The 55,145-nt window shown below is 52.8% G+C and carries 59 protein-coding genes; 27 read left to right on the top strand and 32 right to left on the bottom strand.

Annotated elements, in window-relative coordinates; all coding sequences use genetic code 11:
• Positions 1-19: 19 nt before the first annotated feature.
• Positions 20-937: an ABC transporter ATP-binding protein gene (locus tag NIG5292_RS08955; RefSeq protein ID WP_048599194.1), complete on the top strand. Its 918-nt coding sequence runs from the start codon at positions 20-22 to the stop codon at positions 935-937.
• Here the strand turns inward: NIG5292_RS08955 and NIG5292_RS08950 are convergent.
• Entirely contained in the window at positions 934-1,314 is a 381-nt protein-coding gene (locus NIG5292_RS08950) for an HIT domain-containing protein (RefSeq protein ID WP_048599193.1), read from the bottom strand. The genes NIG5292_RS08955 and NIG5292_RS08950 overlap by 4 nt on opposite strands.
• A gap of 36 nt (positions 1,315-1,350) precedes the next feature.
• Complete coding sequence (locus NIG5292_RS08945) at positions 1,351-2,928, bottom strand: DUF5928 domain-containing protein (RefSeq protein ID WP_048599192.1); 1,578 nt, start codon at positions 2,926-2,928, stop codon at positions 1,351-1,353.
• A gap of 153 nt (positions 2,929-3,081) precedes the next feature.
• Here NIG5292_RS08945 and NIG5292_RS08940 point away from each other — a divergent pair, with 153 nt between their 5' ends.
• Positions 3,082-3,900, top strand: a complete 819-nt coding sequence (locus NIG5292_RS08940; RefSeq protein WP_048599191.1) for a sulfotransferase family protein — start codon at positions 3,082-3,084, stop codon at positions 3,898-3,900.
• A gap of 6 nt (positions 3,901-3,906) precedes the next feature.
• Here the strand turns inward: NIG5292_RS08940 and denD are convergent, their stop codons facing one another.
• From denD to nth, 3 genes are read right to left on the bottom strand one after another with little or no spacing between them, the layout of a single operon-like run.
• Positions 3,907-4,875 (bottom strand): D-erythronate dehydrogenase, encoded by a 969-nt coding sequence (gene denD / locus NIG5292_RS08935; protein ID WP_048599190.1) that lies wholly within the window; start codon positions 4,873-4,875, stop codon positions 3,907-3,909.
• Positions 4,876-4,878: 3 nt separating this feature from the next.
• Positions 4,879-5,868 carry an adenosine kinase gene (locus NIG5292_RS08930; protein ID WP_048599189.1) on the bottom strand — a complete coding sequence of 330 codons (990 nt, stop codon included), beginning with the start codon at positions 5,866-5,868 and terminating at the stop codon, positions 4,879-4,881.
• Positions 5,865-6,509, bottom strand: coding sequence for an endonuclease III (nth, locus tag NIG5292_RS08925; protein WP_048599188.1), 645 nt, complete (start codon positions 6,507-6,509; stop codon positions 5,865-5,867). The genes NIG5292_RS08930 and nth overlap by 4 nt, the downstream gene beginning before the upstream one ends.
• Here nth and NIG5292_RS08920 point away from each other — a divergent pair.
• The 4 genes from NIG5292_RS08920 to NIG5292_RS08905 all read left to right on the top strand — a co-directional run bounded on the left by NIG5292_RS08920 (position 6,508) and on the right by NIG5292_RS08905 (position 9,824).
• Positions 6,508-7,287, top strand: coding sequence for a Hint domain-containing protein (locus NIG5292_RS08920; RefSeq protein ID WP_048599187.1), 780 nt, complete (start codon positions 6,508-6,510; stop codon positions 7,285-7,287). The genes nth and NIG5292_RS08920 overlap by 2 nt on opposite strands.
• Positions 7,288-7,366: 79 nt before the next feature.
• Positions 7,367-8,215: a bifunctional helix-turn-helix domain-containing protein/methylated-DNA--[protein]-cysteine S-methyltransferase gene (locus tag NIG5292_RS08915; RefSeq protein ID WP_048599186.1), complete on the top strand. Its 849-nt coding sequence runs from the start codon at positions 7,367-7,369 to the stop codon at positions 8,213-8,215.
• 114 nt (positions 8,216-8,329) lie between these two features.
• The gene (locus NIG5292_RS08910; protein WP_048599185.1) at positions 8,330-9,001 is read left to right on the top strand and encodes a YiaD family glycine zipper/OmpA-like lipoprotein; all 672 of its coding nucleotides are present in this window, start codon (positions 8,330-8,332) and stop codon (positions 8,999-9,001) included.
• 55 nt (positions 9,002-9,056) lie between these two features.
• Positions 9,057-9,824 carry a FadR/GntR family transcriptional regulator gene (locus NIG5292_RS08905; RefSeq protein ID WP_048599184.1) on the top strand — a complete coding sequence of 256 codons (768 nt, stop codon included), beginning with the start codon at positions 9,057-9,059 and terminating at the stop codon, positions 9,822-9,824.
• 64 nt (positions 9,825-9,888) lie between these two features.
• Here NIG5292_RS08905 and NIG5292_RS08900 read toward each other — a convergent pair whose 3' ends face one another.
• The 5 genes from NIG5292_RS08900 to NIG5292_RS08880 form a co-directional block, all read right to left on the bottom strand.
• Positions 9,889-10,446 (bottom strand): F0F1 ATP synthase subunit B, encoded by a 558-nt coding sequence (locus tag NIG5292_RS08900; protein WP_048599183.1) that lies wholly within the window; start codon positions 10,444-10,446, stop codon positions 9,889-9,891.
• Positions 10,447-10,449: 3 nt separating this feature from the next.
• Entirely contained in the window at positions 10,450-10,980 is a 531-nt protein-coding gene (locus NIG5292_RS08895; RefSeq protein ID WP_048599182.1) for a F0F1 ATP synthase subunit B', read from the bottom strand.
• A gap of 81 nt (positions 10,981-11,061) precedes the next feature.
• Positions 11,062-11,298, bottom strand: coding sequence for a F0F1 ATP synthase subunit C (locus NIG5292_RS08890; protein WP_048599181.1), 237 nt, complete (start codon positions 11,296-11,298; stop codon positions 11,062-11,064).
• Between the two features lie 57 nt (positions 11,299-11,355).
• Positions 11,356-12,207, bottom strand: a complete 852-nt coding sequence (locus NIG5292_RS08885; protein ID WP_082136678.1) for a F0F1 ATP synthase subunit A — start codon at positions 12,205-12,207, stop codon at positions 11,356-11,358.
• 2 nt (positions 12,208-12,209) lie between these two features.
• The gene (locus NIG5292_RS08880) at positions 12,210-12,542 is read right to left on the bottom strand and encodes an AtpZ/AtpI family protein (protein WP_048599180.1); all 333 of its coding nucleotides are present in this window, start codon (positions 12,540-12,542) and stop codon (positions 12,210-12,212) included.
• A 196-nt stretch (positions 12,543-12,738) separates the two neighbouring features.
• Between NIG5292_RS08880 and NIG5292_RS08875 the strand changes: the two genes are divergently transcribed.
• Positions 12,739-13,062, top strand: a complete 324-nt coding sequence (locus NIG5292_RS08875) for an ArsR/SmtB family transcription factor (RefSeq protein ID WP_048599274.1) — start codon at positions 12,739-12,741, stop codon at positions 13,060-13,062.
• A 16-nt stretch (positions 13,063-13,078) separates the two neighbouring features.
• On the opposite strand, the gene NIG5292_RS08870 is transcribed toward NIG5292_RS08875, so the two are convergent.
• Complete coding sequence (locus NIG5292_RS08870) at positions 13,079-13,963, bottom strand: LysR family transcriptional regulator (RefSeq protein WP_048599179.1); 885 nt, start codon at positions 13,961-13,963, stop codon at positions 13,079-13,081.
• A 142-nt stretch (positions 13,964-14,105) separates the two neighbouring features.
• On the opposite strand from NIG5292_RS08870, the gene NIG5292_RS08865 reads away from it, so the two are divergent.
• The 7 genes from NIG5292_RS08865 to trmD all read left to right on the top strand — a co-directional run bounded on the left by NIG5292_RS08865 (position 14,106) and on the right by trmD (position 19,658).
• Complete coding sequence (locus tag NIG5292_RS08865; protein WP_048599178.1) at positions 14,106-14,684, top strand: FMN-dependent NADH-azoreductase; 579 nt, start codon at positions 14,106-14,108, stop codon at positions 14,682-14,684.
• A gap of 289 nt (positions 14,685-14,973) precedes the next feature.
• The gene (ffh, locus tag NIG5292_RS08860) at positions 14,974-16,488 is read left to right on the top strand and encodes a signal recognition particle protein (protein WP_048599177.1); all 1,515 of its coding nucleotides are present in this window, start codon (positions 14,974-14,976) and stop codon (positions 16,486-16,488) included.
• 100 nt (positions 16,489-16,588) lie between these two features.
• Positions 16,589-17,194 carry a GNAT family N-acetyltransferase gene (locus tag NIG5292_RS08855; RefSeq protein ID WP_048599176.1) on the top strand — a complete coding sequence of 202 codons (606 nt, stop codon included), beginning with the start codon at positions 16,589-16,591 and terminating at the stop codon, positions 17,192-17,194.
• Entirely contained in the window at positions 17,187-17,483 is a 297-nt protein-coding gene (locus NIG5292_RS08850; protein ID WP_048599175.1) for a chorismate mutase, read from the top strand. The genes NIG5292_RS08855 and NIG5292_RS08850 overlap by 8 nt, the downstream gene beginning before the upstream one ends.
• 21 nt (positions 17,484-17,504) lie before the next feature.
• The gene (rpsP, locus tag NIG5292_RS08845; RefSeq protein WP_048599174.1) at positions 17,505-17,921 is read left to right on the top strand and encodes a 30S ribosomal protein S16; all 417 of its coding nucleotides are present in this window, start codon (positions 17,505-17,507) and stop codon (positions 17,919-17,921) included.
• 323 nt (positions 17,922-18,244) lie between these two features.
• Complete coding sequence (gene rimM / locus NIG5292_RS08840) at positions 18,245-18,757, top strand: ribosome maturation factor RimM (protein WP_048599173.1); 513 nt, start codon at positions 18,245-18,247, stop codon at positions 18,755-18,757.
• Between the two features lie 70 nt (positions 18,758-18,827).
• Positions 18,828-19,658 (top strand): tRNA (guanosine(37)-N1)-methyltransferase TrmD, encoded by an 831-nt coding sequence (gene trmD / locus NIG5292_RS08835; protein ID WP_048599172.1) that lies wholly within the window; start codon positions 18,828-18,830, stop codon positions 19,656-19,658.
• A 3-nt stretch (positions 19,659-19,661) separates the two neighbouring features.
• Here trmD and rsgA read toward each other — a convergent pair whose 3' ends face one another.
• Positions 19,662-20,756 carry a ribosome small subunit-dependent GTPase A gene (gene rsgA / locus NIG5292_RS08830; protein ID WP_048599171.1) on the bottom strand — a complete coding sequence of 365 codons (1,095 nt, stop codon included), beginning with the start codon at positions 20,754-20,756 and terminating at the stop codon, positions 19,662-19,664.
• Between the two features lie 393 nt (positions 20,757-21,149).
• Here rsgA and rplS point away from each other — a divergent pair, with 393 nt between their 5' ends.
• From rplS to NIG5292_RS08815, 3 genes are all read left to right on the top strand, one after another.
• Entirely contained in the window at positions 21,150-21,524 is a 375-nt protein-coding gene (rplS, locus tag NIG5292_RS08825; RefSeq protein ID WP_048599170.1) for a 50S ribosomal protein L19, read from the top strand.
• Positions 21,525-21,536: 12 nt separating this feature from the next.
• On the top strand, positions 21,537-21,758 hold the full coding sequence (rpmE, locus tag NIG5292_RS08820) for a 50S ribosomal protein L31 (protein WP_048599169.1): 222 nt from the start codon (positions 21,537-21,539) through the stop codon (positions 21,756-21,758).
• A gap of 182 nt (positions 21,759-21,940) precedes the next feature.
• Positions 21,941-22,750 (top strand): division plane positioning ATPase MipZ, encoded by an 810-nt coding sequence (locus NIG5292_RS08815; protein ID WP_048599168.1) that lies wholly within the window; start codon positions 21,941-21,943, stop codon positions 22,748-22,750.
• Here the strand turns inward: NIG5292_RS08815 and NIG5292_RS08810 are convergent, their stop codons facing one another.
• Genes NIG5292_RS08810 through NIG5292_RS08800 form a run of 3 tightly spaced genes read right to left on the bottom strand, consistent with a single transcriptional unit; the run spans position 22,751 to position 25,599 of the window.
• Positions 22,751-24,115, bottom strand: coding sequence for an MATE family efflux transporter (locus NIG5292_RS08810; protein ID WP_048599167.1), 1,365 nt, complete (start codon positions 24,113-24,115; stop codon positions 22,751-22,753).
• Between the two features lie 2 nt (positions 24,116-24,117).
• Positions 24,118-24,852 (bottom strand): amino acid ABC transporter permease, encoded by a 735-nt coding sequence (locus NIG5292_RS08805; protein WP_048599166.1) that lies wholly within the window; start codon positions 24,850-24,852, stop codon positions 24,118-24,120.
• 9 nt (positions 24,853-24,861) lie between these two features.
• Positions 24,862-25,599, bottom strand: a complete 738-nt coding sequence (locus tag NIG5292_RS08800) for an amino acid ABC transporter ATP-binding protein (protein ID WP_048599165.1) — start codon at positions 25,597-25,599, stop codon at positions 24,862-24,864.
• Positions 25,600-25,726: 127 nt separating this feature from the next.
• Here NIG5292_RS08800 and NIG5292_RS08795 point away from each other — a divergent pair, with 127 nt between their 5' ends.
• Both NIG5292_RS08795 and NIG5292_RS08790 read left to right on the top strand, forming a co-directional pair.
• Entirely contained in the window at positions 25,727-26,506 is a 780-nt protein-coding gene (locus NIG5292_RS08795) for a transporter substrate-binding domain-containing protein (RefSeq protein WP_048599164.1), read from the top strand.
• A gap of 77 nt (positions 26,507-26,583) precedes the next feature.
• Complete coding sequence (locus NIG5292_RS08790; protein ID WP_048599163.1) at positions 26,584-27,231, top strand: glutathione S-transferase family protein; 648 nt, start codon at positions 26,584-26,586, stop codon at positions 27,229-27,231.
• A gap of 54 nt (positions 27,232-27,285) precedes the next feature.
• On the opposite strand, the gene katG is transcribed toward NIG5292_RS08790, so the two are convergent.
• Complete coding sequence (katG, locus tag NIG5292_RS08785) at positions 27,286-29,490, bottom strand: catalase/peroxidase HPI (protein ID WP_048599162.1); 2,205 nt, start codon at positions 29,488-29,490, stop codon at positions 27,286-27,288.
• Between the two features lie 94 nt (positions 29,491-29,584).
• On the opposite strand from katG, the gene NIG5292_RS08780 reads away from it, so the two are divergent.
• The gene (locus NIG5292_RS08780; RefSeq protein ID WP_048599161.1) at positions 29,585-30,487 is read left to right on the top strand and encodes a hydrogen peroxide-inducible genes activator; all 903 of its coding nucleotides are present in this window, start codon (positions 29,585-29,587) and stop codon (positions 30,485-30,487) included.
• Between the two features lie 8 nt (positions 30,488-30,495).
• Here NIG5292_RS08780 and NIG5292_RS08775 read toward each other — a convergent pair whose 3' ends face one another.
• From NIG5292_RS08775 to NIG5292_RS08760, 4 genes are all read right to left on the bottom strand, one after another.
• On the bottom strand, positions 30,496-31,533 hold the full coding sequence (locus tag NIG5292_RS08775) for a TRAP transporter substrate-binding protein (protein WP_048599160.1): 1,038 nt from the start codon (positions 31,531-31,533) through the stop codon (positions 30,496-30,498).
• A 415-nt stretch (positions 31,534-31,948) separates the two neighbouring features.
• Complete coding sequence (locus NIG5292_RS08770; protein WP_048599159.1) at positions 31,949-32,395, bottom strand: YtoQ family protein; 447 nt, start codon at positions 32,393-32,395, stop codon at positions 31,949-31,951.
• Between the two features lie 103 nt (positions 32,396-32,498).
• Positions 32,499-33,353 (bottom strand): EamA family transporter, encoded by an 855-nt coding sequence (locus NIG5292_RS08765; RefSeq protein WP_048599158.1) that lies wholly within the window; start codon positions 33,351-33,353, stop codon positions 32,499-32,501.
• A gap of 95 nt (positions 33,354-33,448) precedes the next feature.
• Positions 33,449-34,066, bottom strand: coding sequence for a LysE family translocator (locus NIG5292_RS08760; RefSeq protein ID WP_048599157.1), 618 nt, complete (start codon positions 34,064-34,066; stop codon positions 33,449-33,451).
• A 536-nt stretch (positions 34,067-34,602) separates the two neighbouring features.
• Between NIG5292_RS08760 and NIG5292_RS08755 the strand changes: the two genes are divergently transcribed.
• On the top strand, positions 34,603-35,580 hold the full coding sequence (locus tag NIG5292_RS08755; protein ID WP_048599156.1) for a glycosyltransferase family 2 protein: 978 nt from the start codon (positions 34,603-34,605) through the stop codon (positions 35,578-35,580).
• A gap of 155 nt (positions 35,581-35,735) precedes the next feature.
• The gene (locus tag NIG5292_RS08750) at positions 35,736-36,368 is read left to right on the top strand and encodes a VOC family protein (protein WP_048599155.1); all 633 of its coding nucleotides are present in this window, start codon (positions 35,736-35,738) and stop codon (positions 36,366-36,368) included.
• On the opposite strand, the gene NIG5292_RS08745 is transcribed toward NIG5292_RS08750, so the two are convergent.
• Positions 36,361-36,600: a hypothetical protein gene (locus NIG5292_RS08745; RefSeq protein ID WP_048599154.1), complete on the bottom strand. Its 240-nt coding sequence runs from the start codon at positions 36,598-36,600 to the stop codon at positions 36,361-36,363. The two genes, NIG5292_RS08750 and NIG5292_RS08745, sit on opposite strands and share 8 nt — an antisense overlap.
• A gap of 313 nt (positions 36,601-36,913) precedes the next feature.
• On the opposite strand from NIG5292_RS08745, the gene NIG5292_RS08740 reads away from it, so the two are divergent.
• The gene (locus NIG5292_RS08740; protein WP_048599153.1) at positions 36,914-37,324 is read left to right on the top strand and encodes a hypothetical protein; all 411 of its coding nucleotides are present in this window, start codon (positions 36,914-36,916) and stop codon (positions 37,322-37,324) included.
• Between the two features lie 89 nt (positions 37,325-37,413).
• On the opposite strand, the gene uvrC is transcribed toward NIG5292_RS08740, so the two are convergent.
• The 7 genes from uvrC to NIG5292_RS08705 form a co-directional block, all read right to left on the bottom strand.
• The gene (uvrC, locus tag NIG5292_RS08735; protein WP_048599152.1) at positions 37,414-39,270 is read right to left on the bottom strand and encodes an excinuclease ABC subunit UvrC; all 1,857 of its coding nucleotides are present in this window, start codon (positions 39,268-39,270) and stop codon (positions 37,414-37,416) included.
• Positions 39,271-39,560: 290 nt separating this feature from the next.
• Positions 39,561-40,340, bottom strand: a complete 780-nt coding sequence (locus NIG5292_RS08730; protein ID WP_048599151.1) for an SDR family oxidoreductase — start codon at positions 40,338-40,340, stop codon at positions 39,561-39,563.
• 24 nt (positions 40,341-40,364) lie between these two features.
• Positions 40,365-41,315 carry a calcium/sodium antiporter gene (locus tag NIG5292_RS08725; protein WP_048599150.1) on the bottom strand — a complete coding sequence of 317 codons (951 nt, stop codon included), beginning with the start codon at positions 41,313-41,315 and terminating at the stop codon, positions 40,365-40,367.
• Positions 41,312-41,479 carry a hypothetical protein gene (locus NIG5292_RS15055; RefSeq protein ID WP_048599149.1) on the bottom strand — a complete coding sequence of 56 codons (168 nt, stop codon included), beginning with the start codon at positions 41,477-41,479 and terminating at the stop codon, positions 41,312-41,314. The genes NIG5292_RS08725 and NIG5292_RS15055 overlap by 4 nt, the downstream gene beginning before the upstream one ends.
• A gap of 10 nt (positions 41,480-41,489) precedes the next feature.
• Positions 41,490-42,281 (bottom strand): S49 family peptidase, encoded by a 792-nt coding sequence (locus NIG5292_RS08715; protein WP_048599148.1) that lies wholly within the window; start codon positions 42,279-42,281, stop codon positions 41,490-41,492.
• A gap of 64 nt (positions 42,282-42,345) precedes the next feature.
• Positions 42,346-43,107: an ABC transporter permease gene (locus NIG5292_RS08710; protein ID WP_048599147.1), complete on the bottom strand. Its 762-nt coding sequence runs from the start codon at positions 43,105-43,107 to the stop codon at positions 42,346-42,348.
• Positions 43,104-44,066, bottom strand: a complete 963-nt coding sequence (locus tag NIG5292_RS08705; protein ID WP_048599273.1) for an ABC transporter ATP-binding protein — start codon at positions 44,064-44,066, stop codon at positions 43,104-43,106. The genes NIG5292_RS08710 and NIG5292_RS08705 overlap by 4 nt, the downstream gene beginning before the upstream one ends.
• A gap of 129 nt (positions 44,067-44,195) precedes the next feature.
• Between NIG5292_RS08705 and NIG5292_RS08700 the strand changes: the two genes are divergently transcribed.
• Genes NIG5292_RS08700 through NIG5292_RS08690 form a run of 3 tightly spaced genes read left to right on the top strand, consistent with a single transcriptional unit; the run spans position 44,196 to position 47,401 of the window.
• A complete protein-coding gene (locus NIG5292_RS08700; protein ID WP_082136676.1) occupies positions 44,196-45,116 on the top strand; it encodes an XdhC family protein in 921 nt (306 codons plus the stop codon).
• 56 nt (positions 45,117-45,172) lie between these two features.
• On the top strand, positions 45,173-46,627 hold the full coding sequence (locus NIG5292_RS08695; RefSeq protein WP_048599145.1) for an aldehyde dehydrogenase family protein: 1,455 nt from the start codon (positions 45,173-45,175) through the stop codon (positions 46,625-46,627).
• Positions 46,628-46,654: 27 nt separating this feature from the next.
• A complete protein-coding gene (locus NIG5292_RS08690; protein WP_048599144.1) occupies positions 46,655-47,401 on the top strand; it encodes an SDR family oxidoreductase in 747 nt (248 codons plus the stop codon).
• 529 nt (positions 47,402-47,930) lie between these two features.
• Here NIG5292_RS08690 and NIG5292_RS08685 read toward each other — a convergent pair.
• From NIG5292_RS08685 to NIG5292_RS14620, 4 genes are all read right to left on the bottom strand, one after another.
• Positions 47,931-49,142 (bottom strand): polysaccharide biosynthesis/export family protein, encoded by a 1,212-nt coding sequence (locus tag NIG5292_RS08685; protein ID WP_143081948.1) that lies wholly within the window; start codon positions 49,140-49,142, stop codon positions 47,931-47,933.
• A complete protein-coding gene (locus NIG5292_RS08680) occupies positions 49,135-51,093 on the bottom strand; it encodes a GumC family protein (RefSeq protein WP_048599142.1) in 1,959 nt (652 codons plus the stop codon). Before NIG5292_RS08680 ends, NIG5292_RS08685 begins: the two co-directional genes overlap by 8 nt.
• A 287-nt stretch (positions 51,094-51,380) precedes the next feature.
• Complete coding sequence (locus NIG5292_RS08675; RefSeq protein ID WP_143081949.1) at positions 51,381-51,965, bottom strand: glycosyltransferase family 29 protein; 585 nt, start codon at positions 51,963-51,965, stop codon at positions 51,381-51,383.
• Positions 51,966-51,994: 29 nt separating this feature from the next.
• The gene (locus NIG5292_RS14620; protein ID WP_074842077.1) at positions 51,995-53,011 is read right to left on the bottom strand and encodes a glycosyltransferase family 4 protein; all 1,017 of its coding nucleotides are present in this window, start codon (positions 53,009-53,011) and stop codon (positions 51,995-51,997) included.
• 719 nt (positions 53,012-53,730) lie between these two features.
• Between NIG5292_RS14620 and NIG5292_RS08665 the strand changes: the two genes are divergently transcribed.
• Entirely contained in the window at positions 53,731-54,861 is a 1,131-nt protein-coding gene (locus NIG5292_RS08665) for a capsule assembly Wzi family protein (protein WP_158441655.1), read from the top strand.
• Positions 54,862-55,145 lie beyond the last annotated feature (284 nt).

Here is a 55,145-nt window from a genome sequence, read left to right as displayed (position 1 = left end):
GCGCAGGGGCAAGACCGACATGGACCAATCCGCCATAGAAATCACCGGACTGCGCAAGACCTATGCCAGCGGGCATGAGGCCTTGAAAGGCATCGACCTAACCATCCCTAAAGGGTCCATCTTTGGGCTTTTGGGGCCAAACGGTGCAGGCAAGTCGACTCTCATCAATATTCTGGCGGGCTTGGTGCTTAAATCATCAGGTAACGTAAAGATTTGGGGGTTTGATCAGGACATCAATCCAAGGCAATCGCGCGCCAGCATTGGTGTGATGCCCCAAGAGCTTAACCTCGATCCATTCTTTACACCGCGCGGCGCAATGGAAATGCAGGCAGGGCTTTACGGCGTCCCAAAGGCTGAGCGGCGCACGGATCAGATCCTTGAGATCATCGGCCTTGCAGACAAAGGCGATGCCTATGCGCGTTCGCTTTCTGGTGGCATGCGCCGACGGCTGTTGCTTGGCAAAGCATTGGTTCACGCGCCCAACGTACTGGTTCTGGACGAGCCCACCGCAGGCGTTGATATTGAACTGCGTAATATGCTTTGGGAGAATGTGCGTAAGCTGAACGAACAGGGCATGACGATTATCCTGACCACGCACTACCTCGAAGAAGCTGAAGAAATGTGTGACGAAATCGCCATCATCAACCACGGCGAGAAAGTTGCGCAGGACACTACGCAAAACCTATTGGGACGGGTCGATGCAAAAACGCTCTTGATCACACCCTCTGAGGGTGATCCAAGTACGATTGATCTGCCACAGGGCGTAGAGATGAGCGTACGCGACGGCGGCCAGATCGCGTTCAGTTACAACCGCAAAACCACACCAGCGGATGCAGTCCTTGATGCGGTGCGCGCGGCGGGCGTCAAAATCGCAGACGTGCGCACCGAAGAAGCCGACCTGGAAGAAGTGTTTCTGGCCCTCACCAAAAGCGCTTAGGCCTGCGGCAAAAGCCCGCCAAGTCCGCGCCCTGCAACCACATGAACGTGCATGTGTGGGACTTCTTGATTGCCGTCCTGCCCCGCGTTTGAAACCAAACGATAGCCAGAACCAGCAGAGCCCGGGCACACACCCAATGCATTGCACACATCAGCAACTGCGCGTGTGAAATCAACAATTTCAGCATCTGACGCCTCAGAAGCAAAGTGATCGTAAGTCACATAAGCCCCTTTGGGGATAATCAGCACGTGCTCGGGGGCTTGGGGCGCAACATCCCGAAACGCCAAGGTATGTTCGGTCTCATGGACAGTTGTGTTCGGGATTTCTCCGCGCAAAATCTTGGCGAAGATATTTTGATCGTCATACACATAAGCCATCGGTGCACCTCATTGTTTACCAGTCTAAGCCGCGACCTAATCAACGAACAAATGTTCAGTTTCGGCAATGTTCGCAGCGTCAGCCATAGGTATACCTAAGAACGCTGCAAGCGCATCCGCATTTTTCTGCGTTGATTGATCTTGGGCAAACTTGAAGTGATTGGGGTAGCCGCGGTCGTTGATCTGTTCGCTTTCAAACGTCACATCATAGCGGATCGTCGGCAACAAAGTTTTCATCGTGTCATCAGACGTATCCGCACCCGCAAGCCCTACGCGCTGCGCATGACCCCGCAGATAGTCGTCACTGAATTCACACTCCAACTCAAGCAGCTTTGTGGTGCTCCGATCGGCATAAAAGTCATCCAGTAACTCAATACTCGCAGGATCAAGGCAGACAACCAGACGCTCTGTCTCGTGATGCTCAAACAGCATGCGCATCAACGCACGGCGATGACGCATCCGCTTATCCAGAGTTTTCTGGATGCCACCCAAATCAGGCAACACGACATCGTTTTCGTTAAACAGATAGGCAATCGTAGGCACATCTGTCTCCGCCGCGATGCGTTTGAGCAACCTCTTGGCCACATGCCATTTCTTGCATGCGATAATCATCAACTCTCGGTTTCGGCCCAAACTACTTTCAGTCTCCCAAAAGCGCGGAGCGAACCGCCGACCGATCCGGCCACGCTTGGACAGAAACTGAAACAAATTGCGCCCCTCGTCCGAGACTTGAAATTCAGCGGCGTCATCAACGTAAAGCGCGCCCAGTCGGGCCTTTAAGTCAGTGGCGTCAGGGCTAATTTTACGGGCAAACAGAAAATCTTGGCGAAGCAACAACTCGTAATGATCATTGTAGAATGTCATCGGCATGCCGTAGTCCGTGAACAGCAAAAACGTCAAAGGCCGGCATTCAATCTCTCGGTCGGGGACCACATGGCGCACGATGGTTTGGAAAAATGTCTCGTCCGGTATCCATGTCGTTTTGAAAAAGCGCATCACATCGCGCCGCTCTCGGGTAAAATCCAAAACCCATTCAACGGTTCTGCGGCGCAAACACCACCATTGTGAACCGATCTGAACTTGCAAATCATCCGGCACCGAGCGGGCTAACCCAAGAGCACGCTGCGCCTCAAAACATTTATAAAACAGCCATTTGTGTTGCCGTTCGTTAAAGAAATGTCGGTAAATCAGGCGCTCTTCTTTCCAGCCTGTTTTGATCCAGTCGCTCTCAAAATAATCAAACGACTCAATGTAATCTTTATCGTCTGCATCCAGAAAGTCATGAGCATACCGCGCGGATTTGATCGACATACAATCACCGGAAACCATGTAAAAATGGCTCGCACGCGGAAATGCTTCAACTGCTGCCTCAAGCGCGTAAAGCGTGGCCTGCACCAAAGACCACTCACCCCAACCGCACTTAATACGGCGCTTTGAAAACGTAACGTTTGGGTTGTCCTCAAGCGCCTCTTTGATCGCGCGGAAGTCCGCTTGGGCCGCACGTGCATCGAAATGGATCGCAATAAAATCGCCCGCTGCCGTCAACTGCCGCGCCTGCGCGATAATGCCTGCAGGGTCTTTATGACATAAAAGGATGAACGCGATTTTAGCCATTTTGGAACCAGTAACTTAAATTCTTATACCATTATCCGGCCTAGATACCCCAAAGAGCCTGCGAATATACACAGTTTGTTTGCATTTTCGGCCTTATCATGCCCAAACAGGTGTAGAACCTGTCGATTAATAGAATGTTGAGTGAGTGACGAAATGGGTTTTCCAGGGACGTGGATGACAGAGAGCGAAAGCGTGATGTACCGTGTGGTGCCCAAATGCGCCTGCTCATCGATCGGTCAAATTATGTACTACTCCGATCACGGTGTATTTTTTGACGGCGACATCCACGACAGCAAAGACAAACTGCATAAGTGGGCCCAAGAAGACAGCCAACCCCTGATTGAGGCGAACGCAAAGGCCCACAAAAGCTACGCGTTTACCTGCGTGCGCAATCCCTACACCCGCATTTTATCTTCATTTTTCGACAAAATCTGCGGGATACAGCGCAACGGTAAGCGATACCGCGGCAACCTTGTTCCGCTCTTGATCCAAAAATACGGCATTGAAGTGGGCTCGCCGGAAGACGGATTTGAGTTTGATCAGATCAAGTCGTTTCGCCGCTTTTTGCTTTTTGCCCGCGACACCATTCGCTGGAAACGCCCGATGGATCCTGACATCCACTGGTCCGCGATGTCGGGGCATGTGTCGACCTTCATCATGAACGGCGGCACCTACGACAACATCTTTTTTACTGAGAAATTTAACGACGGAATGCAGTCAGTTCTCGATGCAATTGAAACGCCCCATAGGGTTGACCTTAATACCATCCCCCGCTTCAACGAGTCTGAGGGGCACGGCCCAAAACGCCTTCATCCGGTTGAAGACTACTTTGATGATATGTCCATGCATCTGATGTTTGAAATCTACAAACGTGACTTCAAACTGTTCAAATATGATTTCGAAAACCCCGCCAACAAAATGCCACTAGGGGATGTAGATTTGGCGGAAGTACATGCCAAATTGGGCGAGTAAGGCCGCCTAAAAGCTTGGCAGCACGCCGCCCAGCTCATCTTCGATATGGGTCTGGATAATTTGATCAAAACTAGCTTCGGCAACAAAGCCGTGCGCCAGCGCCCGCTGTGGGTCAAACGCTTTGGGCCAGGTTGACACAATAGCATCCACAGCCGCGTCCGCTTCAAAACGCACTAGTGCCCGTGCCTTTGGACCCGCGACCCGTTCCAGCGCGTCTAACATTTCACCTACCGATGCACTTACACCCGGCAGACAAAGCGCCCGTCTTGGCCCAAGAGCAGCCGTATCAATTTCAGCGCCATGCGCCAAAAAGCCGACAGCGGCGCGGGGGCTGGCAAACCAATGGCGCAAACTTTCCGCGACAGGCAATACTGCCTCCTGCCCCGCCAAAGGTTCACGCAGGATGCTCGAGTAAAATCCAGATGCTGCCTTATTTGGGGCACCGGGCCGAATGCAAATCGTGGGCAACCGCAGGCTCACGCCATCGATAAAACCTTTGCGCGTGTAATCATTCACCAGCATTTCGCCCAATGATTTCTGCGTACCGTAACTCGACAATGGAAGTGTCGCAGTGTCGTCCAAGATGACATCAGGCAAAGGCGCGCCGTAAATCGCCAAAGACGACGCAAACACCACGCGCGGACAATACGCTTGCTGACCACGGATCGCCTCAAGAACATTCTGTGTGCCGCCAAGATTGATCGCGTAGCCTTTGTCAAAATTGGCCTCAGCTTCACCAGATACAATTGCCGCTAGATGAAAAATCACATCGGGGCGCTCGTTAATCAACGCGCTAACTTGGCCAGCATCCGTGATGTTCACCTCGACGCACCGCGCGCCGTCTTGGGAGGGCGCAATCACATCCGCAAGGACAAGTTCAGAAATGTCATGCCCCTGAATACGCCCAACACGTTGCAGATGAAGCGCCAGCTTGCGCCCCAACATACCCGCCGCCCCAAGAATGAGAACTTTCATAATTTAGATCAGCCCGTTTTGCTTAAAGAGCGCCTGCAGATCGGCCTCAGGGCGCGCACCCATGTGGCTGATGATTTCCGCAGCACAAACGTTACCCATTTTTCCACAGGTCTCAAGATCAGCGCCCGTCGCAAGGCCGTACAAAAAGCCCGCTGCAAAAAGATCACCCGCGCCAGTCGCATCCACGGGCACCACCTCTTGCACGCCCACATGAACACGCGTCTCACCTTGCACAATCGTCACGCCATCACCCGACTGGGTACAAACGACCAGCGGGCAAATTTCGGCTGCCTTCCCAAGGGCTGCATCAAGATCATCGGCCTGAAACAATGACAGCAATTCGGCACGGTTGCCGATGAAGTAATCCAACTCATCCTTGATCAGGGCCAGAAAGTCATCGCGGTGACGTTCTACACAAAAAGGATCAGAAATGGCGATGCCAGCTTTACCGCCAGCAGCCCGACAAGCACGCGCAGTTTTCAAAAACGCTTCTTTTCCTTTGTCTTTGTCGAAAAGGTAGCCTTCCAAAAACACAATCTCGGCCTGATCCGCCACACCATCCGCAAGATCATCAGGACCCAGTTCTGCAGACACACCGAGATAGGTGTTCATCGAGCGTTCACCATCAGGGCTCACAAAAATCATTGACCGCGACGTAGGCGCCTCTGCTCCTGCGACGGGCGCGTTTACAAAATCTGTACCACCCTGCTCCATCGCATCTGCGTAAAACGTCCCAAGCGCATCATCAGCGACCCGCCCCACAAAGCCCGTCTTCAACCCAAGGTTCCCCAACCCCGCCAGCGTATTAGCGACCGAACCGCCTGGTGCCTGAACACGGTTGTCCATTGCACCATAAAGCGTCTCGGCGCGCTCACGCTCGACCAGCTGCATAATGCCTTTTTCGATGCCCATATGCGCCAAAAACTGATCATCTGATTGGGTCAGTACATCAACAATGGCATTACCAATGCCGACAACTTTGTACGTTTTCATAAATTCTTGTCCTCAAAGGTGCACAGGTCACGGATCAAACACGTGCTGCACATTGGTTTTCGCGCTTTGCATACGTATCGGCCATGTAAAATCAACCAATGATGCGCGTGATGTTGAAAGTCAGCCGGCACGTGATCTTCGATTGCGCGCTCAATCGCAACCACATCTTTGCCAACAGCAATGCCCGTGCGGTTCCCGATGCGCAAAATATGCGTATCTACTGCCTGCGTCGGCATCCCCCACCACATATTCAGCACGACATTAGCCGTTTTGCGCCCCACACCAGGCAGCGCCTCAAGGGCAGCGCGCGAATTAGGCACGACACCGCCATGCTCTTCGACCAGAATGCGGCTTAACTTAATGACGTTCTTGGCCTTGTTGCTATAAAGCCCGATCGTTTTGATGTGCTCAATCACAGCTTCTTCACCCAAAGCCAGCATCTTTTCAGGGGTGTCAGCTATCTTGAACAGCTCACGCGTTGCACGGTTCACGCCCACATCTGTGGACTGCGCAGACAGCGCCACAGCCACCACAAGCGTGTAGGCATTGACGTGATCCAACTCACCCTTGGGTTCGGGGTCGGCTGCATGAAAACGCGTAAATATCTCGCGCATGGTGTGATAATCGAGCTGCTTTACCATGACAAAACCTATGCCCGTTGCAAGCAAAAGCGGCAAGGTTTTTCGCCCACTCCGCCGCCTACGTGCGGCCATCCCATTAAAATTTTCGCAAAAACACCGTGACAGCATGGGCGCGTGTTTACGCACTGTTAGCCGCTTGGCGGGTAATCACGAAGAGACATCTAACGCCAAACGGGAGAAACGATCCGTGCTATCAGGACTTGGGCCAGGCTCATATGTAATGACCTCACAAGGGGAGCTACCCGTTGAATGGCTTGCGGTGGGCGATCAACTGGTGACGCGCGATCACGGCCTGCAGCCTTTACGCCACATTGAGCGTACGCGAGGGACTGAGGACAACCCGCTGCCCGATCCGCTTGTCCTCCCCCTGCCCGAGGAGAGCATCTCACGGCAAAGCGACCCGCTTTATATGGCTCCGCTGCAAATGGTGATGATGCAACATCCCCTGATCGAAATTCACTTCGCCGTTCAAGAAGCCGTTTGCCCCATCATCGCACTGTCACGCCGAAAAATATCCCGCTACGTCAGCGCGCGGCCCTTGGTTTACCACACTCTCGTCTTGCCAATGCATGCATTAATCATGGTAAACGGGTTATGGATTGAAAGCTGTGGCTATGTGCAAAGTCAACGGATTAGAATTCCCGCAAGTACCAAAACCGATGTTTTAGACCCAACCCACAAAGCACCACGCCGCGTCCTAACCGCATGGGAAGCTAAGCTGATGCGCAGGCTGATCCCACAAAATCTGAATATTCGCGATATCATCTGTGCGGCCTAAAACCCGCAAGAATTGGGTCGCAAACCATAGCGCATCTGCGTTACGCTGCATTAGGGCTTAGCAGCAAGGACCCACATAAATGGCCAAGGCAGATCAATCGGAACCCTATCACTACGGGCTGATCAAACGTGCCATTGAGGTGATTGATGGCCACGAAGGCAAACAACTATCGCTTGACGATATCGCCCGCGAAATGGGCATGAGTGCGGCGCATTTTCAGCGCACATTCAGTCAGTGGGCAGGTGTCTCACCAAAACGCTTTCAACAGTTTCTGACCCTCAGTCACGCCAAAAACATGCTGCACAATAACTTCACGACGCTCGATACTGCCGCTGAGGTAGGGTTATCTGGCACAGGCCGCCTGCACGACCTGTTCGTGAAGTGGGAAGCCATGAGCCCCGGTGAATTTGCCCGCAAGGGAAAAGGCCTGACCATTCATTTCGGCTGGTTCGCAACCCCGTTTGGGCAAGCACTAGCCATGGGAACCGACCGCGGTCTTTGCGGCCTCGCGTTCAGCGATGATTGTGGTTCAGAGGCCACGTGGCGCGATATGTCCGGCCGTTGGCCCCACGCGCATTTCGTTGAAAACCGCGCCGCCCTTAAGAATTGGGTAAGTGCCGCCTTAAATCAAAGCGGTGACACGTCATTGCACCTGATGGGAGCGCCATTTCAGATTAAAGTCTGGGAGGCGCTGCTCACGATCCCATCGGGCCACGTCACTACCTACTCCGAAATCGCGCATGCCGTGGGCAACCCAAAGGCAGTCCGCGCCGTTGGTACTGCAGTTGGACGCAACCCCGTCAGTTGGTTAATACCATGTCACCGCGCACTGCGTAAATCAGGCGGCTTGGGGGGATATCACTGGGGCCTTCCCGTCAAGCGCGCGATGCTGGCCTATGAGACTGCGCGGTTGACGCCGGACGCGTAGCGCAACCTCGGCGTATTTTGGCGCATCAATCCGTACTGATATTGGATAACACGCTGCTCTGACGCATATTGGCCTTAACCAAGTTAACCAAAAATATGCATAATGAGGCTACCGATGTTTTTGAAGAAAACCCTACTGATCAGCACAATCGCGGCGCTGTCGCTTAGCGCCTGTACAGAATTTGAGGGCGTCGCCAGCCCTGATGATCCCAACCGTCGCACCAAAAACGGCGCTGTCATAGGCGCGCTAGCGGGTGCAGCTACGGGCCTGATCAAGGGCGACACCAGTAGCCAGCGCCGCGAGCAAGCGGTGGTTGGTGCATTGATTGGCGCAGGTGTGGGCGGTGCAATCGGAGCCCGCCTTGATCGCCAAGCGCAAGATCTGCGGGATGACTTTTCCAGTAGCGGTATCACCATTGAAAACACCGGCTCAGAATTAATCGTGACAATGCCGCAAGATGTTTTGTTCGGAACAGACAGCGCTGATGTGCGCGCCGATCTTAAGCGAGACCTGCGTGCTTTGGCGGGCAACCTGCAAAGCTATCCTGACAGCACAATCGACATCTATGGTCATACCGATGACACGGGGTCAGAAGAATACAACGCTAATCTATCCACTCGTCGTGCCCAGGCGGTTGCGTCTGTTTTGATGGATGCTGGCGTCGCACCACGGCGTTTGCGCGCGTTGGGGCAAGGCGAAACAAGCCCCATTGCCACCAACGAAACACCCCAAGGCCGCGCTAAGAACCGCCGCGTCGAATTCATTATCCGGCCCACTGACGCCTGATCTATTGGCAATTCTGCTTGGTGGTCATATTGTTTGACCAATCCAAGGAGGCCATATGCCATTCGATCCGATCAGGTCTGAGAAATTATCTGGCGCGGTTGTGCGCCAGATTGAGCTTCTTATTCTGCGCGGCGTTCTGCGACCAGGCGAGCGGTTACCTTCCGAGCGCGACCTTGCTGAACGCCTTGGCGTATCGCGCCCTTCTCTTCGTGAGGCGGTGGCCGAATTGCAGGACAAAAAGCTATTAGAGACGCGGGCAAGCGCGGGCATCTACGTGGCAGAGGTCCTTGGATCAGCTTTTAATCAGAACTTAGTGTCCCTGTTTGCCAGCCATGATGAAGCCGTTTTTGATTATATTCGGTTTCGCCGTGACATGGAGGGCATCGCTGCGGCACGCGCCGCTGTGCATGGCTCTGACACCGACCTCAAAATTATCGACACAATTTATAAAAAAATGGAAGTTGCACACGCAAAACGTAACTCAACTGATGAGGCGCGTTTGGATGCCGATTTTCATATGGCCATTATCGAAGCGAGCCACAACATTATCATGCTTCACATGATGCGCTCAATGTTTGATCTGTTGAAAGAAGGCGTGTTTTACAACCGTGGCATCATGTTCAAACAGCGCACCACACGTGACACTCTTTTGAAGCAGCACGGTGCAATGAATGCAGCCGTCCAAGCCCGCGACCCTGACGCCGCCCGCCGTGCAGTAACCGCTCATTTGGATTTTGTAGAAGCCGCACTTGATACCCATCAAAAGCGTGAAGCCCACGAGTTGATCGCACAAAAACGCCTCGACAAAGAATTAAAGCGCTAGCGGCATAAAAAAGTCCCGCGCACAAAATTGGGCGCGGGGCTTTCTGTTTATTGATTTGGCCGAATTAGTGCAGCTTGGCTGCAACTTCATCGATCCCATCATCGATAGATTTATTCAGGCTAGCAGCAGTGCTTTGCTTCGCAACAACGTCGCGTGCTGCACCGATGGCGACCTCAATCGCGCTATCACGGACGTCCTTCACAGCAGCAGCGTTTGCCGATGCAATCTGGTCTTCCGCTGCCACAAGGCGGCGCGCAATTGAATCTTTCAAATCAACTTTGGCTTGCTCGGCCGCTGCCTCAGCATCGGCCTTTGCTTTTTCGACGATGCGATCTGCTTGTGCCTGCACTTCTTTTTGCTTTCGCTCGTAAGTCGCTAGCAAGGTCTGTGCTTCCTCACGCAGGGCTTTCGCCTCGTCCAGTTCAGATTTGATATCAGCAGCGCGCTTATCCAACATACCCATCAACATAGATGGGACGTTGAAATAAAACAAAATGCCCATGAACACCAAGAAACCGCACAGAACAATAAAGTCTGTGTTCTTGAGATCAAAGAAAGGACCTTCAGCTGCCAATGCAGGTGTTGCCAAAAGGGCGAATGCAGGTGTCAGAAACTTGTTCATAGCTTACCCCTTCATCCGCGCAGTCACAGCAGCGGTTACACTGCGTGCATCTGCTTTTCCACCAAGTGCAGCAACCAACTCTTTGGCCGTATCCTTGGCGACTTCCTTAATACTCTCTTTGGCGCCAGCACGAATTTCAGCAATAGCCGCTTCTGATTCAGCTGTACGCGCAGCAATCTCTGCATCTGCCTTCGCGATTGCTTTATCCAAATCTTTCTGGATTTCCGCACGCGTTGCGTTTGCAATGTTCTGCGCTTCAGCACGAGCATCTGCCAGTGCTTGGTTGTATGCGTTTTCTGCATCGAGAGCCTGTTGTTTAAGGTCTTCTGCAGCAGCCAGATCGTTGGTGATGGCCCCTGAACGCTCTGCCAAAACAGCAGCAATCCGAGGTAATCCCACGCGACTGAGGATCAGGTAGATCGCGATAAGTGCGATCACCAACCAGAAAATCTGGTTTGGGAATGTCGAGAACTCAAGCTGAGGCATGCCGGCGGCTTCTGCCCCATGTTCTGCGCCATATGTATCAGTTGCCATCTTGGCCTCCTTGAACCTTGAAGTTTGATGGCAGCCCGTCGGTTAGGACGGGCTGCCGTCAAGAAATGGTAGGTTCAAAGATTAGACAGCGAACATCAGAAGCAGAGCGACGAGGAACGAGAAGATCCCCAAAGCTTCTGCAAACGCGATGCCGATGAACAAAGTAGCAGTCTGGCCAGCAGCGGCAGATGGGTTACGCAAAGCGCCTGCCAGGAAATTGCCAGCAACGTGGCCTACACCGATAGCAGCGGCACCAGAACCGATTGCTGCCAGGCCTGCGCCGATGAATTGACCCATTTGTGCGATATCGCCTTCCATATCCATTTCTCCTTGGTTTGGAATTTAAAAATAGTAGTCGTTGGTATTGTCTCAAACTTAGTGAGAAGGGTGAAGCGCGTCCTTCAAGTAAACGCACGTCAAAATTGTAAATACGTAAGCCTGGATGAATGAAACCAGCACCTCAAGTGCATAGATCGCCACAACACCCATGATTGGCAAAACGGAGAACGCTCCCAGTGCGCCAGCAAACCCAGCAAAAACTTTCAAAACAGCGTGACCAGCCATCACGTTACCCGCAAGGCGAATAGAGTGGCTCACGGGGCGGACAAAGTACGAAATTATTTCGATCACTGCCAAGACTGGGCGTAGCGGTAGCGGTGCTGATGACACCCAAAATAAACCCAAAAAACCTGCACCATTCTTAGCAAATCCTACTAGTGTCACTGTCAAAAACACCCCCATCGCCAACACAGCGGTCACTGCAATTTGTGCAGTCGGAGTGAAAGATGTCGGTATCAGACCCAGAAAATTGGTTACTACAATGAATAAAAACAACGTGAACACATAAGGGAAGAAACCTAGCGCGTCTTTACCGGCTACATCCTCCACCATTTTGTAAACAAACCCATAAGCCATTTCAGCAATTGACTGAATTCGACTGGGAATAATCGCTCGGCCGCGCGTACCGACAACCATTAGTGCAAACACAGCGAGCACTGCTAAGAAGTTCCAGATAGCACTATTCGTGACTGTGAAAATAGAGAGATCTTTGCCACCAAACGCTGGTTTAATTTCGAATTGATCCATTGGGTGGATCGAAAGAGCGGGATCTTTCGTCCCTACCAGCCCGACAACAAACAGCAAAATCGCAGCTGCGATCAGCGCGAACCCAATACCTTTAGTACCCTTTGGTGTTTGACCAGCGCTTTGCTCTGTGTTCGACGCCATACTTAGCCCTCTTTGCTCTGCTTCGCGGCTTCATGAGCCACCGCTTCGGTCTGAATCTCCTTGGAGGTGCGTATCATAACGTTCACCCCAGCAACGAAACCCAGCAATGTAAATACGACCAAGAATATCGGCAGCGTACCAAAAAGCACATCCAAACCGTATCCCAAGCCCACCCCGATCAATAGACCGGAGACCAACTCTGTCACCATTCGCCAACCCTGCTGGGCCATTGAATAATGCTCTTCCACTTTCGGTTTGGGCGTTTGGGTGTCCTTCAGCGCATTGATACGCGCGTCCAGCTCTTCAAGCCGTCTTTTGTCAGGCTCAGTTACCATGCCCACACCTTTCGTGGTCTTGGCGGATAGCTATTGCCAGATCGCATCCGAGTCAATAACGCCCGACGCAACCTAACACATTGATAAATAACAAAAATGATATTTCGCCGCAGACTATGCGATAGGTTTCAGCAAAATCCATTATTCAACCAAATGGTTGACGATCATCATTTTTGCCCCCAATCACATTCACAACATGACCGATCTGGATGCAACATTTGCCGCACTCGCGGACCCCACACGCCGCGCGATCCTGTCGATGCTGCTTGAAGACGACATGGCAGTGACTGACGTGGCGGAGCCCTTTGACATGTCTCTGGCTGCCATAAGCAAGCACCTTATCATCCTGCAAAAAGCGGGACTTATCTCGCAAGAAAAGCGCGGGCGGGTAAAGTGGTGCAAGCTTGAGCCAGACGCGCTACGCGGTGCCAGCACTTGGATGCAAAGCTTTGGTCAATTCGAGCCAGTGAACCTTGATGCGTTTGAGGCGTTTCTTGCCACGCAGCTTGAAGACGAATAACGCCGCAAGACAGCGCTTAGTCCTGCGCGAACGTCCACGTCTTAGCCACACTCTTTAGATGCCTGAGAAACGCCTGCACTTTGGCGGTGCGGTGCAAATCTACGTGGGTGACAAGCCACATCGGGACGGACCACTCATCAAGGGATGGCATCACCTCGTGCAGATCATCACGCATGGCCAATTCCCATTCAGGCACAAACCCAATGCCAGCGCCCGCAGCGATCGCATCTTCCATGCTGCGATTATCAGAAGTGCGGAACACAATCTGATCTTCGGGGACTTCACGCCCCAACCATTGAATGAACGGCGCACGCGAAGAACGGCTGTCGTGGCTCACAAAGCCATGCCCCGAAAGATCGCCGCTTTTCGGCAGCCCTTTACGCGCCAAATATTTTTCGTGTGCCACAAGGCACATGCGTTGCTTCATGAACTTCTGCACAACATTGTCAGGCTGATCCGGTGCTGCGCCTGCACGAATGGCCACGTGGGCCTCACCGTATTCAAGCCGGAATAACCGTTCTCCTGTCAGATACCGTACACGCAAGTCAGGGTGCTGAACCTGAAAATCACTAACCACACCACTCAAAAGCGGCGAAATACCCGCAAGAGATGTTACAACAAAATCACCTGACACCCCTTCGCCACGCCCTTTGAGGCGCCCAACAAGCTGGGTGAATTGTTCATCTGTAGTTGCAGCGACCTGCAACAAGTCTTGGCCGGCTTCAGTAGCAGTGTAGCCGCGTGCGTGGCGCTGAAACAACTTCACACCAAGCCTGCCCTCAAGTGCATCAATATGGCGAATTACAGTAGCATGATGCACGCCCAATACCTCGGCGGCCCCGCTTACGGTACCGTTGCGTGCGACCTGAAAGGCCGTGCGTATTTCATCCCAATCATTCATGACCCACTCCGTATCTTAACCATCCGAAAATTTCACTGTGCACAATTCAACAGAACGCACCACAACTTTGCGCAATATGTTCAGCTTTGCAGATCTAATAGAAAAAAGGCTAGAGATTTTTTTCAGCTAGAAAGCACAGTACATGCCATCAAACATTCTTCGCCTTGATACATCATCCGACACTGTTTCTGCCTCAAGCCGTATGCTTGTAGACGCGGTCGTTGCAAAACTGGGCGGCACTGTTGCCACCCGTGATCTGGTCGCAACGCCTCCTGCCCTTGTTGATTTAGGGTTTGTTACGGGGCGCGGGCTGCCGAAGGCTGACCGCTCAGCCGAGCAAGCCGCTTCACTTGAGTTGTCAGACACCTTGCTCGCAGAACTGGAAGCCGCCGACGCAATCGTAATCGGCATGCCGATCTACAACTTTGCGCCACCTGCGGCTCTGAAGGCATGGGCAGACCAAGTTGCCGTCCCTGGCCGCACATTTAGCTACAGTGCGGATGGCCCCAAAGGTCTGCTTGAAGGCAAGAAAGCATATGTGGTCGTGACTTCCGGCGGCACGCAAGTGGACAGCCCGATTGATTTTGCAACACCGTGGCTGCGCTTCTTTCTGGGCTTCATCGGCATTACCGATGTGACCGTGATCGCAGCAGATCGCTTGGGTGCGGATGCAGAGGCCAAATTAGCCGAAGCCCAAGAGCAAATCGCAGCCTTGTCGTAAGGTTACATAATCAGGCGGGCAGATAGGCAATCTTACTTTCTGCCCGTTCACCACAACTGCTCATATAGAAGAAGGCGGACACACATTAGTACAGCGCCGCTTCTATTGACTCATTGCGCCGCTCGGCCTAAACGCAGACCAAATCACGGAAGTCTCAAACTTCCGGTCTTTATGGTATCTACCAAAGATCGCCCTCCGTCAGCGCGTTGCGCCCACGGGGGTATTTGGGGTTTTTCGGATTGGTCCTTATGTCTGGGCCAAATGGAACAAAGTGCAAAGGGGCACGCGTATGTTTGAAAATCTATCAGATCGCCTATCAGGTGTATTCGATCGGCTGACCAAGCAGGGTGCGCTTTCCGAAGATGACGTCAAAACAGCGCTGCGCGAAGTACGGGTGGCTCTTCTTGAGGCTGACGTTTCCCTGCCCGTTGCCCGTGACTTCATCAAAGCTGTGCAAGAAAAGGCCGCAGGACAATCGGTCACTAAATCGGTTACGCCCGGGCAGCAGGTCGTCAAAATCGTCCACGATGAGTTGGTCCATGTTCTGGCCGGTGATGAAGGTGAAATCGGGTCACTGAAAATCGACAACGCCCCTGCCCCCATCTTGATGGTCGGTTTGCAAGGTGGCGGTAAAACGACAACCGCCGGTAAACTTGCCAAGCGGCTAAAAGAGAAAAATGGCAAACGCGTTCTGCTGGCCTCTCTCGACATTTATCGCCCTGCTGCGCAACAACAGTTGGCCATTCTCGGCACGCAAATTGGCGTGGATACTTTGCCGATCGTTGCCGGTGAAAGCGCTGTACAAATTGCAAAACGGGCCAAGCAGCAGGCAACAATGGGCGGCTATGACGTCTATATGCTTGATACGGCGGGCCGTTTGCAGATCGACGAAACCCTGATGAAAGAAGTTGAGGACGTCCGCGATGTGGTGAACCCGCGCGAGACGCTCTTGGTCGTCGATGGTCTAACAGGTCAGGTCGCTGTGGAAGTGGCCGAAGAATTTGACGCAAAGATTGGCATCTCTGGCGTTGTGCTGACCCGTATGGACGGTGACGGAAGGGGCGGCGCGGCTCTTTCTATGCGCGCAATTACAGGCAAGCCGATCAAGTTTGTGGGTCTGGGCGAGAAAATGGACGCTCTTGAGGAGTTCCACCCAGAACGTATCGCAGGCCGTATCCTTGGCATGGGCGACATCGTCAGCCTTGTTGAAAAAGCGCAAGAAACCATTGAGGCCGAACAAGCCGAACGCATGATGAAGCGCTTCCAGAAGGGTCAGTTCAACATGAACGACCTTAAGATGCAGCTTAATCAGATGCTTCAAATGGGCGGGATGGAAGGCATCATGGGTATGATGCCCGGCATGAAAAAGATGGCCAAGCAAGTTGAGGAAAGCGGTTTCGACGACAGCATCCTGCGCCGCCAGATCGCGCTTATCAATTCAATGACCAAGAAAGAGCGCGCCAACCCGCAGCTTTTGCAGGCAAGCCGCAAAAAGCGCATCGCACAAGGTGCCGGCCTTGAGGTGAGCGAATTGAACAAGCTCATGAAAATGCACCGCCAGATGTCTGACATGATGAAGAAAATGGGCAAAATGGGCAAAGGCGGCATGATGAAACAAGCCATGAAAGGCATGTTCGGAAAAGGCGGCCCTTCCCAAGCTGAGATTGAAGCAGCACAGAAACAAATGGCGGGTGGCAAAATGCCGGCGGGTCTTGGCGGTGCTGGTGGTTTAGGCGGTTTCCCCGGCCTCGGTGGTGGCGGCGGTTTGCCCCCCGGTTTGACAGGCTTTGGCAAAAAGAAATGATCCGCACTGCGATCATCAACACAGCGCGCATCATGCGCTGCTTTGCACCGGCTGTTTTTGCCGCGCCACTCTTTGACGTTGTTCAGGGTGGGGCTGCATAATGCACACGGCAAATATCCCTGTCCTCAATACAAAGCGACTGTCTCTGCGTGGGCCAGAGGCCCAGGATTATCCCGACTTCAAAACCACCTTCAGCAGCTACCGCTCGCGGTTTATGGGCGGCCCTCTGAATGCTTATGAGGCATGGATGCTTTATGCAGCCGAAATCGGGCATTGGAATATTCGTGGTTTTGGTATGTGGATGATCCACGACCGTATCACCGACGAGACTTATGGCATGGCCGGTGTCTGGCAGCCCGCAGGCTGGCCTACCGCAGAATTGGCATGGATCATCTGGCCCAAAGTGGCGGGCCGCGGCATCGCGCTTGAAGCTACACATGCGGTGCGCGACTATGCCTATGAGACGCTGAACTGGGACACTGCCGTCAGCTATCTTGACCCTAAAAACCTTGAAGCAATCCGTTTGGCCGAACGCCTTGGTTGTACCAAAGATGCGGATGCACCCAGCGTTGACGACCACGATGTGGTCTACCGCCACCCGACACCAGACGCGTTGAACAACAGCCAGCTGCGTCACGGTATTGAAATGGAAATTGATCACTACCGCGATCCTGAATTCACCCCGAAAGGATGGGCTCTTGACTGATGCAGTAACTAAAGCCGCCGCCGTTTTGGCAGAGCACCGCGCGAGTATTGACCGCTTGGATGCGATCCTTGTCTACACCCTCGGAGAGCGCTTCAAGCACACACAGGCAGTGGGGAAACTCAAAGCCGAACACGACCTTCCCCCGTCCGATCCCACGCGCGAGGCGCATCAGATCGCACGGTTAGAAGATTTGGCAGGCAGGGCCGATCTAGACCCTGAATTTGCCAAGAAGTTTCTCAACTTCATCATCGCTGAAGTTATTCAGCATCACCAAAAACACCAATCATAACCCATCAAAGGAATTAATCTCATGGCTATGAAAATCCGTTTGGCCCGTGGTGGCTCTAAGAAACGCCCTTTTTACCGCGTTGTTGCAGCTGACAGCCGCATGGCACGTGACGGCCGCTTCATCGAGAAGCTCGGCACATACAACCCGCTCCTTCCTAAAGACAGCGAAGAGCGCGTGAAGCTGGACATGGAGCGCGTGCAGTACTGGTTGGGCGAAGGCGCACAGCCAACTGACCGTGTAAGCCGTTTCCTCGAAGCTGCTGGTGTTCTCGAAAAGAAAGAGCGCGCCAACATGAAGAAAGCCGTTCCAGGCAAAAAAGCGCAGGAACGCGCAGAAGAAAAAGCAGCTAAAGCCGCGGCAGCAGCTGAAGCAGCTGAAGCAGCAAACGCACCGGCTGAAGAAGCACCAGCCGAAGAAGCGGCTGCAGCAGAAGAGTAAGTCTTTTGTCAGTTTTGTCCCCGCGCGGATGGCAAGGTTTTTGGGCGTATATAAACGCTTTTTAACTTTGCCCTCGCGGGGGCAAAATTACCAAAGACTTAGAATTGCAGTAAACGCTATCCGAACACCGCAATTGCACCGTCCTCCACCAATTTAGACACGCCATAAAAAAGGGGTTGAGCCGCCATGTTCAGATTGATGCGCTTAATCATGTTTGTTGGTGCTGCTTTTCTGGCAGGGATCGTTTATCAGATGGGCAACACATCAGAAGCCTGCAAAAATGCAGGCGGCACCATACGCAACTCAATTTGTGAGATACCTCAATGACCCAGAGCACCTCCGACAAGGTTTTGGTAGGCACAATCGCCGGTGCATTCGGTGTACAGGGTGACGTGCGCATCAAGTCATTTTGCAGCTTCGCACCAGACATCTTTGGCTACGCGCTGACAGACGAAAGCGGCACGCGCAGCATTGAGATGGTTCTGGTTCAGCAAATCAAGAACGGCTTTGCCGCCCAAGTTGAGGGCGTTGTGACCAAAGAAGATGCGGACGCACTGCGAGGTATTGATCTGTTCGCCACCCGTGAGCAGCTTCCCCAAGCGGGCGATGACGAGTTCTACTACGCCGATCTGATCGGTCTGGCGGTGTTTGACACTGGCGGAACAGAGCTTGGCACCGTTAAGCACGTCATGGATCACGGTGCGGGCGATTTGCTTGAAATCCAAGGCCCCAAGTTGAAAGACACCGTGTTGGTACCTTTCACCAAAGCAGCCGTTCCTACAGTCGATGTCACAGGCGGACGCTTGGTTATTGACCCACCCGAAGGTCTCTTTTGAACGCCCTACGGCATCAACGATATTCACACTTACAACGCACTGCACGATAGGCGCGCTGAAAGAGGACACCATGACTGACGCGCCGCAAACCCCGCCTGCTGAAACGCCTACAAAGCCCGTTCGCGAAGAACGCTCCGTGGGGCGCAAGTCTATTTCCGCGTCACTCAAACCACGCGAGTTGCTAACCGACAAACCCCGCTTGGCCCGAGCGTGGGATGCGCGGGTGGTGACCCTTTTACCCCAAGCTTTCCCCGGTATTTTAGGCGAAAGTCTGACCGGCAAAGCCCTCAAAGACGGTGTGTGGCAGTTAGAAACAACGGACCTGCGCACGTTTGGTGAAGGCCGGCACAAGAACGTTGATGACACGCCATCGGGCGGTGGTGCGGGCATGGTGATGCGCGCGGATGTGGTGGGCAACGCCCTTGCAACTGCGCACCGCGGCGCACGGCATCCGATGATTTACCTCAGCCCCCGTGGGAAAAAATTTGACCAAGGCATGGCCCAAGCCCTTGCGCGCGAAAGTGGTGTAACGCTGCTCTGTGGTCGGTTTGAAGGGGTGGACGAGCGCGTTCTTGAACGCTTTGACATCATGGAGGTCAGCCTTGGGGATTTCGTGCTCACAGGTGGTGAGCTGGCCGCTCAAATGCTTTTGGATGCCACGGTACGGTTATTGCCAGGTGTTCTTGGAAACGCCGAAAGCACGGTTGAGGAAAGCTTTTCAAACGGGCTTTTGGAGCACCCGCAATACACCCGTCCAGCCGAGTGGGAGGGCATGAGTATCCCTGATGTGCTGACCAGCGGGAACCACAAAAAGATCACCCAGTGGCGTCAGGAACAATCCGAACGCATCACCCAAGAGCGCCGGCCTGATCTTTGGCAAGCGCACCTCAAAAAGGATTAGGCCCTATTTCTTGCGGTTACCTTTTTGCAGGCCCTTGATCGTCTTTCCCAGTGATTTGTCACGGGCCTTGCGGTGGGCCACAGTTTGGCTTGCGGCTTCTGAATTATGCGCATCTTCGTCTTGTAGCTTTTGCCAACGCTCAACACGCGCGGGATCAACACTGCCGTCTGCGATACCCGCTTTGATGGCGCACTTCGGTTCAGACTGATGCGCACAATCAGAGAATTTACATTGTGCAGCGATCTCGATCAGATCGGCGAAAACGTCCTTGATACCCGAAGCCGCGTCCGTCAATTGCAACTCGCGCATGCCCGGCGTGTCCAGAACTGCGCATCCATTTGGCAGCTGGTGCAACTCGCGGTGGGTCGTGGTGTGGCGCCCCTTTGCGTCATCGTCGCGAATACCTTGGGTCGCCGCTTTTATCTGTCCCGAAAGTGCGTTTACCAGTGTGGACTTACCCACGCCGGATGACCCTAAAAATGCAATCGTTTGGCCTAGCTGCACCCACGGGGCCAACGCATCGGACGGATCCGTGTTGCGCACATCAAGCGCCAAAACCGCAACGCGATCAGAAATGGTTTGGGCCTGCGCCACATATCCATCAGGGTCGTCGCTTAAATCCGCTTTGGTCAGGATGATGACGGGCGTTGTGTCCGCCTCAAACGCCAACGCCACGTAACGCTCAAGGCGTGCGACGTTGAAATCAGCATTGCACGAAGACACAACAAAAACCGTATCAATATTGGCCGCAATAGACTGGGTGTAGGTGATCCGTCCCGCGGCTTTGCGTTTAATCAGACTGCTGCGTTCAAGCCGTGCACAGGCTGTTTTTGTCTGTGGGTCGAGCATGAGCCAATCACCAACGGTCGCCTCAAAAGCGTGCGGAATGGTCAGATCAACATCAACGCCAATCACCCGAAGCGTATTACGGTGCACCGCTGTGACCCGAGTGGGCTGTGCGGCGGCGGAAAAGTCGGGAATACTTGATGAAAAACCCTCAAGCTGTGCCTCAAAGAAAGGCGTCCAGCCGAGGCGCGCTAATGGCGCATCGACGGCGTCAGGCGCATCAATCGTTTCAGGGCGCTCAGACGCGGGCATGAAGGGCAAAGGCAGTGTTCAACATAGGCCGTACAAATAGGCGACATGTGCAGGGTTTACCAGTTATTTACATGAGCCGCCAAAGCACCGAACAATCCATGAAATGAATAACAAGCGTGGCACGCAAGGGGTTGTCACGAACCGGCGAAAGGCCTTATACGGCGCAAGTCTGACCACGTTAGTGGATTCGGACGCCGCTTGTATTAGTGAACTTGCGCATACGACCCTTTGGTGTTTCGACAACGGGTATCGCGATGTAGGGAACTGGTGCGGCACATAAGGAATAGTGACCTAACCTCTGGCGGGCGCCACGGCGGACCCGAACGACACCCGAGAGCTCTGAGGCTGCGCCACACCATCGCGGGCAAACCGTGAGCAACAAAGGAGACGATCATGAACCTGATCGCTGAACTGGAGGCCGAACAAGTTGCGGCCCTTGGGAACGAGCTTCCCGACTTTAAAGCGGGTGACACCATCCGCGTTGGTTACAAAGTAACCGAAGGCACACGCAGCCGTGTGCAAAACTACGAAGGCGTTTGCATTGCGCGCAAGAACGGTGAAGGCATTGCCGGATCATTCACTGTTCGCAAGATCTCCTTCGGTGAAGGTGTTGAGCGCGTATTCCCGCTGCACTCCACCAACATTGACAGCATCACAGTAGTACGTCGTGGCCGTGTGCGTCGCGCGAAACTGTACTATCTTCGTGAGCGTCGCGGTAAGTCTGCTCGTATCGCCGAGCAAACAAACTACCGTCCCAAGAAATCTTAAGGAGCGGATGTCATGAGAAAAGATACCCACCCTGACTACCACATCATCAAAGTCAAAATGACAAACGGTGATATCGTTGAAATGAAATCCACTTGGGGTTCCGAAGGCGACCAGATCGCTTTGGACATCGACCCATCCGCGCACCCAGCATGGACCGGTGGTAACACAAAGCTGATGGATACCGGTGGTCGCGTATCCAAGTTCAAAAACAAATACGCTGGCTTGGGCTTCTAAACCCGCCGCACATTTGTGTGTTGAATTTAAACGCCGCTCCTTATCTGGGGCGGCGTTTTTCATTGGTTGATTGCAGTTTTACCAATGTTGCGCGGTTGTGCTTTCATTGGGTTGCAACGCCACATATAGTCCCTCAAAAGCATTTTTGCGGATGCAAGAAGACAAATCAAAGGGCCGAGTACATGGCGCATATTATCGTTGTAGGAAATGAAAAAGGCGGCGCGGGAAAATCTACGGTTTCCATGCACGTAGCCACAGCCCTGTCGCGGATGGGCCACCGTGTAGGATGCCTTGATTTGGACCTGCGCCAGAAAACGCTGGGGCGCTACATTACGAACCGCCAGACTTTTCTGAATGCCGAAGGTCTTGAACTGCCCACGCCAGCTTATCTGGATTTGCCCGAGCTGGATCAATCCACGCTGGCAGAGGGCGAAAACATTTACGATGCTCGCCTGACGGCTGGTGTTGCTGCACTTGATGCGGACAATGACTTTGTATTGATCGACTGCCCCGGCTCTCACACGCGGCTAAGCCAAGTGGCGCACTCTCTTGCAGATACCCTGATCACGCCCCTAAACGATAGCTTTATCGACTTTGACTTGTTGGCCCACGTCGACACAGAAGGCACTAACATCACGGGCCCTTCAGTGTATTCCGAAATGGTATGGGCCGCGCGTCAGTTGCGCGCCAAAGCAGGCCTAACGCCTATTGACTGGATCGTTGTGCGCAACCGTATGGGTGCGCAGAACATGGTAAACAAAAAAAAGATGGAAGCCGCCATTGGGAAGCTTGCAAAGCGCATCGGTTTTCGGACGGCGACAGGCTTTAACGAACGGGTTATTTTCCGCGAGCTATTTCCACGGGGGCTGACCCTACTTGATCTACGCGATATTGGCGTAAAGGGGATGAATATCTCAAACGTCGCTGCTCGTAATGAGCTGCGCGAATTGATCAAAGCCCTTGATCTGCCAAACGTAAAAGTCAGCTTCTGATCAGCTTGCGCGCAGCAAGCCTCCCATCTCACGCTCTGCCACGCGTCCTGCAACGAACATGGCCAGCAGCCAACCAGTTGCTACAGCCGTTGCGATGCCCAGCCAGACGCCAATCACGTCAAAGCCTGCAAGGCTTACGAAAACCCAGATAAACAGACCCACACCCAAACCTTGGCGGTAAATGCTGATCCACAAAGTCCAGATTGGTTTCTTGAGTGCTTGCAGGACTGAGTTGATTGAAAAGAGCATCATGTAAACGGGGAACAGGATCGCATCGACACGCAGATAGCTTGCCCCGATCTCGATGACCGCCTCATCATCCGTAAAGAGCCCCATCGCAAAATGCCCGCCAAACCATAACGACGGCAACGCGATAGCGGCCATCACAAAGCCAACCTTCCAGCAAAAGCGCAGGGCTTCGCGAACGCGGTCATGCTCACCCGCGCCAAAATTTTGTCCTGCAATAGGTAAAAGCGCACCGGTCATACCTAGTACCGGCAACAGCAAAATCTGTTCAATCCGAAGGCCGACCCCGTAGGCCGCAATAGCCTCGCCGCCAAACCCTTTAAGGGCGAATTGCACCACAAAGCCAGAGACAAACATCACCACAAGCGCAGTGGTGGTCGGTAACATTTGCGCAAAGATTTCACGGAAACTGGCCCAGGTGGGGATGAACGCATCACGGGGAACGCCCTGCATCATCTCTAGCGCGAACACCCGCGAAAAAATCCAGATCATTACACCCGTCTGCGACAGGATCGTAGCCGCCGCGATACCGTTAAAACCCATGCCGCCCCACACGCCGGGAATGCCGAAGATAAACAATGGGGTCAGTCCAATGTTCGCCACAAACGCCACCATCAAGCCACGCTGCATCGAAACCGTATCACCGTGAGATTGCAAAATACCATTCGTACCATAAGCCAGTAAAAATGCAGGCAGCGCGAACAACAGCCAATTGAAATACCCCAAGGCCGCATCGCGGTAGACGCCTTCTTCAGAGACGAGCGCAATCAAGAACGGGCCAGAAAAAGCCCCGATACACATCAGCAAAGCCGTTGCGATCAAACCAAAGCTAATCCCTTGGGCCGCCAGCCTGCGCGACGAGGTGCCGTCTTTGCGTCCCTTTGCGTTACTCACAAGTGCGCTGAGCGCAGACCCAAGGCCAAACCCCACGGCCATCATAATGAAAAATGCCTGATACCCAACGGCCAAACCTGCCTGTGCCTCAGTGCCCAACATGCCGGCGAAATAAACATCAACCACGTTGTAGAGAGTGGCGAACAGCATTCCGAAGGCCGCCGGAACCGCAAGCGCGCGGAAATGACCCGAGATCGGGCCGGTCGTCAGATCATCTTTTTGCATATTTAGTCCGCCGCTTTCATACGCCGTTCAAGCCAACGAACGCCTGCAGACACAATGAGGATAAGAACCAGATATTCCAACACCAAAATAGTATAAATCTCGAGGGGTCGGTACTCGGAGACCACCAATTCGTTCGCCTTGCGGGTCAATTCCTGCATCCCGATCACCGACACCAGAGACGACATTTTGAGCATATAGACCAGCTGGTTGCCCAATGCAGGCAGGATGCGGCGGATAGCTTGGGGCAAGATGACAAAGCGCATCGTGTCACGGTAGTTCAACGAAATAGACTGCGCCGCCTCATACTGACCGCGGCTGATTGACTGAATGCCAGCGCGGAAAATCTCGGCCTGAAACGCACTATCCGACAGAGCAAGCGCCAGCACACCGGCCCAGAACACGTTCAGCGTCAGGCCTGTAAGCTGCGGCAGGCCATAGTACACCCAAAGGATCAGAACAAGGATCGGCACCGCGCGCACCACCTCAACATATGTTCGGTTAATCGCGCGGTAGCGGCGCTTGCTGGACAACCCTGGCAGCGCAATCAAAAGCCCAACCACAACCGAAATAAGAATGGCGGTCAGTGACATCAAAATGGTGTTGTAGGCACCTGTCGCCATGAATTTAAGGTTAGCAAGCCCGTTGGCAGTGCGAGGATCAACTACATACCACCCCCAATTTCCAGAACAGCCCGACAACAGCAAAGCCAGTGGCGCAAGAACAATCAAACGTTTCATAACACGCCCCTAGTGGTTCAGAATTTGTTGGATAAACGCACCAAAGCGCGCAGATTTCGGGGCAGTAAAGACCTGTTCTGTAGGGCCCACCTCAACGATTTGGCCCTTATCCATGAATACCATCTTATCGGCAACGCGGCGGGCAAAACCCATCTCGTGGGTTACAACCACCATGGTCATTCCGTCACGCGCCAACTCGGACATCACATCAAGCACTTCGGCAATCATTTCAGGATCAAGCGCCGAGGTAGGCTCATCGAAAAGTAAAATGCGCGGCTCCATACAAAGAGATCGCGCAATAGCCACACGTTGCTGCTGACCACCAGATAACTGGCGGGGCAACTTATCAGCCTGATCAGGAATTCGAACGCGATTAAGATATTTCATCGCACGTTCTTCGGCGGCCTTCGGATCCAGCCCCAAAACGCGCCGCGGACCGAGGGTCAAGTTTTCGAGCACTGTCAGATGAGGGAACAAATTGAACTGTTGAAAGACCATCCCGACGTTGCCACGGATTTTCTCAAGGGTCGCCTTATCATCAGTTAGCGTCACACCATCTACGATGATTTCGCCCTGCTCATGTGCCTCAAGACGATTAATGCAGCGGATCAGCGTCGACTTACCGGAGCCGGATGGACCACAGATGACAACCTTCTCACCAAGGTTCACATCAAGGGACACATCCTTCAGCGCTTGAAAAGTGTCAAAAAACTTTGACACTTTTCGCATAGAAATTAAGGCAACCATAGTTTACACTTCTCCTAGAGCTGCGTGATCGCAAAAAAGGACACGCAACGCAATTTTTATCGGGATTACCAGTTTCCTGCCGCCCATTTCACCCTAACTAGCCCTAAACACACAAAGAGGAATACCCATGAAATTTTTTAAGATCGCTGCTGCGACCCTCGTTCTTGCGGCAAGTTCCGTACAGGCGACTGCACAATCTGCCCTAAGTGAAATCCTTTCAAATGGCGTGCTGAAAGTCGGCACGACTGGCGATTGGAACCCGATGACAATGCGCGATGTCGCGACAAACAGCTACACAGGATATGACATCGATGTGATGACGCAGCTGGCTGCCGATCTGGGCGTGGAAGTTGAGTTCGTTGCAACAGACTGGAAAACACTGGTGAGCGGCGTGACCTCGGGCCAGTACCACATCACAGGATCAGCCTCTGTTTCGCCAAGCCGCGCAAAAGCCGCAGGGTATTCAGACAGCTACTTCAGCCTTGCCACCGTGCCACTGACACTGAAAGAAAATGCAGGTCGTTTCTCAAGCTGGGATGATTTGAACAACGCTGACGTTTCAGTTGCCGCAACTTTGGGCACAACTCAAGAAAAGCAAGTCAAAGAGTTCTTCCCAGACGCGCAGTATCGCATCGTTGAAGCCCCTGCCCGTGACTTCCAAGAAGTTCTCGCAGGCCGTGCTGACGCGAACATCACCTCAAACGTTGAGGCAAACAAACTGGTCGCACAGTATGACCAACTGATGATCGTGCCAGTTGCCGAGGGCCGCGCACCCACACCAATCGCGATGCTTTTGCCACAAGCAGACCAAGTGTGGATCAACTACGTCAACACGTGGATCACGCTGAAGCAAGAACAGGGCTTCTTCGACACGTTGGGCAAAAAATGGCAGCTGCTTGCTGAGTAATCAGCGCCCTTAGCCAAACCCAAGGGGTCAATTGCATCAGCGGTTGGCCCCTTTTTTTGATTTGAGATTGGAAAACTATGCTGACCATTTATTCAGTACCAGTCGCGACCTATTGCGCGAAATTGCGGATCACCATGCGCCACAAAGGGCTGGCGTGGGAAGAATTGCCCCCACCCGGCGGTTACGGATCTGCGGAATATAAGGCGATTGTTCCGTCAGGGAACCTTCCTGCAATGGTTGATGAAGGCTTTATGTTGGCGGATTCCGAGGCCATCGCGGAGTACCTCAACGAGGCCTATCCAGACGTTCCGATGTTGCCCGACACAGTGCAACTTCGCGCAAAGGCCCGCGAAAAAGGCAGGCTGCATGACACGCGCCTCGAACCAGCGGTGCGGGCCATGTATCCTCAAGTAGCGCACGAAACCCGTAACGCAGAGGCTGTGAAAGCCGGTGGTGCAGAGATCACAAAGCACCTTAACGCATTGGCGTTATTGCTGCGCGACAGCCCACTTGACCCAGACACGCTTTGGCTTTGCGACTGTGGGTTTGCGGTCACGTTCGCATGGATCAGAGCGTTTGAGCAGGCACTTAGCCTGCCCGTTGAGTGGTCCCAGTCTGTTCTGGATTACGATGCGCGACTACAAAGCTTTGCACCTGTCATTGATGAACTTGTCCACTACAAGCCCGCAATGGATGACTATCTCAGCAAGGCCTACCCCGCATAAAAAACGCCGCGCTAGTCAAAGCGCGGCGTTTCCAATTTTCGACTATGAAATGGCTTATGCCGCCAGATCAAAGCGGTCCAGTTCCATCACCTTGACCCAAGCCGCGACAAAGTCCGCGAGGAACTTCTGCTCTGCATCATCGGATGCATAGACCTCAGCCAAAGAGCGCAGGATTGAGTTCGAACCAAACAGAAGGTCAACTTCTGTACCCGTCCACTCACCGCCTTCAGACGTTTTGTAGGTGCCGTCGCCAACATTCGTCCACGCACCCAAAGTTGAGAGCAAGTTGCGGAAGAAGTCGTTGCTCAACGTACCCGGGCGATCCGTCAGAACACCGTGCTTTGTACCGCCTGCGTTGATATCGAGCACACGCAAACCACCAATGAGCACAGTCATTTCCGGCGCGCTTAGGGTCAGCAATTGCGCGCGGTCCACCAAGTGCTCGGCCGCAGAACGGACGTTGCCGGCAGGGAAGAAGTTACGGAAACCTTCGGCAGTGGGCTGCATTACGCTAAAGCTGTCCACGTCAGTTTGCTCTTGTGTCGCGTCTGTCCGGCCCGGTGTAAACGGCACTGAGATGTCGCTACCAGCAGCTTTTGCCGCGGCCTCAAGCCCCGCAGAACCGCCCAGCACGATCAGATCGGCCAATGACACTTTCTTGTCACCAGACGGCGCGCCATTGAAGGCCGCTTGCACAGCTTCAAGTTTAGCAATCGTACCATCAAAGCCATATGACGCGTTAACCGCCCAGTCTTTTTGTGGCGCCAAGCGAATGCGCGCGCCATTTGCGCCGCCGCGCTTATCTGAACCACGGAAAGTAGATGCAGAGGCCCACGCAAGGGCAACAAGCTCTTGTGGTGTTGCACCTGACGCAAGGATGTCCGCTTTCAATGCAGTCACATCTGCAGCATCGATCAACGCGTGATCTACCGCAGGCACAGGATCCTGCCACAACTCAGGCTCAGCCGGAACAAGCGGGCCGAGACCGACGTTATGTGGCCCCATGTCACGGTGTGTTAGTTTGAACCAAGCCTTTGCGAACGCCTGCTTGAACTCTTCAGGGTTTTCGTAAAAGCGACGTGAGATCTTGGCATAGGCCGGATCTTCGCGCATGGCCAAATCAGACGTGAACATCACAGGTGCGTGGCGCTTTTCGGGGTTGTGCGCATCTGGCACGGTACCTTGAGCTTCCGCCTGAACCGGCTTCCACTGCTTGGCACCTGCAGGGCTTTCAGTCAGCTCCCAGTCGTAACCAAATAGGTTCTCAAAGTAGTTGTTGTCCCAAACTGCCGGGCTTGTTGTCCACGCACCTTCAAGGCCAGAAGTAATCGTGTGCTCGCCTTTTCCGCTCTCGTATGAGTTTGCCCAACCAAAGCCCATTGCTTCAAGGCCAGCACCCTCAGGTTCCGCATCCACATATTGCTCGGGATCGGCGGCGCCGTGGCCCTTACCGAATGTATGACCACCTGCAATCAGCGCCACAGTTTCTTCATCGTTCATGGCCATGCGGCCAAAGGTTTCGCGAATATCACGCGCTGATGCCAACGGGTCAGGATTGCCGTTTGGTCCTTCTGGATTGACGTAGATCAGACCCATCTGCACCGCACCCAAGACAGGTGCCAACTCACGGTCGCCGCTGTAACGCTCGTCTGCGAGCCACTCGGTTTCAGGACCCCAGTAGATGTCTTCTTCAGGCTCCCAGATATCTTCGCGACCACCGGCAAAACCGTATGGTTCGAAACCCATCGTTTCAAGGGCTTCGTTGCCCGCGAGGATCATCAAGTCCGCCCACGAAATTGCAGCGCCGTATTTTTGCTTGATCGGCCACAACAGGCGACGCGCTTTGTCGAGGTTGCCGTTGTCTGGCCAGCTGTTGAGCGGCGCAAAACGTTGGCTACCGGAACCCGCACCACCGCGACCATCATGCACACGGTATGTACCTGCAGAGTGCCACGCCATCCGAATGAAGAACGGACCATAGTGGCCGTAATCCGCAGGCCACCAATCTTGGCTGTCTGTCATCAACGCTTTCAAATCGGCGCGCAGTGCATCCAGATCAAGGGCCTTAAACGCTTCAGCATAATTAAAGTCAGCATCCATTGGGCTGACGCTTGGCGCGTTCTGGCTCAGCATTTTGAGGTTTAATTGGTTCGGCCACCAATGTTGGTTCGCCTGCGTCCCCTTAGCGGAGTGCGCGCCGTGCATAACAGGGCATTTGCCTGATTTTTCGTTGTTGATGTCGTCGAATGCGCCGTCCATGAGAATCTCCAATATTGCTAATTTAGAATAGTTCTAGCAAAGGTTTTCCATTAGGATAAGTTGTATTTTCTGATTGGTGTGATAAGTTTTTCCTATGGATAATTTAACCCTCAAACAGCTACGATATTTTGATGCGCTGGTCCAACAACGTCACTTTGGACGTGCTGCCGAGGTATGTGCAATTTCTCAACCAGCCCTGTCCATGCAGATCAAGGAAATGGAAGCTGCCCTTGGATCAGCCTTGTTTGAGCGCACACCCCGCAACCTAGGCCTGACGCCATTCGGTGAAACCGTTGTTGAACGTGCCCGCGATATTTTACGCTCTGTCGATGAGTTGACAGACTTGGCGCGCTCACAACAAAGCAAGCTAAGTGGCAAACTACGCCTTGGCGTAATCCCGACAATTGCGCCCTATCTTTTGCCCAAAGTCATCGGTGCACTGACCCAAAGCTATGACGGCCTCGACATCCACATACGCGAAACGATGACCCCGAAGTTGCTGCAAGAACTAGCAGACGGCAAAATTGATGCGGCTTTGTTAGCCCTGCCCGTCGGCGAAACCAGCTTTGCCGAGGTGCCGCTTTTTGAAGAAAACTTTGTGCTTGTCCGCCCCGCTGCTGATGCGCAGTTACCCCCACCCGATGCAAAAGGGCTTGCGGCGATGCGGCTTTTACTTTTGGAGGAAGGGCACTGTTTTCGCGACCAAGCATTATCGTTCTGCACAGGCCCATCTGTTCGCCCTTGGGAGGGTCTAGACGGCACGTCTTTGTCAACTTTGGTTCAGATGGTTGGCGCGGGCATCGGTGTCACATTGATCCCGCAGATGGCCGTTGACGTAGAAACCCGTTCAGCACCCGTGGCGATTTCGGCGCTTGATGGTGCGCAGCCCTCGCGGCAAATCGGAATGATCTGGCGCAAAACCAGCCCGCTGGCAGAACAGCTAAATGACGTGGCCCACTTGGTACAGCAGGCCGCATCTTCCTTAGCACAGCCGTAAAGACATCTCTATTTCGAGTGCTTCGCAACTGCCTCGCGGGCACGCTCAAGCAATTCAGCACCGTCAATACTAATGCTGTTCACCTCGTTCACCCAGCGATCCGCCACTTGCTGAAACGGACCATCAAACGCCGCCGTATTTTTCGCCGACAAGGCGCTTACGGTTGCGCCAGCCGCGCGGGCGCGCTCTTTGCCAAGTGGCTCCATCTCATTCCATGCAGCACCCATAGCCTCTGACAAAACACGGCCCGACACTTCATCAACGATCGCCTGAAGATCAGCGGGCAAAGATGCATAACTGTTTTTGTTCATCGCAAAAAGGAAGGTGGACGTGCCAAATCGTGCACCACCATCCAACTCAACCGAAGCCGTCGTTAGGTCGGCAAGTTTGAGCGGGATCGCCACCTCAAAAGGCACAAGCCCTGCATCAACTGTCTTTTTGGCAAGCGCTTGCGGCAACGCAGGAACGGGCATGCCCACAGGCTCTGCCCCCAAAGCCTCAAGCATCCATGCGCCCGTTCGCGAAGGGCTTCTAATCTTGAGGCCCTCAAAATCTTGCAGCTCTGTTACATTACCCGATGCAAGATGAAGCGCGTTTCCGGCGTGTACGTGCACAAGAAGCGGATAGATGTCGTCAAAATCAGCAGCCAGATCAGGCATCATGTCTTGAATAGCACGGTTAGTCGCCAAAGCATCGCCGCCATGTACGTTGGGCAGCTCAAAAACCTCTACGCGAGGAAAGACACCAGGGGTGTATCCGGGCAGCGTCCACACGACATCTGCAACACCATCGCGAACTTGACCGTAAAGCTCTGACGGCTTGCCACCCAATGACATGGACGGGAATACTTCGAACGCAATCCGCCCACCTGATGCCTCCTCGATGGCAGCAACCCATGGCTCGATCAAACGGGTTTGCGTGATGGCTTTAGGGCTTAGAAAGTGGTGCACCGAAAAGGTAAATTCCTGCGCAACAGCCGCTGAGGACATGCACATCCCCAAAGCCGCCCCAACAATTTTGACGCGTAGTGATTTGAACGAGGACATGCGGTTTTCCTTACTTTTGCGCGGCGCCTACGGCGTTTCGCCGTGAGCACACATAGAACCTTAAGGAGAAGCATAGCGCACCGCCCCCAAAGAAACATCCGCAAAACGACATTATAACTGCTCAATCAGAAGTCAGACCTCCAAGGGACGCATAAAGGTACGCTGGAGAAGTATTATTCATAAATTCTGTATTTACCAATAGAAGGGAAAAACCGTCAGAGAATGCCGATTGTGTGTTGCCGTTACGTAATTAACGAATTCAGCCGCCGACTGTTGCGAGCGCGGAAACAGTTAGGGCGCATTGGCGCGGGAATACTGCGGAATACAGGCCTCTTTAGCTGCACCACTTAAAATTTGATTCTTATTGTCGAAAGTCCCAACGCGAACCTTTTCACTTTGGGACAAAAAATAGTGTTTACGCAGGAAGCGAGCCGTCCAGAACATATCGAAGAATTTCGACAATCTGATCTGGTGTTTCCGTGACAGCAAGTGCCGCTGCATCCACTTCTTTGAGTGCGTGTTGGTGATCAGCGCCGTGCATGACGATCAAGGACTTACCCAAAGCGGCGGCATACCCCGCATCGAAAGCGGCGTTCCACTGTTTGTACTTTTCGCCAAAACGCACCACGACGATATCCGCATCTGCAATCCCTTTGCGCGTTCGGATCGCGTTGAGTTTTGCCCCTTTGTTGTCGTGCCAAAACTTGTTGGGCTCCTCGCCCATAATCGCAACACCGCAATCATCACTTGCCGCATGATCAGTAACAGGCGCAGAAAACTCAACGTCTAGGCCGCTGGCACCTGCGATGATCTGATCACGCCAGTCCGTGTGAATTTCGCCCGATAGATAAACTTTCAGCATTATGATCTCCTTGTTCTGCGCTACATCCCCACACACCAGCTTATCCGCTGGCATGGATACTTATGGCGACAGCTAATGCATGGGGGCCTGAGTGCAAGACCGCCTAAGAAATGGATATTCGTAGAACGGCAGCACCGGCGATAATCACCCCCGCCGAGATTATTTTCACGCGGGTCACACGTTCTTTCAAAATGATAGTGCCGATCAAAAGTGCAAACACAATGGATGTCTCACGCAGCGCGGTCACCAATGCAATCGGTGCTTGGGTGAACGCCCAAATGACCAGACCATAAGCAAGAAAGGACGCAGTGCCACCGCCAAGCCCCATAACCATTGCACTCCGATCTGAGCGCAAACCTGCAAAGGTTTTTGGACGGATAAGGGCAGTCCAACACGTAAACATCACCGCATTTCCAAGCGCGGCCCAACTCCAAAACCCAAGCGGTGAACCCGCGACCCGCGCGCCGATACCGTCCACCAAGGAATATGCTGCAATGAAGCCACCGGTTCCAAGCGCCAAAACAACACCGCGCAAATCCCGCGTGCCATCAACACGCTTAGCAAAGGCTAAAAACACCACCCCAAACGTGATGAGTAAAACGCCTGACACCTCGAACACTGTGAATGAAAGCCCCAATACTGCGACCGACACAACCGTCACAATCAACGGCGCTCTGCCCCGCGCAATTGGATACACCAACGTCAGATCAGCAAGACGATAAGCCGTAATAAGAAACTGCTGATACCCTAAATGCAGGAAAATACCACCAATCATCCATGGCAGTGCCTCGGTATTGAAAGGGGGTGCCAGCAAAATCATAACAATGCAGATTGGAACGTGCCCCAAAACAACGCCAAGCATTGCAGTGTGTTTGTCCGCACTACCCTTGATCAACGAGTTCCACGCCGCATGCAGACAAGCCGCGAAGACCACCGCGAGAAAAACTGAGGTCGTCATTTAAGGTGTTCCAATGCGGTAGCTGCGTAGCAACAGCCTATCTAAGCGTGGTGGCGTAAGGCAAACGATATATATGCCTTTTCAAGCCGATTTGGCTAACCCCGAGTTGGCTGCGGGCTTACCAAAAGTAGCAAGCCGAATACACACATCGTCCCGCCAGACACGCGCTGAAAACTGGGCAGTTTGTTTTGAGCAAAGGAGGCCGCGAACCGTCCCAATGCCGCATAGGTAAAGATCGCCACAGCCTCAAGCATGATAAACGCCCCCCCAAGCATCAAGTAGCTCAGCCAATACGCATCCATCGAAACGAACTGCGGAAAGAATGCTGCAAAAATTAAGATGGCTTTAGGATTGCTGCTTGCGACCAAGCCTTCGGTTTTGAAAGCCTCTTTGAGACTAATTTCAGTAGCTGAAAGACCGGCGGCATCAACCTTATTCGAACTACGCCACAGGGATATTCCTAGCCAAATCAGATAGATCGCACCGATCACCTTAACAACATTAAACACCACAGCAGACGTGGTTAAAATAACGCCCAAACCCAACGCGCTAATGGCTATCATTGGGACGAAAACAAATAGGCGCCCGAAGGCAGCTTTTTGAGCAAAGACAATTCCAGACTTCGCTCCGTGGGTCATAGAAAGCAGATTGTTGGGCCCAAATGCCAAATTCAACGCCAAACATGCAGGTATAAAAATAAGCCAATCAATCATTTTCGTTGCCAATGTTTGTTAGTGTTTCGTTAGTTTTTATACCGCTCGATATTTTGTGCGCAATAGTGCCGATCTTGCAGAAACTGACGACCAACGGCGCCCACAAAACCCGCAATGACAAACACAACACGTAGGGATCAGTTGGTAGCGGTAGCACTTAAGGTCAGCATGTGCTGATTAAATCGCACACTTTGATGACGATCGGCTCGCGGCTCAAAAGCACCTACGCGCTTACTTAGTTGCGGAAAGCCGTTGGCCGGACCAAAAAGCTTTCAAAGATTTACTCAGAAAGTACTTTGAACGGGGGCATAGCCATATGTATGTATGGTGCAGGACCAACACGCCGTTCGGGTTGATCTGGTATTGTTAAACCGAGTTTTGTTTTATTTTGATGGCGCTTCCAAACTTGATCTTCTTTCCACTGCACCGGCTCATTCCGGAGCGGCTTCAAAACCAACTCCGGATACCTATCAGCTATCACCTTGTGACGCTGGCGAGTAATCTGTGCAGACTATTTGGAGGTGCAGGAGGCCAGTATGGACGCTAGCCAAGACACACCACAGCGCTCTCAAAAACTTATTGTCGGGCTTTGCACACATAATCGGCCGACCGAACTCGCTGAATGCCTCGCGTCCATCGCGCTTCTGCACATACCAGAAGGCTTTGAATTGCACTGCGTTGTGGTGGAGAACGGGCCAATTTCAGAAATCGCTCACGTGACTAAGGCTGCAAATCTACCGTTCAGAATAACCCATAAGCTTGAAAGTCGAATGGGCGTGGTCCATGCGCGCAACCGGCTTTTTGATATCGCGGAACACGAAAACGCTGACTGGCTCGCAATGGTCGATGATGATGAGACCGTCGATGAAAATTGGCTGACTGAATTCGTCTCGGCCATGAACAGCTTTCCCGATGTACGCTTTTTCTGCGGACCCTACGTTATTCTGCCGTCGAACAGCCTCTCTGCTTGGCGGCGGCCACCTGGTACAGACAAACGCCCTTTGGGTAGTCCTACACCTTTTGCGAAAACTGGCAATTTTCTCATTCACAAACGTCTATTCGACACTTCTTTAGGCGGGTTCCGTTTTGATACCGTTTTCAACCATAGCGGCGGCGAGGACTACGACATTTCACGGCGCATCATCGCATCTGGTGAAAAGCTGATATTCGTTCCGACAGCAAAAATTTACGAGCCTATTGCAGATGAGCGGTCAGGTTTTTGGTATGGCCTGAACCGTGTGTGGCGGGACCAGCATGTTGTGCAAAAGCACCTCTACCTAAGACTTTCGTTTTCTCAGGCGATCAGTAAAAACATAGCCGAGCTGCTACAAATTATAGTGCAGATAGCGTTCAAGCCAGTGTATTTGACGCGCAACATTATGTTCGGCAGGCTGAATTCTGCGCGTTACACTCTTTGGGACTTTTTCACTCTCATTGCTCGAATGTGGGCGATCATTGGATACCCGCTGAGCGGCGAGATCAAGGCTTATGGGAAGCCCTCAAAAGACGCGTAGGTGCACCAAAGCCGTCGCATTTCAGTTCACTTTCGCCTATGGTTCCAACCGGTAGCGACTGTCTTGCGGCAAACACACGGCTTCAGCGTTGCATCAATATAAGTCGCATATATGCTGCAGCAGGTCCCTGCATCCCAATCAAAAGGCGCATTATTTTGCTCACTGACTATTCGCTTCGCTTTGATCATATCGCTGTGTCCGCCCGCACCCTTGAAGAAGGTGCAGCACATGTACGCGAATATCTTGGAATAGACATGCCTTCAGGGGGCCAACACGCGGCCATGGGCACACATAACCTGCTAATGTCACTTGGGCCGGACACGTTTCTGGAAGTTATCGCTACAGATCCAAGTGCAAGCCCGATCCAGCGCACCCGCTGGTTTAATCTTGATAATTTCTCTGGGCCCGCCCGATTAGGCACATGGATCGTCAACGTGAAAGACTTGATGCAAAGCTGTGCCGACCTCCCTGTTGAACTAGGTCCAGCGAATAAGATTACTCGGGGCGCGCTATCATGGCAGATGGCTGTGCGCGATGATGGCTCCATGCCATTTGACGGTGCGTTCCCGATGCTCATGCAATGGCCCGATGGTCCACACCCTGCCGCGCGAATGACTGATCTTGGCTGTCGACTGGAACAGATGACTGTCGTACATCCTAAAGCCGCGGAAATTCAGCAAATGTTGCAAGGTCAGTTAGACATGGCCAATATTCACTTCGAAATCGGTGATGCAATGTCGATGAGAGCTGAAATCAAAACGCCCAATGGGATCAAGCTCCTTAAGTAAACTCGCGTGGTAACAAAAGCTTTAGGGGTTCGCTGATCTCCCCCCTTTCACAAGGTTCGCAGGTTTGATAGCTGAAGTCAGGTAAAGCCGCGCCTACAATCTCTTCGGCTGCGAGTTTGGCCATCATAAGACGTAAACAACGCATATTGATAAGTTCCAGCATACCTAAAACGGCCCAAAGAACAGAATAGGCCCAGGATTCTCTGCGCCGCCACAGGTTCTTTTGCGACATATCAAACAATTCCCGCCTGAATTATTACAAAGGCCGCCACCGCACTGAAACATATCGCGGCGGTGTAACATTTCTTGTGAGCGACGTTTTCATAGGAACAACGCCCGCAAGGCTTGCGCACACAAGGGGCGATCATGGTGGCGTGATGTTTGTTCTCGCACAGATTACCTGCTCGTGACAGGCCTATCATAACCCCAAAACAACTCTCATATACAACTCATCCGAGACAGGCACTAACGCCTCACTCGACACTCACAGGGCAATATAGCCCAAACAAACCAACGCCTTAGACAAGGCACCGAAAGGAAATATTATGAAACTCGCAACTGTATTCACAGCTATCGCAATCGCCGCTTCCGCAACTGCAGCATCTGCTGACCAACTCGCCAAATCCGCAGGCGTTAGCGCCGGTGTTTACGCCGATACAACGTTGGTTAACATCATTAACGCTCGCCAAGACCAAGACGTGGCACAGCTGAACTTCTTCTTGGGTCAGACCCTCGATAGCGCCCGTGTCTCAAGCCGCGGCACATCAGTTGATTTCGCATCACTGATCGAAAACGCAGAGCAGGACAATGACACAGCACAAGTTGCATCGCTGAAATCACTGGAAAACGGTGACAACGCACAGGGCGGCGTGGACTACGCTTTCTTGATCGATCTGGCTGAGCAGGACAACGACACAGCGCGCGTCGCGTCACTGAAGTCACTCGCGAACTTCTAAGTCCCACGCAACCTCTAGGATACCTCCCTGTCCCCAAGAAGGGCGCCTCGCGAAAGCGGGGCGCTCTTTTTTGGTGCGGGGGGATGGAGCTAACGCTCGTTAAAGTGGTCATAGATTGTTTGCGCCATCGCCTCGGATATTCCGTCGACCGATTTCAAATCCGCAAGCGCGGCACGGCCAACAGCCTTGGCCGAGCCAAAATGCATCAACAATGCCTTTTTACGCCGCGCACCAACGCCCGGCACATCATCCAGAGGTGTCCCACCGATCGCTTTTGATCGCTTTGCCCTGTGGGTGCCGATGGCAAAACGGTGCGCCTCATCACGCATACGTTGAACAAAATAAAGCACAGGATCGTTGTGGCGCAGCGCCATTACCTGTTTACCCGTGCGGTGGAACTCTTCTTTGCCCGCGTCCCGATCAAGACCCTTGGCAACACCTATCATCGGGATATCACCAACACCCATTTCTTCCATAATTTCGCGTACCGCACTGACTTGTCCCGCCCCACCATCAATTAGAAGAAGATCAGGCCAGTCGCCTTTACTCTTGTCAGGATCCTCTTTGAGCAACCGCTTAAAGCGGCGGCGAAGAACCTCTTTCATCATGCCAAAGTCATCGCCGGGGGTCAGATCATCACCGCGTATGTTAAACTTGCGGTAACTGTTCTTCATGAACCCTTCAGGTCCCGCAACGATCATACCACCCACCGCATGTGCGCCCTGAATGTGAGAGTTGTCGTAGACCTCAATGCGTTGCGGCTGCTTGGGTAACTCGAATGCCTCAGCCAACCCTTTCAACAGCTTCAGTTGGCTCGCACTTTCCGCCATTTTCCGCGCAAGGCTTTCACGAGCATTGCGTGCAGCCCCCGCCAAAAGTTCCATCTTCTCGCCGCGTTGCGGAACAATGATCTCGACACGGCGCTCTGCTTTTTGGCTAAGCGCCTCAACCACAAGGTCTTCACTCTCTACGGCGTGCGACAGGATCACTTGCTTCGGCGGTTGTTTATCGGCGTAGAATTGTCCGACGAAAGCCTCCATCACTTCCGTGTGCGAAACATCTGCAGCAAGACGCGGATAGTAGTCGCGATTGCCCCAGTTCTGATTGGCCCTGATGAAGAACACTTGAACACAAGCCTGTCCGCCTTCCATGTGCAGCGCAATCACATCTGCCTCTGACACGCCGCGCGGATTAATCCCTTGAGAGGTCTGCACTTGCGTCATGGCCCGCAACCGATCGCGCAGTGCTGCGGCGCGTTCAAACTCCATAGCCTCTGCCGCATCTGCCATATCTTTGGCCAGCTTTTCTTGAAGACCCGTCGTTTTACCCGACAAGAAACGTTCTGCGTCTTTGACGCTGGCGGCGTAATCCTGCTGTGAGATTTTGCCAACGCATGGCGCACTGCATCGTTTAATCTGGTAGTTCAAACACGGCCGTGTCCGCCCCTCGAATTGACTGTCAGAACAATCGCGCAGCAAGAACACACGCTGTAACTGGTTCAATGTTCTGTTGACCGCGCCAGCACTCGCAAACGGCCCATAATATGCGCCCTTAGTTTTCTTAGCGCCCCGATGTTTGCGAATTTGCGGAAACTCGTGATCTTTACTCACCAGAATATTTGGAAAGCTTTTGTCATCACGCAGCAGCACATTGTACTTAGGCTTAAGCTGTTTAATCAAATTTTGCTCGAGAAGCAGCGCCTCTGTTTCAGTCTGAGTAGTCAGAAACATCATTGAGCGCGTTTCAGAAATCATACGCGCAATACGTCCAGAATGCCCTGAGGGGCGCGCATAATTGCTCACACGATTTTTAAGATGGCGGGCCTTACCCACGTAAAGCACCCGGTTTTGATCATCAAGCATCCGGTACACACCGGGCGAGCCGTCAAGCGTGCGCGTATAATCGTGGATCAATTCGTGTCCAATAAGGGGGGCTGCGTCAGTCATAAGTCAGGGTCTGCGATTCTGTATGTGGCTGCAATTGTGAATGGCGGTGCGCAAGAGAGAATAGATCCACGGATGTTGTGGATAAGTCGGTGAGTAAGATATTAGATTATGCGATTTCACTAATGTTTTTAGACATTTCCTTGATTTGCACAAAAATTAAGCACGAATGTAACTTATTGAAATGGCTTAATATTTAATTTCAAAACGGCAAATTATTGATTTTGTTAAAGTTTTTGTAACGGTTTGATAAAGTCCGCTGTGACCGGTGCACAACTTAAAAGAGAGCTTGATCACTCGATCCCTTGGACATCCGGTGTTTGCCACCCCAAGTGCTGTGCGCCATCGACGCAAATAAGCTGTCCCGAGACAGCTGGCGCATCCAAAAAGTAACCCAGTGCGGCAGTTATATCAGACGCGTTAGCGCCGCGCCCAAGGACCGTATTTTTACGCTGACCGGCAAAATGCGCATCAGACTGCCTCGCGCCCTGAAGGGTCGGACCTGGCCCAATTGCGTTCACGCGCACATCCGGCGCAAGGCCCTGTGCAGCGGTTTGGGTGAGCGCCCAAAGTCCCATCTTCGCAATTGTGTAGCTTGAGAATTCTGGTGTCAGTTTACGAACACGCTGATCAATCATGTTCACAATCAAACTTTGAGCGATCGGCTCGCCGTTGCTGTCCAACTGGCCCTTAGGGGCATGAGCTGCAACTGTTTGGCTTAGAACATATGGCGCGCGCAAATTACTCTCGATATGGCGATCCCAACTGCTACGCGTCGCGGTTTGCAATGTGTCGTATTCAAAAATAGACGCGTTGTTAACCAAGCACGTAATTGGCCCGCCCAATGCAGACATCGCATTTGGAACAAGTGCTTGGGTATCGTTCTCGCTCAACAAATCAGCCTGCAGAGCAACCGCCTTCCCCCCCATGCCTTCGATGATACCAACCACTTCGCGTGCATCTTGCGCAGACGAGGCGTAGTGCACAGCAACGCTGTATCCACGCTCTGCAAGATAGATTGCCATTGCGCGGCCCAGCCGTTTACCCGCGCCCGTGACCAATGCCTTCTTCATACAATTCATCCTTCCAGTGGGCGGTTAAACCAGCAACATCACCAGATAAGAGACATAAAGCGCTGTCAGGATCGCGCCAGTGCCACGCATCATATTCCATTTGAAAAATACAAATGGGACCAAGACAAGCGACGCCGCCGCCATCACCCACAGGTCAAACTTCAACACACCTTGATCGACCTCGATGGGACCGATGAAACTTGTGATGCCGATGATCGCCAGCAAATTAAACATGTTTGAGCCGATGACATTGCCAATCGCCACATCCGCTTGCTTGCGGTACGCGGCAGCAACTGTGGTAGCCAGCTCAGGCAATGAGGTTCCTATAGCGATCAAGGTCAGGCCAATCACCGTTTCTGACACGCCAAAGCTGCGTGCGATGATGACCGAGTTCTCGACCAAAAGGCTTGCGCCTAGAGGAAGCCCTATCAAACCGAAAAGCAAAAATGCGCTAATCTTCCACCATGCCATGTCGGGGTCTGCGCCCTCGGGCTCGTCCTCATCGACAACTTGCCCTGCAGCACGCGCACGCTTTGCATCAAAAAATTGATCCGCCAATATGGCAAAAAGAGCTGCCAGAAAGACCAAACCGTGCACCCATGTAATGGGACCAAAGAAGGCGCCAGCTATGAAAAGCGCGGTCGCCAAGATCATATAGACAAAGCTTTTGCGCGTGTCACAGCCCGCCGTATGCAGCCCCGCCAACAACGCAGGTACGCCCAAGACAAGCAACACATTGGCGGTGTTTGAGCCAACCACGTTACCCATCGCGATACCGGGTGCCCCATCGATAATTGCCTCAACCGCAATCAATAATTCAGGGGCGGAGGTACCAAAAGCAACAATCGTCAAGCTTACGATCAATGCAGGAATCCCAAGACGCAGCGCAAAGTTAACCGCGCCTTTCACCAGCGCATCCCCCGCGATCAGCAGCAAGACCAAACCAGCGGCCGTGAGTAAAAGTGCCGTGGTCATTTACGTTTCGCTCCGCATGCACATGGGCCTTTGCCGATTCTGAACCGTCCGCAGCTTTGGCACTTGGCGTTCGCTAGCGCTTGCTGACCGGGGTAACGCAGTTTGCCGAACATCGCCAAAACCACCATCGCGATCAGAAAGAGAGAGACGATTTTCATCAGCATGGCGCGCGCCCTATAGGCCAAAGCGCGCAAATTGTGCCCGCTCTTCAATCTGATGCGCTAAACCGCCAACTGCAGATGCGCCAATCCGTGACAAAAGTGATTTACGCTGGCCATAAACGCGGAACTTCACTTTTTTGCCAAAGCGCTCTTTCAGGATCGGCACCAGATGCCCGACACCGTCCGCAAGACCGACGTCAACTGCACCTTGGCCGACCCAAATCTCACCAGTGAACAAATCACGCTCACCCAATTTATTCGCACGGCGGCTTCTAATTTGCTGTTTGAATGTCTCGTGAAGCTGCTCAAGAATAACGTTAAGGCGGGCTACGTCTTCGGGGTTTTCAGGCTTGAACGGATCGTTCATCGATTTTGAGGTGCCGGCAGTGTAGACACGGCGCTCAATGCCGTAGCGCGCAATCAACTCACTCATACCAAAGCCCGCACTGATTACTCCGATTGAGCCTACCACCGATGTGGCATCAACAAAAATCTCGTCCGCCGCGGAGGCCAGCCAATAGCCACCGGACGCTGCAACATCTTCAACAAACGCAAAAACAGGGATCTCTTTTTCATCCGCAAGTCGACGAATGCGCGCCGCAATCAATGATGATTGCGCGGGGCTACCACCAGGTGAGTTAATCACAAGCGCAACCGCTTTTGGCTTACCCTTGGCGAATGCTTTCTCAATCATGGCTGCCGCGCCTGCATCATTCAAGCCACGACCGCCACTTGCAATCATCCCGTTCAACCGAACAACAGAGACAACAGGTGGGGATTTTCTGAATGGGATAAAACGCTTCATGAGCGTGATGTAGAGTGCGCAAGCACCTGCTACAAGTGCCCGCCCTCAAATCAAACTGTTCGGTTTAGGAGCGCAAACGATACCCCGTTTTGAAAATCCACCACACAATGCCAAGGCAAATCGCCGTAAATGCGCAAATCGCAAAAAGACTCACGCCGATACTAACGTCAGAGGTCCCAAAGAAAGACCAGCGAAAGCCCGAGACCAGATACACCACAGGGTTGAACAGCGTGATCGTCTGCCAGACAGGAGGAAGCATTGTGATCGAGTAAAAGGTTCCCCCAAGAAAGCCCAGAGGCGTCAAAACCAAGAGCGGGATCAGTTGTAGTTGCTCAAAATTGCTAGCCCAAATCCCAATAATGAAGCCAAGCAGACTAAACGAAAGGCAGGTCAAAATCAGAAATGCAAACATCGCCAGCGGATGCGCAATTTGCAGGTCAACAAACAGGTATGACGTCGCCAGAATAATCACACCGATAATGAGTGACTTTACGGTGGCCGCGCCAACGTAGCCGATAACGATCTCAAAGAAATTGATTGGCGCAGAAAGAAGCTCATAAATCGTACCGACAAATTTTGGCAAATATATACCAAAGCTGGCGTTGCTGGCGGATTGGGTCATCACCGTTAGCATGATCAAGCCCGGCACGATGAACGCGCCGTAACTAACACCATCAACATCTGTAATGCGGCTTCCAATTGCTGTGCCGAACACCACAAAGTACAGGGCCGTAGAAATGACAGGGGCCAGCAAGGACTGCGCAGCCGTGCGAAAAAAGCGCGCCATCTCAAAAAAGAAAATCGCTTTGATGCCATAAATGTTCATGCCGCGTCTCCTGCGTTTGCCGTGCGTGCGTCTTGGTCTGCGACAAGCCCAACAAAAATCTCCTCAAGGCTTGATTGTTTGGTCTGGATATCGCGAAGCACAAACCCTGCCGCCTGCAAATCACCAAGCAATGTGGTAATGCCTGTACGCTCTGCGTTGATATCATAAGTGTAGATCAGTGCGGAAAGATCATCCGTCACACTAAGATTATAATGACCAAGCGCCTCCGGCAGTTTGTCTGATGCCAAAGGTTCAGCCAGATCAATCTGCATCTGCTTTTGACCCAATTGCTGCATCAACTCAGCCTTGTCTTGCACCAACAAGATTTGCCCACCGTTGATAACACCGATGCGGTCAGCAACCTCCTCGGCTTCTTCAATGTAGTGGGTGGTCAAAATAATCGTCACACCGCTCGCCTTCAGGTCCTGCACCACCGCCCACATATCTTTGCGCAGCTCCACATCGACACCGGCGGTCGGCTCATCAAGAAAGAGAACACGCGGCTCATGGGCCAATGCTTTTGCAATCAACACACGGCGCTTCATGCCACCTGACAGTTCACCAATTTTAGCGTTTCGTTTATCCCACAGGCTTAGCTGACGAAGGATTTTTTCGATGTGCGCCTCGTCCGCGGGCTTACCAAAAAGACCACGGGAGAACCGCACAGTCGCGATCACTTTTTCAAAATGCTCAAGATTAAGCTCTTGCGGCACAAGCCCGATCATCGCCCGCGTTTTGCGGTACTCCGCATTGATATCAAAGCCACCAACAGAAACGATCCCAGAGGTGGGGTTTGTAATCCCGCAAATAGAGGAAATAAGCGTCGTCTTCCCCGCGCCGTTTGGGCCCAAAAGCGCAATAATCTCGCCTTCGTTAATCGTAAGGTTCACGCCCTTAAGCGCCTCAAAGCCGCTTTTGTAGCGTTTCACCAATCCGTTTACTTCAATAATCGCGCCCATTTTGGCCCCCATACATTTGCGCGCACCTTACCCGAACCACAGTTGGGTGTAAGTCGCATATTTGCACATAGCCGTTGCACCCGAATTGCCCTTGCCTACGCGTGACACAGCACTCACATTTGCAACAATATGATAAATCCTTCTTCCCACCACGCTCCAGACGACGTGCTTGCTGCTTTGGCGCGCAAACCGCACAACGCGGTTCTTGCCGTCATCAGCGAAACAACCGGCCCGTCTTATCGCAACGTTGGCGCGATGATGGCATTTTGGGCAGATGGGGCCCGCATTGGCGCGCTAAGTTCAGGCTGTATCGAAGATGATCTCGCTTTGCATGCGGCAGAGGTTTTGGCGAAGGGCACACCCAAGGCGGTACGGTATGGCATTGGCTCACCGTTTATGGACATGGCGTTGCCCTGCGGGGGCGGGGTTGAAATTGTGCTGTTTCCGCAGCCCTCAGCCCGTACGATTGAACGCGCCATGGCCCTTCGCACTGCTAGGCAGGGCTTTCACCTAACTTTTGATCGTCGTTCCGGCGAAATCCGCGCGTTAACTGAAACGCCAGAGCGATCGACAGACACACTCTACGTACACATTGCACCTGAAGTCATGGTTGGCATCATTGGTACAGGCCCCGAAACCATTGCCCTAGCAAACCTGTGTCATGCCCTACACTACTCTATCGCGGTAGCCTCGCCAGAACTCGAACGCATCAAGCCACACCTCAGCCCGCTCATCGACGCCACACACATGAAGCACGCGGAGCTGCCCCACCATTGGAAAGTGGATGCGCGCACGGCAGTGGTGCTCTTGTTTCATGAACACAGTTGGGAGCCCCCGATCCTTGCGCACGCACTAGCTAGTGACGCGTTCTACATCGGTGCGCTTGGCAGCTTGCAGACTCATCAAAACAGGCTGAAGCACCTATCTGAACTTGGTGTCAGCGGTGAAGCTGCCGCGCGACTACGCTCTCCCATCGGGCTTATTCCTTCTGTCCGCGACCCGCGCAGCTTGGCGATCTCTGTGCTGTCCGACATTATCTCCATTGCCTAAAGCGGCCAAATTCGCTCAACTCTTGTAAAGACCAGCAACAGCTGAGGTAGAATAAGATGAGCGTACGGCCCCTTAATATTGATCCACGTCATTGTCTGATTGATGGCAGATGGCAGGCCTGCCAAAGCGGCCAAACGCTTGAGCTGAAGAACCCTTCCGATGGCACCCTACTGTGTGAGATTGCCCGAGGCAGCGCTCAGGATATCTACGCGGCGGTAGATGCAGCAACCCGTGCGCTTGATGGGCCATGGAGCACTCTCACCGCTTTTGAGCGCGGGCGCATACTCGCAAAGATCGGACAGCTTGTTCTTGAGAATGCGGATGAGTTAGCCCGCCTTGAGGCCCTTGATGTGGGCAAACCTCTCACACAGGCCAAGGCAGACGTAACAGCACTTGCCCGCTATATGGAGTTCTACGGCGGCGCAGCTGATAAAGTGCATGGCACGACAATTCCGTATCTTGATGGATACACGGTTTACACACTGCGCGAGCCACACGGGGTGACAGGGCACATCATTCCATGGAACTACCCGATGCAAATCATTGGCCGGTCAGTTGGGGCCGCGCTGGCCATGGGAAATGCAGCCGTTTTGAAACCTGCTGAGGAAGCGTGCCTGACAGCGCTTGCCTTCGGCGAATTGGCCCGACGTGCAGGGCTACCGGACGGCGTGCTGAACGTCGTGCCCGGCTTGGGTGCAGAGGCAGGCGCCGCGCTGAGCGCGCACAAATCCGTCCACCACATCAGCTTCACAGGTTCAGTTAACGTCGGAAAGTTAATCCAACACTCCGCCGCAGAAAACGTGGTGCCCGTAACGCTTGAGTTGGGCGGAAAGTCACCGCAGTTGGTTTTTGAAGATGCAAATATCGAGGCAGCCCTGCCATTCTTGGTTAACGCAGGCATCCAAAACGCAGGCCAAACATGCTCTGCATCATCGCGCATATTGGTACAGCGCAGCCGCTATGACGAAGTGCTGGACGCAATGGCTAAACGCTATGCCGCATTGAAAGCAGGTCCCGCACTTGAGGATCACGATGTCGGGCCGCTGGTGTCATCACGACAAAAAGAGATCGTCGAAAGTTTTATTGTCAAAGGTCATGATCTGGAATGTGCCGCGCGTGGCAAGATCATCGACAGCGCGCCAGAAGGTGGGGCCTATGTAGCACCTGCGTTATTCGCCAATGTCCCATCAGATCACAGCTTGGCCCAAGACGAAATCTTTGGACCAGTGCAAGTTGTCATCCCATTTGATGATGAAGACGAAGCCATCGCAATTGCCAACGGGACAGATTTTGGGCTGGTCGCATCCGTTTGGTCTGAAAACGGCGCCCGCCAAATGTGCTTGGCAAAAAGGCTCAGAGCAGGACAAGTGTTTTTGAACAATTACGGCGCAGGCGGAGGTGTTGAATTGCCTTTCGGCGGCACGGGACTTTCAGGGCACGGGCGCGAGAAGGGCTTTGAGGCGCTTTATGGTTTTTCAACGTTGAAAACAGTCGCGGCCCGCCACGGCTAAACCTTCGCATGAACAGGATTTATTCTCATGAGACTTGCAGGAAAAACGGCAATAGTAACCGGCGGCGCATCAGGTTTTGGCGCAGGGATTGTGCGCAAATTTGTAGCAGAGGGCGCGTGCGTCATGATCGCCGATTTAAACACAGACTTGGCACAGGAAACCGCAGAACAAATAGGTGGTAACGTGGAGGTCATCCACTGCAACGTGGCCAATGACGCGAGCGTTCGGGCAATGGTCGAGGCGGCTCAAACGGCCTTTGGCCAGATCGATATTTTGGTCAACAACGCGGGCACCACACACCTGCCAGCCCCGATGGAAGATGTCACCGAGGAAGACTTCGACAAAGTCTTTGCCGTGAATTGTAAGTCTGTCTACCTGACTGCGAAATACGTCGTCCCTTTGATGAAAGCCGAAGGATCAGGCGCGATCCTAAACGTGGCTTCAACCGCAGGCGTCTCACCCCGCCCCCGCCTGAATTGGTACAACGCGTCAAAGGGGTGGATGAACAACGCCACAAAAGGAATGGCCGTCGAACTGGCCCCAAGCGGCGTGCGTGTAAATGCAATCAACCCTGTGGCAGGCGAAACCCCACTGCTGAAAACTTTCATGGGCGAAGACACCCCCGAGGTCCGCGCCAAGTTTCTGTCCACCATTCCATTGGGACGTTTTTCAAGCCCCGAAGATATGGGAAACGCAGCGTGTTACTTATGCTCGGACGAGGCGAGTATGGTAACAGGCGTATGCATGGAGGTGGACGGCGGGCGGTGTATTTAGGCACGCGTACCGCCATGGGAATTGTGCCAAAGGCTTGCACTAAGCCCACAGAACCGTCACGCGATTGTGCTCTCTCAAATGTTCATTTCAGTTATCTTTAGTCCGAAGAAGCCCAAGTTTGTCCATTCAAATACTGAATGATAGCATCATGGTGCCTAGAGCATTGGGCCCCAGATGGCGCACCACCATGCAGAGATCTAGTCTAATTGCCATTGTATCATGGGTCTCTGGTTTCAAGTCTGTCGGAATGATGCTTTCCAGCGCAGGCCCGTGATAGCCCAATGAGCTGTGCGGCCTGAAGGTGTTGCAATGAATGCGCCATGCTCAGTTAGGATTTGAACTTCTCGCAAACTGTAGAGATCCGTAATTCTTCAGCACCAATTTGTAAGGAACTGACAGCCTTGTACGTCAGCTGACGCTTCACATTAAAATGTTTTTTTTGGCCTAAATTCTATTGAGAACAACTACGATAAGTCGACGTTTGTTCCAAGAGATTGCATCGCTAACTCAGAGCCTCAAAAATATGAGACTAGGGTATGTTGCCTGCCTCAATATCACGCAACAAAATACGAAGCGGCGTTATGTTCGCCAACGTGCGGTTCAATGTCATAATTGGCTGTTCAGCAACAAACACAATATCATTGGGCCGCAACTCCACTTCATTTGCAACGAGCAAGCTTAAAGGGCTCTGCGCGTCAAGCTGGTGGGCTTCAACAGGCTTTCGACCACGAAGCAAATAGACCGCTGAACGCTGCGCCGACGGGCTTGCTAGCGGACCAGCTGGCGCGAATAGAATGTCAGCAAGCGTTTGCCTAACCTCTGGTTGGATGGGCATAATTTGTGGGGCGACCCCCCCGAGAAGAAAAACTTTACCCGGCAGATATTTTAAAGTTTGCACAAAAAAGTGATCATCGCCTTGAATGAGCACCTTGGGGGCATTTTCGGCAAGTAAGTCCGCTAATCGGAAAGAGTAGGTTTTACCACCACGCTGAACTTTTATAAGAGTGAGTGCACTTTCGTTAAAAGCAACACCCGATGTCGCAATTACCTCACGCAGTGTTGTGCCCTTATCAGTAATAGGTATCACTGAGCTGGCACGACCCGAGGCGCCGTCAGTTGTGACATAAGCACGCTGCGAGTTGAAACGCTGAATTTCCATCTGAAAATTAGGAGCACTTCCATTTCGAATGAGAATGCTGCGAACTTCGTCCCTAAGCTCCGAGATCTCACGGCCAACGGCCTCAATTCGCCCCACACCGATTAGGAAAATGCTGCCGTCTGTACCAACCCGACCAGTGGTCGAAATAATATTCGATGAGCTTGACGGAAGTGAAACGCCAGCTGGCAGGCCGTTATCCCCAACGTCAACTCCGGCAGACAGCCGAGCAATTGAGGGACTAGCGTCAGTGTACTGAATGAGTGCGACCTCGTCACCAACGCCCAGCTTGTATGGCTGGCTACCAACAATTGGTGGAAAAGAGGTCTTGCGGAGCGACCTTTCAGAAACAGCATTCGCGGACGAGCCGCTCCCGGGCATAGAAACTATTCTGTCGTAGCTAACTGAATTGAGGTTTTTTGCTGCTGCAAAATCAAGGGCCCGGACATTAATTTCAAACTCCTCCTGGCCCTCCGCGTCCGGAGCAACGCCACGCAGAGCAACGGGTTCAACGATGGCCGAACATCCGAAGAGTGATAAGGCGGCGGCTATTAAAATAGCCTTTCTAGTCATGAGATTACGCATGAAAGGCAACTCCCAACGTGCCTCGCTGCAGCATGCGCTGCACCGACTTAATTAATGTTTTCCCGGGCTTAAGTTGCACCGCAAAGAAAGGGTCAACAATTGAATTCGACGCGAGGATGACTTCAACCGCATCGGTATTTGCCGCAAAAATCACAATGTCATGTTTCTCTAATAGCGCGTCAACGATTTTATCGACCGATCTAGAGTACAGCAAGTCAAGGTTTGTCACGCCCGCCGGGTAGACATATTCCGTGCCCCCAGTTGGGTTCCCCACTTTAACCATGGCGTCTTCAATGTCAGGTGTAAGCTCGCGTTCAACCTCAGAAAGCTCGCGTGACAAGTCAATGAAACCGACATCACGCCCTAGGCTTACGGCCGTAGCTGCAACTATTTTTCCCAGTGCACCGGCGTTGTTCTCAAAGCTCAAATCGCAGATAAAAACAGGGCGGTTTTCGTCGCCACTATCCAACTGGAGAACTGCGTGACGGGCCCAATCAGATTTGATTTTTCCTAAAGATTTATGAACATCCGCGAGCGGTTTCCCCCTGAAGCGGCGAACACCTTTTGTCTTAAGGCCACTAGAAACACCCACAGCCTCAAGCAAGGACGAGAGCGCAAAATACACGCCGCGGCGCATACCGAGTACCAACGCAACAGCTGAACCCACGAAAACCCCAAGTACCAGGCCAAGAGCTAGGATTAATGTCCTTTTAGGCGCACTTGGGCTAACAGGAACGCCGGCTACTTCAAGAATTCTCGAATTATCAGGCTTAAAACCAGCCACAAGCGACTGGCTCTTAACCTGCTCGATCAAAACGGTGTAGGCCGCCTCAGCAATTTTTAGATCGCGTGTTAACTGAGCAAGCCGCTCCGCACTCGAGGCATATTTGGAGGCATCCTGCTCCAATTTGAGAATGTCTCTCTCAAGCGCTGACAGCCTATCACGGATGCTACTCTCAACCTGAGACACGACCCCAACACTGGGCCAAGTCCACGCACTCGCAACTTCACTCACTCCCATAATTCTTCGGAAGCTAGGCTGATCTAGCTGCGGGAACTCCTGCCTCAGTCGATCGTAATCACCCTCACCCGGCACGCCCTTATACAGGACCTCTTTGAGCGCAAGGGCGGCCGCAAGCTGTTCGGCACTGCGCTCACGCTGAGTTCTCATATCATCAAGCATCACCGACCCAACCGCAAAATTCTCTACGGCTTTAGTGCTATTTTCAAGGCTGTACTCCTGCAGCGCACGCTGCGCTGCTTCCAAATCTTCAGACGCATCAGCTAGTGTGCGTGAGAGATAATCCAGCTTTTCGTCAGTTTCGTCGCTACTTTCTAATGCTTTGAGGGCGATAATTTTACTGACTATAAAATTTGCGATTTCAGCAGCTCTTTCGGGAACCTCATGATCAACGGTTACCGAGATCGACCCCGTATCACCCGCTTCTACAACAATAAGCTCCTTATATGCATTAATCACGTTCTGAAGTGCGATACGATCGGCATTCGGTTTTTCACTGACCATGCCAAGCAGGGACTTAAGTACCGCCTTCCAAGCTGGACCAGTAGCATTGGGGTCGTAACTGTTAAACATCTCATCGCTTTTAAGATCCAACTCACGCCCGATTTCCAAAATGAACTCACGTGAGGTCAGTCGCTCAACAATCACCTCAGCGTCACCGCCGCCTGTGGGCGCTCCGACGAGGGCCGCAAGCCCGCCCAGCTCCCCGCCAAGACTGCCTAAAATACCGTTCGAGCCACTACTACCAGGCAGTGCAAACGTACTCTTGGCTGAGAATACCTTATCGGCATTTAAAGCATAAAAGCCTGCGCCGACCAGGAACGCTGAGCTAACCAGTGCGATCAGGAACTTGTAAGCCCAGATTGTGAGGAAAAGCTCTTTGAGATTGATTTCGTCTTCCGCGGCGTCGGTTGGTTGGTGGTTTGACATCAAGAGAACCTAATTAGTTTCAATTTGAACTATCGACGATCAGGCCATCATGCAACACAGCTATCAAGATAAGGCTAAACAAAACCAAAATTTCTAACACTGAACAAGGCCTATGACGTTTAAAACGCCCGGTTTGGGGGCGATACAAAGCCAGCTAGGGCAGACACCAACGCCACCCACCCGCATCCCAGTAGTAAATATTTAAGCGACACGCAGATTACCGATTAATAGACCAGGGCAATAAGTTTCGTGACATTAAAGAAATGTCAAAGGAGCTGAGTTATCCTTCACACCACTAAATTGAAGCGGCGGTCGTTTTCCATCAAATGCTCAACCCAAATACGCTCTGCTTCAAAATCGTGCGGCACCTGCGCCGATGTTCTACTGCCCGTCATTGAGAGCGAGGCAAAGAAATCAAAACCGAAAAGCTCAATTCGATCCGCAGGCAGGCGCCTGAGTAAATCAACGAGCAGCACCCCAGTCGAGGGCCGAGCGCCCAATTCACGTGATAGACTATGAAAATCTTTCAGCGGAAATAAGTAGAACCCTTCCGCCGCGGCCGTTCCCCAATCTAACCTGCGCCTCTTGTGGCTCATCCACAAAACGCGTTTTGGGGTTACGCGGCGCTTCAACTCACGAGAATTACGAATGGCGAGTGCATGCCAATCTGTCCGGCACCCGTGAGATTCTGGATTAGACGTTGGGGCCGAATTAATGCGAATAACAATATCCGCCTCATCAATTCGCTTGCCGTGTTTGGCCTGAAGCAAACTACGGGCATTACCTACGAGCGCAATTGTTTTACCACTCACGTCAGCCGCAAGAGCGTCCAACGCCACCGAGTGCTCTGCCAGGGCAGCTTCGCTCGACATCCAACGGTCTATATAAAATTTGAGCTGTCTCACGTCTGGAGTAACCTTTGGTAGACATCTACTAAGGCTTCAGCCTCAACATCAAGTGACATGCGCTCTAATGCCGAACGACGAGCTTCAATTGACATACGGTTGCGGCGATCATCATTGTCCATCAGGTCAATAAGCTTCGCTTCCAGGTCATTAATGTCACCCCGCTCGAACAACTCGCCGTTTTGTCCCTCCTCGATTAGCTCATCAAAGGCGCCAACACCGCGTGTCGCAATTGTCGGGGTGCCACTGGCTAATGCCTCAGCAACTGTGAGGCCAAAACCCTCCAAATGAGAGGGCGCAACATATATCGAAAGCTCACGGTAAGCATCGGCCATCTGATTTAAAGGCCTTTCCTCAACGAAGTGAATGCGGTCACGAAGGCCAGATTTTTCAACTTTTTGAACCATCTCCTCGTAGTATGCCCGGTCGCGGGAGAGTACGCGTCCCATCACAACCCCAGACCAATCGCTGCGGTCTGCAAGAACGCGGCATAGCGCATCAACGAATAGGTCAGTACCTTTCATCTGCCGAATTCGCCCGAAGCACCCAATAACCTTTGGCATGGTAGCCAAATCACCACCGATCGATGGGGTGAAGAGGTCTACATTTACCCCGTGAGGCACAATAACGCAGCCCTTGGGCATGACTTCTGCGTTTATCAGGTTTGTTGCCACAACTTCATCACAAAGCCCTATTAGCCAAGTTGTCCAACGAGACCGCTTGCGAGGTGATGCGGATGTAAAAACGATCTTGAGCTTAGATATTCGGAGCCACTTAAAGAGCAGCCCGACAAGGAGCTCATTATTCCGGCGGGCGTGCCAGACACGCGTCTTTCTCGGCAGTAATAAGACGCGCAAGACAGACAAATGAGGGAGGCTCGAGGGCAGTCCAGGCCCAGTTGCGACAATCGGGATCATGCGCGATTGACGATCGACCAATCCCACCACGGTCGCAGTAACACCCGACAGGCGTTTCTTAAAGTTTGGGGCAATTACATCGACGTCAGGGGCCACTCCAGGGCTACCTTTTATTAAGAACTGGCATTCTGCTCGGCTTAGCTCAGCTCGAGCAATAATTTTCATCTATCGCACCACAACCCATCCATCAAACAAATATGATAATTGAATAAATATCACGTGCCGACCTGCAAATTAGTCAGCACTCACTCAAGTGCGTTAACCGAATAGGTCGCCAAACCCCGATAAGACGACATATGCCTCAAGGCGCAGGAGGAGTACTAAAGAAATTGCCCCAAAGAGATAAACTGCAAATTAAACAGGCAGCGACAACAGTCGATCCGCAACGCGACATTCGCTTTTTTCTGCGACCCTTGCGCCAGCTCAATAGCCAGCCAAAGTCACCCAGCAGAAAAGCCACCAACATATTTTTTTCGCAAACTTGCGTAAATGCACCAGCCGAAAACACGCTAGCGTCAAATTCTACACCATACAAAAACTAGATGGCAGACGATGTAAGCCCGATGCGAATACAATAAATTGATAAACTAGAACGCCAGCAACTAAACCACGCCGTTGAATTAAACCGTTGGGCACATTGTTAATCATAAATGTCACTTTGAAACTAATGAGGGTTTACTTGCCGGGTATCAGACATTAGCTGAGCACTTAATATTTGCATGCCAGAAAGCCAGACAATGACCGCAAAGCGTCGTTCCAAAAAAATCTTATCACAATTGGCATGCACTTTCAGCGCGCTTTTGGCGTGCATGACAATGGCCAACGCAGATGGCGCAACATTGCAGCTATCACTCGGAACACGTGATATTCTTCATAATCGCCAAGTTACCGAGACCAACGGCAAGGCCTTGATGCGCGGAAGCTACACCAAGTCTTTTGGCAAAGTGGATCTGGGCATAAGCCTTGCGGCGGAAGATACAGCTCAGACATTTAACGCTGACGGATCATACGTTAATCTAAACTTTGGGGACTGGGTGCTGGGCGCGGGAGCTGTTGACAGGCACTGGTCATATTCCCCTCACACATCCCTAATTCTATCAGCTAACGCACGACCGATGCGTTCGGCCTACCTCAAAAAGACAACCAACACTTCCACATCCCCACTGCTTTCGTGGGTCGGCCCCTGGGGCGGTGAGTTTTTTGTGGGCCAAACTAGCGGTGGACCTGGCAGTGGCGGCGTGAACTTTATGGGCGCACGGCTAGAACTGGAGCCCGTGGCCGGCCTAAAGGCGGAGTTCATCCAGACAGCTCAATTTACTGGAGGTATTGCCTCCGTCGGAACCGCTCTGGCGGGCAACACGAATGAGGGTGCAGGCGCTGAAATCAACAAAATGGCCGGCTTTGGTTTATCCTACTCATTGAACTCAAACCGGGTCTACCTGCAAGCCATTGGAGAGGACGAGGCCGGCGGCCTGCCGTCCTGCTGGATGCACCTCATCGGCCTTGAGCGTAAAATGGATGCGGCCGGCATCCCGACAACGCTTAACATTGAGGTAGTGGACACTCGGATTGACCGAACGACCAATGGACATTGCGGGCCGAACACGGCCTACAATAACGGCACGCACCCCTACACGAATGACGGCTCTGTCATGGGCGCGGCGATTGATAGCGAAGGCAAATCCATCCAGCTCAGCGTAGGGCATAACTTCGGGGCGTATGATTTTGAGTGGGGAATTGGCCAGTACACAGTGAATGACAAGAGCTCGCCCTGGCACCGGCTGGCGAGCCGGCGGGAAGAAGGGCGGATCTATCATATGGGACTGGCCCGGCAAATTGGGTCGCTTAAGCTTTCTGGAACCATGTCGTACCAGGGCCTCGACTTAGACAAGGCCGGTATTAGCAGCGGGCTAGCATTAAACATGACCGCGGAGCGGCGGTTTTGATGGAGCAATCCCAGTAACGGGTGTCGGCCCCCGCATTCGCGTAAGTCTACTACTGTGGTGATTAATACTGTGGTGATCAAAGGACGCCCTGCAATAACAGCAGACATACCGACGACCGATAGCGGCACGTGTTCCCCACTCTTAATTTAAGTTGAAGATATACCCTCTTAACCCACCAGGGCGGCATACCTCCAAGCACACCAAGCGTGCACAAAGCCAAATGTGACGCAACACTGCGGCACTGTGCCATCTGATCACAGTAAAGTGCGGCCCTGTTTCAAGCC

This window comes from Nereida ignava (assembly GCF_001049735.1).
Classification (GTDB): domain Bacteria; phylum Pseudomonadota; class Alphaproteobacteria; order Rhodobacterales; family Rhodobacteraceae; genus Nereida; species Nereida ignava.
Note: the sequence above shows the minus strand (reverse complement) of the source record. Positions and strands in the feature narration are given on the sequence as shown.

What these genes read in the sequence shown, in the direction of transcription:
- NIG5292_RS08955 (WP_048599194.1), top strand. Translation starts at nt 20, where the DNA reads ATGGACCAATCCGCCATAGAAATCACCGGACTGCGCAAGACCTATGCC.
- NIG5292_RS08950 (WP_048599193.1), bottom strand. Translation starts at nt 1,314, where the DNA reads ATGGCTTATGTGTATGACGATCAAAATATCTTCGCCAAGATTTTGCGC.
- NIG5292_RS08945 (WP_048599192.1), bottom strand. Translation starts at nt 2,928, where the DNA reads ATGGCTAAAATCGCGTTCATCCTTTTATGTCATAAAGACCCTGCAGGC.
- NIG5292_RS08940 (WP_048599191.1), top strand. Translation starts at nt 3,082, where the DNA reads ATGGGTTTTCCAGGGACGTGGATGACAGAGAGCGAAAGCGTGATGTAC.
- denD (WP_048599190.1), bottom strand. Translation starts at nt 4,875, where the DNA reads ATGAAAGTTCTCATTCTTGGGGCGGCGGGTATGTTGGGGCGCAAGCTG.
- NIG5292_RS08930 (WP_048599189.1), bottom strand. Translation starts at nt 5,868, where the DNA reads ATGAAAACGTACAAAGTTGTCGGCATTGGTAATGCCATTGTTGATGTA.
- NIG5292_RS08920 (WP_048599187.1), top strand. Translation starts at nt 6,508, where the DNA reads ATGACAAAACCTATGCCCGTTGCAAGCAAAAGCGGCAAGGTTTTTCGC.
- nth (WP_048599188.1), bottom strand. Translation starts at nt 6,509, where the DNA reads ATGGTAAAGCAGCTCGATTATCACACCATGCGCGAGATATTTACGCGT.
- NIG5292_RS08915 (WP_048599186.1), top strand. Translation starts at nt 7,367, where the DNA reads ATGGCCAAGGCAGATCAATCGGAACCCTATCACTACGGGCTGATCAAA.
- NIG5292_RS08910 (WP_048599185.1), top strand. Translation starts at nt 8,330, where the DNA reads ATGTTTTTGAAGAAAACCCTACTGATCAGCACAATCGCGGCGCTGTCG.
- NIG5292_RS08905 (WP_048599184.1), top strand. Translation starts at nt 9,057, where the DNA reads ATGCCATTCGATCCGATCAGGTCTGAGAAATTATCTGGCGCGGTTGTG.
- NIG5292_RS08900 (WP_048599183.1), bottom strand. Translation starts at nt 10,446, where the DNA reads ATGAACAAGTTTCTGACACCTGCATTCGCCCTTTTGGCAACACCTGCA.
- NIG5292_RS08895 (WP_048599182.1), bottom strand. Translation starts at nt 10,980, where the DNA reads ATGGCAACTGATACATATGGCGCAGAACATGGGGCAGAAGCCGCCGGC.
- NIG5292_RS08890 (WP_048599181.1), bottom strand. Translation starts at nt 11,298, where the DNA reads ATGGAAGGCGATATCGCACAAATGGGTCAATTCATCGGCGCAGGCCTG.
- NIG5292_RS08885 (WP_082136678.1), bottom strand. Translation starts at nt 12,207, where the DNA reads ATGGCGTCGAACACAGAGCAAAGCGCTGGTCAAACACCAAAGGGTACT.
- NIG5292_RS08880 (WP_048599180.1), bottom strand. Translation starts at nt 12,542, where the DNA reads ATGGTAACTGAGCCTGACAAAAGACGGCTTGAAGAGCTGGACGCGCGT.
- NIG5292_RS08875 (WP_048599274.1), top strand. Translation starts at nt 12,739, where the DNA reads ATGACCGATCTGGATGCAACATTTGCCGCACTCGCGGACCCCACACGC.
- NIG5292_RS08870 (WP_048599179.1), bottom strand. Translation starts at nt 13,963, where the DNA reads ATGAATGATTGGGATGAAATACGCACGGCCTTTCAGGTCGCACGCAAC.
- NIG5292_RS08865 (WP_048599178.1), top strand. Translation starts at nt 14,106, where the DNA reads ATGCCATCAAACATTCTTCGCCTTGATACATCATCCGACACTGTTTCT.
- ffh (WP_048599177.1), top strand. Translation starts at nt 14,974, where the DNA reads ATGTTTGAAAATCTATCAGATCGCCTATCAGGTGTATTCGATCGGCTG.
- NIG5292_RS08855 (WP_048599176.1), top strand. Translation starts at nt 16,589, where the DNA reads ATGCACACGGCAAATATCCCTGTCCTCAATACAAAGCGACTGTCTCTG.
- rpsP (WP_048599174.1), top strand. Translation starts at nt 17,505, where the DNA reads ATGGCTATGAAAATCCGTTTGGCCCGTGGTGGCTCTAAGAAACGCCCT.
- rimM (WP_048599173.1), top strand. Translation starts at nt 18,245, where the DNA reads ATGACCCAGAGCACCTCCGACAAGGTTTTGGTAGGCACAATCGCCGGT.
- trmD (WP_048599172.1), top strand. Translation starts at nt 18,828, where the DNA reads ATGACTGACGCGCCGCAAACCCCGCCTGCTGAAACGCCTACAAAGCCC.
- rsgA (WP_048599171.1), bottom strand. Translation starts at nt 20,756, where the DNA reads ATGCCCGCGTCTGAGCGCCCTGAAACGATTGATGCGCCTGACGCCGTC.
- rplS (WP_048599170.1), top strand. Translation starts at nt 21,150, where the DNA reads ATGAACCTGATCGCTGAACTGGAGGCCGAACAAGTTGCGGCCCTTGGG.
- rpmE (WP_048599169.1), top strand. Translation starts at nt 21,537, where the DNA reads ATGAGAAAAGATACCCACCCTGACTACCACATCATCAAAGTCAAAATG.
- NIG5292_RS08815 (WP_048599168.1), top strand. Translation starts at nt 21,941, where the DNA reads ATGGCGCATATTATCGTTGTAGGAAATGAAAAAGGCGGCGCGGGAAAA.
- NIG5292_RS08810 (WP_048599167.1), bottom strand. Translation starts at nt 24,115, where the DNA reads ATGCAAAAAGATGATCTGACGACCGGCCCGATCTCGGGTCATTTCCGC.
- NIG5292_RS08805 (WP_048599166.1), bottom strand. Translation starts at nt 24,852, where the DNA reads ATGAAACGTTTGATTGTTCTTGCGCCACTGGCTTTGCTGTTGTCGGGC.
- NIG5292_RS08800 (WP_048599165.1), bottom strand. Translation starts at nt 25,599, where the DNA reads ATGGTTGCCTTAATTTCTATGCGAAAAGTGTCAAAGTTTTTTGACACT.
- NIG5292_RS08795 (WP_048599164.1), top strand. Translation starts at nt 25,727, where the DNA reads ATGAAATTTTTTAAGATCGCTGCTGCGACCCTCGTTCTTGCGGCAAGT.
- NIG5292_RS08790 (WP_048599163.1), top strand. Translation starts at nt 26,584, where the DNA reads ATGCTGACCATTTATTCAGTACCAGTCGCGACCTATTGCGCGAAATTG.
- katG (WP_048599162.1), bottom strand. Translation starts at nt 29,490, where the DNA reads ATGGACGGCGCATTCGACGACATCAACAACGAAAAATCAGGCAAATGC.
- NIG5292_RS08780 (WP_048599161.1), top strand. Translation starts at nt 29,585, where the DNA reads ATGGATAATTTAACCCTCAAACAGCTACGATATTTTGATGCGCTGGTC.
- NIG5292_RS08775 (WP_048599160.1), bottom strand. Translation starts at nt 31,533, where the DNA reads ATGTCCTCGTTCAAATCACTACGCGTCAAAATTGTTGGGGCGGCTTTG.
- NIG5292_RS08770 (WP_048599159.1), bottom strand. Translation starts at nt 32,395, where the DNA reads ATGCTGAAAGTTTATCTATCGGGCGAAATTCACACGGACTGGCGTGAT.
- NIG5292_RS08765 (WP_048599158.1), bottom strand. Translation starts at nt 33,353, where the DNA reads ATGACGACCTCAGTTTTTCTCGCGGTGGTCTTCGCGGCTTGTCTGCAT.
- NIG5292_RS08760 (WP_048599157.1), bottom strand. Translation starts at nt 34,066, where the DNA reads ATGATTGATTGGCTTATTTTTATACCTGCATGTTTGGCGTTGAATTTG.
- NIG5292_RS08755 (WP_048599156.1), top strand. Translation starts at nt 34,603, where the DNA reads ATGGACGCTAGCCAAGACACACCACAGCGCTCTCAAAAACTTATTGTC.
- NIG5292_RS08745 (WP_048599154.1), bottom strand. Translation starts at nt 36,600, where the DNA reads ATGTCGCAAAAGAACCTGTGGCGGCGCAGAGAATCCTGGGCCTATTCT.
- NIG5292_RS08740 (WP_048599153.1), top strand. Translation starts at nt 36,914, where the DNA reads ATGAAACTCGCAACTGTATTCACAGCTATCGCAATCGCCGCTTCCGCA.
- uvrC (WP_048599152.1), bottom strand. Translation starts at nt 39,270, where the DNA reads ATGACTGACGCAGCCCCCCTTATTGGACACGAATTGATCCACGATTAT.
- NIG5292_RS08730 (WP_048599151.1), bottom strand. Translation starts at nt 40,340, where the DNA reads ATGAAGAAGGCATTGGTCACGGGCGCGGGTAAACGGCTGGGCCGCGCA.
- NIG5292_RS08725 (WP_048599150.1), bottom strand. Translation starts at nt 41,315, where the DNA reads ATGACCACGGCACTTTTACTCACGGCCGCTGGTTTGGTCTTGCTGCTG.
- NIG5292_RS15055 (WP_048599149.1), bottom strand. Translation starts at nt 41,479, where the DNA reads ATGCTGATGAAAATCGTCTCTCTCTTTCTGATCGCGATGGTGGTTTTG.
- NIG5292_RS08715 (WP_048599148.1), bottom strand. Translation starts at nt 42,281, where the DNA reads ATGAAGCGTTTTATCCCATTCAGAAAATCCCCACCTGTTGTCTCTGTT.
- NIG5292_RS08710 (WP_048599147.1), bottom strand. Translation starts at nt 43,107, where the DNA reads ATGAACATTTATGGCATCAAAGCGATTTTCTTTTTTGAGATGGCGCGC.
- NIG5292_RS08705 (WP_048599273.1), bottom strand. Translation starts at nt 44,066, where the DNA reads ATGGGCGCGATTATTGAAGTAAACGGATTGGTGAAACGCTACAAAAGC.
- NIG5292_RS08700 (WP_082136676.1), top strand. Translation starts at nt 44,196, where the DNA reads ATGATAAATCCTTCTTCCCACCACGCTCCAGACGACGTGCTTGCTGCT.
- NIG5292_RS08695 (WP_048599145.1), top strand. Translation starts at nt 45,173, where the DNA reads ATGAGCGTACGGCCCCTTAATATTGATCCACGTCATTGTCTGATTGAT.
- NIG5292_RS08690 (WP_048599144.1), top strand. Translation starts at nt 46,655, where the DNA reads ATGAGACTTGCAGGAAAAACGGCAATAGTAACCGGCGGCGCATCAGGT.
- NIG5292_RS08685 (WP_143081948.1), bottom strand. Translation starts at nt 49,142, where the DNA reads ATGCGTAATCTCATGACTAGAAAGGCTATTTTAATAGCCGCCGCCTTA.
- NIG5292_RS08680 (WP_048599142.1), bottom strand. Translation starts at nt 51,093, where the DNA reads ATGTCAAACCACCAACCAACCGACGCCGCGGAAGACGAAATCAATCTC.
- NIG5292_RS08675 (WP_143081949.1), bottom strand. Translation starts at nt 51,965, where the DNA reads ATGTCGAGCGAAGCTGCCCTGGCAGAGCACTCGGTGGCGTTGGACGCT.
- NIG5292_RS08665 (WP_158441655.1), top strand. Translation starts at nt 53,731, where the DNA reads ATGGCCAACGCAGATGGCGCAACATTGCAGCTATCACTCGGAACACGT.